At 70.9% G+C, this 57,671-nt stretch carries 44 protein-coding genes and 1 pseudogene (1 of these 45 running past the window's edge); 14 read left to right on the forward strand and 31 right to left on the reverse strand.

Translation table 11 applies throughout. The annotated features are described in order from the left end of the window. A pseudogene (locus tag VM306_RS00220) lies at window positions 1–246 on the reverse strand (MFS transporter); the annotation flags it as partial. A gap of 117 nt (window positions 247–363) precedes the next feature. On the opposite strand from VM306_RS00220, the gene VM306_RS00225 reads away from it, so the two are divergent. Continuing rightward, window positions 364–1,017 carry a helix-turn-helix domain-containing protein gene (locus tag VM306_RS00225; protein WP_325510021.1) on the forward strand — a complete coding sequence of 218 codons (654 nt, stop codon included), beginning with the start codon at window positions 364–366 and terminating at the stop codon, window positions 1,015–1,017. A 76-nt stretch (window positions 1,018–1,093) separates the two neighbouring features. Here the strand turns inward: VM306_RS00225 and VM306_RS00230 are convergent, their stop codons facing one another. The 4 genes from VM306_RS00230 to VM306_RS00245 form a co-directional block, all read right to left on the reverse strand. Continuing rightward, window positions 1,094–1,423 carry a hypothetical protein gene (locus VM306_RS00230; RefSeq protein WP_325510023.1) on the reverse strand — a complete coding sequence of 110 codons (330 nt, stop codon included), beginning with the start codon at window positions 1,421–1,423 and terminating at the stop codon, window positions 1,094–1,096. Between the two features lie 115 nt (window positions 1,424–1,538). After that, the gene (locus tag VM306_RS00235; protein WP_325510025.1) at window positions 1,539–2,885 is read right to left on the reverse strand and encodes a carboxyl transferase domain-containing protein; all 1,347 of its coding nucleotides are present in this window, start codon (window positions 2,883–2,885) and stop codon (window positions 1,539–1,541) included. Beyond that, window positions 2,869–4,275, reverse strand: a complete 1,407-nt coding sequence (locus tag VM306_RS00240) for an acyl-CoA synthetase (RefSeq protein WP_325510027.1) — start codon at window positions 4,273–4,275, stop codon at window positions 2,869–2,871. Before VM306_RS00240 ends, VM306_RS00235 begins: the two co-directional genes overlap by 17 nt. A 4-nt stretch (window positions 4,276–4,279) precedes the next feature. Further along, the gene (locus VM306_RS00245; RefSeq protein ID WP_325510028.1) at window positions 4,280–5,650 is read right to left on the reverse strand and encodes an SLC13 family permease; all 1,371 of its coding nucleotides are present in this window, start codon (window positions 5,648–5,650) and stop codon (window positions 4,280–4,282) included. Between the two features lie 136 nt (window positions 5,651–5,786). Here VM306_RS00245 and VM306_RS00250 point away from each other — a divergent pair, with 136 nt between their 5' ends. Both VM306_RS00250 and VM306_RS00255 read left to right on the forward strand, forming a co-directional pair. Next, complete coding sequence (locus VM306_RS00250) at window positions 5,787–6,488, forward strand: FadR/GntR family transcriptional regulator (protein WP_325510030.1); 702 nt, start codon at window positions 5,787–5,789, stop codon at window positions 6,486–6,488. A 647-nt stretch (window positions 6,489–7,135) separates the two neighbouring features. Continuing rightward, window positions 7,136–10,141, forward strand: coding sequence for an AfsR/SARP family transcriptional regulator (locus VM306_RS00255; RefSeq protein WP_325510032.1), 3,006 nt, complete (start codon window positions 7,136–7,138; stop codon window positions 10,139–10,141). A 39-nt stretch (window positions 10,142–10,180) separates the two neighbouring features. Here VM306_RS00255 and VM306_RS00260 read toward each other — a convergent pair whose 3' ends face one another. After that, a complete protein-coding gene (locus VM306_RS00260) occupies window positions 10,181–10,345 on the reverse strand; it encodes a hypothetical protein (RefSeq protein WP_325510034.1) in 165 nt (54 codons plus the stop codon). Window positions 10,346–10,969: 624 nt separating this feature from the next. Between VM306_RS00260 and VM306_RS00265 the strand changes: the two genes are divergently transcribed. Together VM306_RS00265 and VM306_RS00270 are read left to right on the forward strand one after the other, a co-directional pair. After that, on the forward strand, window positions 10,970–14,017 hold the full coding sequence (locus VM306_RS00265) for an AfsR/SARP family transcriptional regulator (RefSeq protein ID WP_325510036.1): 3,048 nt from the start codon (window positions 10,970–10,972) through the stop codon (window positions 14,015–14,017). Between the two features lie 653 nt (window positions 14,018–14,670). Further along, window positions 14,671–15,834 carry a hypothetical protein gene (locus VM306_RS00270; RefSeq protein ID WP_325510038.1) on the forward strand — a complete coding sequence of 388 codons (1,164 nt, stop codon included), beginning with the start codon at window positions 14,671–14,673 and terminating at the stop codon, window positions 15,832–15,834. Window positions 15,835–15,916: 82 nt separating this feature from the next. Here the strand turns inward: VM306_RS00270 and VM306_RS00275 are convergent, their stop codons facing one another. The 5 genes from VM306_RS00275 to VM306_RS00295 form a co-directional block, all read right to left on the reverse strand. Beyond that, a complete protein-coding gene (locus VM306_RS00275; protein WP_325510040.1) occupies window positions 15,917–17,512 on the reverse strand; it encodes a long-chain fatty acid--CoA ligase in 1,596 nt (531 codons plus the stop codon). Window positions 17,513–17,534: 22 nt separating this feature from the next. Further along, window positions 17,535–20,063, reverse strand: a complete 2,529-nt coding sequence (locus VM306_RS00280; protein ID WP_325510042.1) for a BTAD domain-containing putative transcriptional regulator — start codon at window positions 20,061–20,063, stop codon at window positions 17,535–17,537. 235 nt (window positions 20,064–20,298) lie between these two features. Continuing rightward, complete coding sequence (locus VM306_RS00285) at window positions 20,299–20,556, reverse strand: phosphopantetheine-binding protein (protein WP_325510044.1); 258 nt, start codon at window positions 20,554–20,556, stop codon at window positions 20,299–20,301. Window positions 20,557–20,578: 22 nt separating this feature from the next. Further along, window positions 20,579–22,162: a pyridoxal phosphate-dependent aminotransferase gene (locus VM306_RS00290; protein WP_325510046.1), complete on the reverse strand. Its 1,584-nt coding sequence runs from the start codon at window positions 22,160–22,162 to the stop codon at window positions 20,579–20,581. A gap of 277 nt (window positions 22,163–22,439) precedes the next feature. Then, window positions 22,440–23,684 (reverse strand): ATP-grasp domain-containing protein, encoded by a 1,245-nt coding sequence (locus VM306_RS00295; protein WP_325510048.1) that lies wholly within the window; start codon window positions 23,682–23,684, stop codon window positions 22,440–22,442. Window positions 23,685–23,963: 279 nt separating this feature from the next. Between VM306_RS00295 and VM306_RS00300 the strand changes: the two genes are divergently transcribed. Continuing rightward, window positions 23,964–24,464 carry a hypothetical protein gene (locus VM306_RS00300; RefSeq protein ID WP_325510050.1) on the forward strand — a complete coding sequence of 167 codons (501 nt, stop codon included), beginning with the start codon at window positions 23,964–23,966 and terminating at the stop codon, window positions 24,462–24,464. 190 nt (window positions 24,465–24,654) lie between these two features. Here VM306_RS00300 and VM306_RS00305 read toward each other — a convergent pair whose 3' ends face one another. The 3 genes from VM306_RS00305 to VM306_RS00315 all read right to left on the reverse strand — a co-directional run bounded on the left by VM306_RS00305 (window position 24,655) and on the right by VM306_RS00315 (window position 27,556). Next, window positions 24,655–25,704: a GNAT family N-acetyltransferase gene (locus VM306_RS00305; RefSeq protein ID WP_325510052.1), complete on the reverse strand. Its 1,050-nt coding sequence runs from the start codon at window positions 25,702–25,704 to the stop codon at window positions 24,655–24,657. Window positions 25,705–25,806: 102 nt separating this feature from the next. After that, the gene (locus VM306_RS00310; protein ID WP_325510054.1) at window positions 25,807–26,088 is read right to left on the reverse strand and encodes an acyl carrier protein; all 282 of its coding nucleotides are present in this window, start codon (window positions 26,086–26,088) and stop codon (window positions 25,807–25,809) included. A gap of 124 nt (window positions 26,089–26,212) precedes the next feature. Next, the gene (locus VM306_RS00315; protein ID WP_325510055.1) at window positions 26,213–27,556 is read right to left on the reverse strand and encodes an aldehyde dehydrogenase family protein; all 1,344 of its coding nucleotides are present in this window, start codon (window positions 27,554–27,556) and stop codon (window positions 26,213–26,215) included. A 321-nt stretch (window positions 27,557–27,877) separates the two neighbouring features. Here VM306_RS00315 and VM306_RS00320 point away from each other — a divergent pair, with 321 nt between their 5' ends. Genes VM306_RS00320 through VM306_RS00330 form a run of 3 tightly spaced genes read left to right on the forward strand, consistent with a single transcriptional unit; the run spans window position 27,878 to window position 31,672 of the window. Continuing rightward, complete coding sequence (locus tag VM306_RS00320; RefSeq protein WP_325510056.1) at window positions 27,878–29,464, forward strand: amino acid adenylation domain-containing protein; 1,587 nt, start codon at window positions 27,878–27,880, stop codon at window positions 29,462–29,464. Further along, window positions 29,461–30,639: a pyridoxal phosphate-dependent aminotransferase gene (locus VM306_RS00325; RefSeq protein WP_325510058.1), complete on the forward strand. Its 1,179-nt coding sequence runs from the start codon at window positions 29,461–29,463 to the stop codon at window positions 30,637–30,639. Before VM306_RS00320 ends, VM306_RS00325 begins: the two co-directional genes overlap by 4 nt. A gap of 37 nt (window positions 30,640–30,676) precedes the next feature. Continuing rightward, on the forward strand, window positions 30,677–31,672 hold the full coding sequence (locus tag VM306_RS00330) for a class I SAM-dependent methyltransferase (RefSeq protein ID WP_325510060.1): 996 nt from the start codon (window positions 30,677–30,679) through the stop codon (window positions 31,670–31,672). A gap of 189 nt (window positions 31,673–31,861) precedes the next feature. Here VM306_RS00330 and VM306_RS00335 read toward each other — a convergent pair whose 3' ends face one another. From VM306_RS00335 to VM306_RS00375, 9 genes are all read right to left on the reverse strand, one after another. Next, window positions 31,862–32,602 carry a class I SAM-dependent methyltransferase gene (locus VM306_RS00335; protein ID WP_325510062.1) on the reverse strand — a complete coding sequence of 247 codons (741 nt, stop codon included), beginning with the start codon at window positions 32,600–32,602 and terminating at the stop codon, window positions 31,862–31,864. A 184-nt stretch (window positions 32,603–32,786) separates the two neighbouring features. Next, a complete protein-coding gene (locus VM306_RS00340) occupies window positions 32,787–33,557 on the reverse strand; it encodes a class I SAM-dependent methyltransferase (protein ID WP_325510064.1) in 771 nt (256 codons plus the stop codon). A 9-nt stretch (window positions 33,558–33,566) separates the two neighbouring features. Then, the gene (locus tag VM306_RS00345; RefSeq protein ID WP_325510066.1) at window positions 33,567–34,562 is read right to left on the reverse strand and encodes an aldose epimerase family protein; all 996 of its coding nucleotides are present in this window, start codon (window positions 34,560–34,562) and stop codon (window positions 33,567–33,569) included. Continuing rightward, complete coding sequence (locus VM306_RS00350) at window positions 34,513–35,514, reverse strand: LLM class flavin-dependent oxidoreductase (protein ID WP_325510068.1); 1,002 nt, start codon at window positions 35,512–35,514, stop codon at window positions 34,513–34,515. Before VM306_RS00350 ends, VM306_RS00345 begins: the two co-directional genes overlap by 50 nt. Window positions 35,515–35,516: 2 nt before the next feature. After that, window positions 35,517–35,969 (reverse strand): cupin domain-containing protein, encoded by a 453-nt coding sequence (locus VM306_RS00355; protein WP_325510070.1) that lies wholly within the window; start codon window positions 35,967–35,969, stop codon window positions 35,517–35,519. Beyond that, window positions 35,966–37,051 (reverse strand): SIS domain-containing protein, encoded by a 1,086-nt coding sequence (locus VM306_RS00360; RefSeq protein ID WP_325510072.1) that lies wholly within the window; start codon window positions 37,049–37,051, stop codon window positions 35,966–35,968. The genes VM306_RS00355 and VM306_RS00360 overlap by 4 nt, the downstream gene beginning before the upstream one ends. Further along, window positions 37,048–37,836, reverse strand: a complete 789-nt coding sequence (locus VM306_RS00365; protein ID WP_325510074.1) for a BtpA/SgcQ family protein — start codon at window positions 37,834–37,836, stop codon at window positions 37,048–37,050. The genes VM306_RS00360 and VM306_RS00365 overlap by 4 nt, the downstream gene beginning before the upstream one ends. A gap of 39 nt (window positions 37,837–37,875) precedes the next feature. Then, window positions 37,876–38,721 carry a TauD/TfdA family dioxygenase gene (locus VM306_RS00370; protein WP_325510076.1) on the reverse strand — a complete coding sequence of 282 codons (846 nt, stop codon included), beginning with the start codon at window positions 38,719–38,721 and terminating at the stop codon, window positions 37,876–37,878. Between the two features lie 245 nt (window positions 38,722–38,966). After that, window positions 38,967–40,190 (reverse strand): MFS transporter, encoded by a 1,224-nt coding sequence (locus VM306_RS00375; RefSeq protein ID WP_325510078.1) that lies wholly within the window; start codon window positions 40,188–40,190, stop codon window positions 38,967–38,969. A 317-nt stretch (window positions 40,191–40,507) separates the two neighbouring features. Between VM306_RS00375 and gltX the strand changes: the two genes are divergently transcribed. Beyond that, window positions 40,508–41,977, forward strand: coding sequence for a glutamate--tRNA ligase (gene gltX, locus VM306_RS00380; RefSeq protein ID WP_325510080.1), 1,470 nt, complete (start codon window positions 40,508–40,510; stop codon window positions 41,975–41,977). Between the two features lie 81 nt (window positions 41,978–42,058). On the opposite strand, the gene VM306_RS00385 is transcribed toward gltX, so the two are convergent. The 5 genes from VM306_RS00385 to VM306_RS00405 form a co-directional block, all read right to left on the reverse strand. After that, window positions 42,059–43,243 carry a cytochrome P450 gene (locus tag VM306_RS00385; RefSeq protein WP_325510081.1) on the reverse strand — a complete coding sequence of 395 codons (1,185 nt, stop codon included), beginning with the start codon at window positions 43,241–43,243 and terminating at the stop codon, window positions 42,059–42,061. Between the two features lie 123 nt (window positions 43,244–43,366). Beyond that, complete coding sequence (locus VM306_RS00390) at window positions 43,367–44,395, reverse strand: isocitrate/isopropylmalate dehydrogenase family protein (RefSeq protein WP_325510083.1); 1,029 nt, start codon at window positions 44,393–44,395, stop codon at window positions 43,367–43,369. Continuing rightward, complete coding sequence (gene leuD / locus VM306_RS00395; protein WP_325510085.1) at window positions 44,392–45,030, reverse strand: 3-isopropylmalate dehydratase small subunit; 639 nt, start codon at window positions 45,028–45,030, stop codon at window positions 44,392–44,394. Before leuD ends, VM306_RS00390 begins: the two co-directional genes overlap by 4 nt. Then, complete coding sequence (gene leuC / locus VM306_RS00400) at window positions 45,027–46,439, reverse strand: 3-isopropylmalate dehydratase large subunit (protein ID WP_325510087.1); 1,413 nt, start codon at window positions 46,437–46,439, stop codon at window positions 45,027–45,029. Before leuC ends, leuD begins: the two co-directional genes overlap by 4 nt. After that, window positions 46,439–47,617 (reverse strand): homocitrate synthase/isopropylmalate synthase family protein, encoded by a 1,179-nt coding sequence (locus tag VM306_RS00405; RefSeq protein WP_325510089.1) that lies wholly within the window; start codon window positions 47,615–47,617, stop codon window positions 46,439–46,441. The genes leuC and VM306_RS00405 overlap by 1 nt, the downstream gene beginning before the upstream one ends. A 218-nt stretch (window positions 47,618–47,835) precedes the next feature. Between VM306_RS00405 and VM306_RS00410 the strand changes: the two genes are divergently transcribed. Beyond that, window positions 47,836–48,516 carry a response regulator transcription factor gene (locus VM306_RS00410; RefSeq protein WP_325510091.1) on the forward strand — a complete coding sequence of 227 codons (681 nt, stop codon included), beginning with the start codon at window positions 47,836–47,838 and terminating at the stop codon, window positions 48,514–48,516. A gap of 142 nt (window positions 48,517–48,658) precedes the next feature. On the opposite strand, the gene VM306_RS00415 is transcribed toward VM306_RS00410, so the two are convergent. Beyond that, window positions 48,659–51,694 carry a TIM-barrel domain-containing protein gene (locus tag VM306_RS00415; RefSeq protein WP_325510093.1) on the reverse strand — a complete coding sequence of 1,012 codons (3,036 nt, stop codon included), beginning with the start codon at window positions 51,692–51,694 and terminating at the stop codon, window positions 48,659–48,661. A gap of 127 nt (window positions 51,695–51,821) precedes the next feature. Between VM306_RS00415 and VM306_RS00420 the strand changes: the two genes are divergently transcribed. Both VM306_RS00420 and VM306_RS00425 read left to right on the forward strand, forming a co-directional pair. Further along, window positions 51,822–52,976 carry an amidohydrolase family protein gene (locus tag VM306_RS00420; protein WP_325510095.1) on the forward strand — a complete coding sequence of 385 codons (1,155 nt, stop codon included), beginning with the start codon at window positions 51,822–51,824 and terminating at the stop codon, window positions 52,974–52,976. Between the two features lie 22 nt (window positions 52,977–52,998). After that, on the forward strand, window positions 52,999–53,877 hold the full coding sequence (locus VM306_RS00425) for a LysR family transcriptional regulator (RefSeq protein ID WP_325510097.1): 879 nt from the start codon (window positions 52,999–53,001) through the stop codon (window positions 53,875–53,877). On the opposite strand, the gene VM306_RS00430 is transcribed toward VM306_RS00425, so the two are convergent. Continuing rightward, window positions 53,843–55,693, reverse strand: a complete 1,851-nt coding sequence (locus VM306_RS00430) for an FAD-dependent oxidoreductase (protein WP_325510099.1) — start codon at window positions 55,691–55,693, stop codon at window positions 53,843–53,845. The two genes, VM306_RS00425 and VM306_RS00430, sit on opposite strands and share 35 nt — an antisense overlap. 328 nt (window positions 55,694–56,021) lie before the next feature. Between VM306_RS00430 and VM306_RS00435 the strand changes: the two genes are divergently transcribed. Next, entirely contained in the window at window positions 56,022–57,566 is a 1,545-nt protein-coding gene (locus tag VM306_RS00435) for a GMC oxidoreductase (RefSeq protein WP_325510135.1), read from the forward strand. A gap of 16 nt (window positions 57,567–57,582) precedes the next feature. Here the strand turns inward: VM306_RS00435 and VM306_RS00440 are convergent, their stop codons facing one another. Further along, window positions 57,583–57,671: the 3' end of a carboxymuconolactone decarboxylase family protein gene (locus VM306_RS00440; RefSeq protein WP_325510101.1), read on the reverse strand. 391 nt of this gene lie beyond the right edge of the window; the window shows 89 of its 480 coding nt (coding positions 392–480); its start codon lies off the right edge, out of view; the stop codon is at window positions 57,583–57,585.

Here is a 57,671-nt window from a genome sequence, read left to right on the forward strand (position 1 = left end):
GTAGTCGGACAGCGACCCGACCACGGGGATCGTCACCAGCAACGCGAACGCGTAGACGCCGAACGCCAGCGTCAGCATCCACGGCGCGAACCCCCACTGCGCCTGGTAGATCGGCAACAGCGGGGTAGGGGCTCCGGCCGCTACCAGGATCGAGACCATCGCCGCCGAGATGCCCGCGAAGCCCGCGCCGCGCGGCAGGAACAGTCCTCTCCTGGTGGTCACGGGGCGGTCGAGGACAGCGGTCATGACAGTTCCTCCACGTCGGGTTGAGGTCACCGACGCTAACGACCGCACTTCGTTATTGCAAGTAAACTCTTCTTTACGAAGTTATCCGAGGATTAACAAGCGCGCTATGGTGGAGATGTGAAGCGACGTGACTACGCCCAGTACTGCGGTCTTGCCCGGGCGCTGGAGCTCGTGGGCGAGCGCTGGGCGTTGCTGATCGTGCGCGACCTCTCAGTCCGCCCCCGCCGCTACACGGACCTGCAGGAAGGTCTCCGCGGCATCCCGACGAACGTGCTCTCGACCCGCCTGAAGGAGCTCGAGCAGGCGGGCATCGTCGAACGCCAGGTCGCCCCGGCCCCCGGTCGCGGAGTGGTCTACGTCCTGACCGAGGTGGGCCACGCCCTCGAACCGTCTCTGATCGCCCTGGGCCGCTGGGGTTCCTCGCAACTGGGCGACCCGCAGCCCGGCTACGTCGTCACCCCCGACGGCGCCGTGTTGAACCTTCGCGCCGCCTTCCAGCAGTCGGAGGCCACGGGCATCACGGCGTCCTGGGAGCTGCACCTCGCCGGCACCGTCGTGCACGCCGTGCTGACCGACGGCAAGCTGACGTCCGGCCTGGGACCCGCACCCGGCGGAGCCGACCTCGTCATCACCGCGCGCTTCGCGGAGGACGAGCTGCCCGCCTACCGGGTCTTCGTGCGGGCGGCCAAGGAGGGACGCGTGGACCTGGACGGGCCGCGCGAGCTGTTCGACACGTTCCTGCGGGTGTTCACCTACCCGCGCGCGGCTTAGCCAGACCGGCCGAGCCGGGCCGGGATCAGGCCGGCGGCCACCGGCGGGGCGTGCGGGAGAAGCAGGCCCGCGAGGATCAGGGCGACGGCGGCGGCGTGGAACGGCCAGGTGGGGCGAGTGGGCCGGGCGGGCTGATGGCCGGGTGCTCGGTGGCCGGGTGCTCGGTGGCCGGGTGCTCGGTGGCCGGTGCGGTTCCCCGTGTCGGTTGAGGGCGTCGGGGTCCGCGATCCGCGATCAGGCCCAGGTCCCGCACCGCACCCGTGACCGTCACCACCCCGGCCAGCGCACCTCCCCGTCCGCCGCGAACATGGGTGTTGCCACGGATGGACAGGTGGCGCCCTCGCCCGTCGGCCTCGCGGGCGTGGCGGGGAGTGATCACGCCCGCGCCCGCCGCACGCACGGGCACTGGCCGTCCTGTTCGGAATCGGCGCGTTCGTGGGGATGATGACCAGGAAGAACCCGTTCTACGGCGTCGTCGGGCTGGTCACGCTGTGCCTCCCCACCTCGTTGCTGGCGTTCTTCTACCTGGCGGTCGCCTGATCCGCCTGCCGGTCGAGCTGGGCGAAGCCGCGCGCGATGCCCAGATCGACGAGGTCCTGCGGCCGCAGCCGCAGCTGGTCCGCCGTCTGCCGCGCCTGGGACGGGTCCCGCTTCAGGATCGCGGTCGCCAGCTCGGGTGAGATGACCGCGAGGTAGCTGTCGGGCGTCACCCACATCCGCTCCGGTGAGGCGAACGCCAGCGCGCCACCGGATCCACCCTCGCCGATCAGCAGCGTCGTGACGGGCACGCGCGCCGAGGCGACCGCCGTGAACATGTCCGCGATGGCCGCCCCGACCCCCGCCTTCTCGGCGGCCAGGTCGTTGGCCGCGCCCGGCGTGTCGACGAGCGTGAGCACCGGGACGCCGAGGCGGTCGGCGAACCTGACCAGACGCGCCGCCGTCCGGAACCCCGCGGGCCGCGTGGCGGTGCCGCACTGCGCCGCGTAGGCGAACGTCCTCCCGCCGCGGTGCCCGAACCCGCACAGCACACCGGGGTCGACGCCACCGGCGCGGTCGCCGTTGACCGGCTCGTGCCAGTCGAAGTAGGCCGCCAGGTAGTCCTTGGCGTGCGGGCGGTGAGGCGCACGGGCGCGTTGCACCGCGTCCCAGCCCGTGTCGGGCAACGTCGTCGCGCCCAGCGTCGCCGGTACGGGAGCGGCCTGGTCAGCCGGGGTGGTGAGCAGCCGCAGCCACCGCCCGAGCCGCGAGCGCAGCTCCTCCAGCGGCATCATCTGGTCGACGAGACCGGCCGCGAACTGCTGCGACACCGAGTACCCCGGCGGCCGCACCCGCGACCCGGCGAACCCGACCTGGGCGCCGCGCAGTCCGAGCACGACGTCGGCGCCCGCCCCGAGGGTGGCCCAGCCACCGCCGGTCGTCGGGTCGCGCAGGACGGCGACGTGCGCGAGCCCTGCCTCGCGGTGCAGCGTGAGCTGGCGGGCGATCCGGGGGAGCTGCATCAGGGCGAGCGTGCCCTCCTGCATGCGGCTTCCCCCGGTCGCGACCAGCGAGACGACCGGCACGCGCAGCTCGCGGGCGCGGGTGAACGCCTGCTCGACGCGGGCGCCGGTCCGGGTCCCGAGCGAGCCGCCGAGGAACCCGAACTCGAACGCCACCAGGACGGCACGGACACCGCCGATCTCCGCGACGCCGCAGACGACGGACTCGCGTTCCCCGGTGCGGGCGGTCGCGGCCGCCAGGGCCTCGCCGTAACCGGGCCACCGCAGCGGCCCGTCGGCATCGCACGTGCCCGGCTCGGCCGGCAGCTCCGTGAACTCCGCCGTCACGCTCCCGATCAGCGAACGGGCCGGCTCACGTCCCGAGGGCACGCTTCATCACCTTGCCCATGTCGTTGCGCGGCAAGGACTCCACGAACCGCACCCGCCGCGGTCGCTTGTGCGGTGTGAGCAGCCGGGCGACGTGGTCGGAGAGCTCGTCCGCGGCGGGCGCGTCACCGGCGGGCACGACCCAGGCCACGATCCGTTCGCCGAGGTCGTCGTCGGGCTCGCCGGTGACCGCCACCTCCTTCACCGCCGGGTGCTCCAGCAGGGCGTTCTCGATCTCGCCCGCGCCGATCTTGTAGCCGCCGCTCTTGATGATGTCCGTCGCCTTGCGGCCGACGATCCGGTAGTAGCCGTCGGCGTCGCGCGTGCCGACGTCACCGGTGCGGAACCAGCCGTCCGCGAACGCCTCCGCGGTGGCGTCCGGCCGGTTCAGGTACTCGGTGAACAGGTTCTGCCCGCGCACCTGGATCTCGCCGATCGCACCGGTCTCGTCCAGCACGGCGCCGTTGTCGTCGACCAGCCGCACGTCGACACCGGGCAGCGGTACGCCGACCGCGCCGGGCCGGCGGTCGCCGTCCGCGCGCACGCTGGTGTTCATCAGCGTCTCGGTCATGCCGTACCGCTCGACCACCCGTTGCCCGGTGGCCGCCGCGATGCGCTCGTGGTCGCGCACCGGCAATGCCGCCGATCCCGACACCAGCAACCGCGCCCGCTTCAGCGCCGCCGCGAGGGGAGCGTTCGTGCCGACCTCCTCGGCGATGCGGTGGTACATCGTCGGCACGCCGAACATCATCGTGCCGTCGCCGTCCAACGCCGCCGTGACGAGGTCGGTCGAGAACTTCCCGAGGTGGTGCAGGGTCCCGCCGCGCCGCAACGGTCCCAGCACGCCGAGGATCAGCCCGTGCACGTGGAACAACGGCAGTGCGTGCACCAGCACGTCGTCCGCGGTCCACTCCCAGGCCTCCGCCACGGCGTCCAAAGTGGACAGGATCGCCCTGCGCGGCAGCACCACGCCCTTGGGTGACCCGGTCGTGCCCGAGGTGTAGACGATCAACGCCGGGGCCTCCGCGCCGGGCTCGGGCGGCAGCTCGGCGGCAGCACCGTCCAGCGTGACGTCCCTGCGCGGCACCGAGTCCAGGCCGGAAGGCAGCTCGACGCCCGGAGCCGCGAGCACCGAGGCGGGCGCGCTGTCCGCCACGATGTGCGCGAGCTCGCGCTCGCCGACCTTCGGGTTGAGCGGCACGGCGGGCACACCGGCGAGCAGTGCCGCGACCACCGCCACGCACGTCTCGATGGTCGGTGTGGCCCAGACAGCGACCCTGGGCGCCCCGGCGAGCTGCTGCGCGAGTGCCCCGGCGCAGGACGCCAGCTCGGCGTGGGTCAGGGCGCGGTCGCCGAAGCGGAGTGCGACGCGGTCGGACTGCGACTCGAACATGAACTCACCAGATTCCCGGGACGACGAGGGCGAGCCACACCAGCGGCGGCGCTGCCGCGACCATGATCCCGCCGTAGACCATGAGCTGCTTGAAGAACTTGTCGCGGTCGACGTCCTGCGCACCGGCCAGCACGAGCGCGCCGTTGGTGGAGAACGGACTCACGTCGACGACCGTCGCCGACACCGCGAGGGCCGCGATCAGCCCGATCGAGCTGACCTCGCCCTGCAACAGGAACGGCACGGCCAGTGGGATCAACGCGCCCATGATGCCGACCGACGAGGCGAACGCCGACACGATCGCGCCGATGTAGCAGATCAGCAGCGCGGCGAGCAGGGGAGCGCCGACACCGGCGACCGAGTCGCCCGCCCACTTGATCGTGCCCATCGTCTGGAGCACGGCGACGTAGGTGAGGATGCCGCAGATCAGCAGCACGGTCGGCCAGGTGATCTGGGTGATGGCCTGCTTGGACGTCTCCGGCCACACCACGCTGAGCAGCACGGCGACCGTGATCGCGGCGAGGCCGACGTCGAGGTCGAACACGAGGGCCGCCACGACCAGCGCGACCAGCCCGGCGAGGGTGGCGATGCGCGGGGCGGTCAGCGTGACGCGCTCCTCGACCTCCGTCGTGACATCGGTGGTGCCGCCGGCCTGAGTGGCCGCGCCACCGCCACCGCTCGCTCCACTGCCGCCACCGCTCGCTCCACCGTCGCCCGGCGTGTCGCTGATGCCGTCACCGTCGCGCTCCAGCGCCGGCGCGTTCAACGGGTGCCGTGCCAACCTCATCCCGCCCAGCACCACGAACACCACCGCGGCGATCAGCAGGTTCACCACGAGACTGGCCAGGAACAGCACGATCTCGCCGCCCGGCAGCCCCTCCTTCGCGACGATGCCGTTCACGATCGTCCCGTAGATGCTGATGGGGGAGAAGCCGCCGGCCTGGGCGCCGTGCACGACCATGACGCCCATCAGCAGCGGGCTGATCCGGTACTTCGCCGCGAACCCCATCGCGATCGGCGCGACGATCGCCACCGCCGCCGGGCTGACCGCGCCGATCGCCGTCAGCACGCCGGTGATCGCGAACATCACCCACGGCATCAGCGCGATCCGCCCGCCGACCAGCCGGATCGCGATGTGCACCAGCCAGTCCGCGGTGCCGTTGGCCCGCGCGATGGCGAACAGGAACGTCACGCCGACCAGCACGACGAACAACGAGCCGGGGAAGCCCTTGAAGATGTCGTCGGTCTTCATGTCCGCGACCAGCGTGCCGACCCCGAAGGCCGCGGCGAACGCCAGCGCCCCCATGTTGATCGACCGCGTCGTGGCGATCACGAAGACCACGACCAGCACGAGTATCGAGATCAGTTCGGCGGACATGCAGGGCTCCCGTCGTTGGGGCTCTCGCAGGGGACGGTGGTAGTGGCAAAGTGGCTGAGCCACTTTCCGCCTGCGGTCCACCGACTGTCAAGAGGTGGCCTAGTGGCTGAGCCACTTGGGCCGATATCCTGGGCAGATGTCCGAGGCACTGCGGCCCATGGTCAAGTCGCGCCTGTACGAGCAGGTGCTCGAACGACTGCGCGCGTACGTGAGCGAGGCGGGGCTGAGCGCGGGGGACAAGCTGCCGGCGGAACGCGACCTCGCGGCGAGCCTCGGCGTGAGCCGCGCGTCGGTCAAGCAGGCGATCGTGGTGCTGGAGGTCCAGGGCCTCGTCGAGGCGCGGCACGGCGGCGGCACCTACCTCGTGCGCGACACCCTCGACGTCGAACCGGTCGAGCAGCTCGTCGAACGCCGCAAGCGCCTGCCGGAGGTCCTGGAGGCGCGCGAGGCGCTGGAGACCAAACTCGCCGAGCTCGCCGCGGAACGCCGCACCGACGCCGAGCTGAAGACCATCGAGGAAGCGCTCGTCTTCATGCGCGACGAGATCGCCGGTGGCGACAACGGCGTGGAGGGGGATCGCCGCTTCCACGCCGCCGTCACCGCCGCGGCCCACAGCTCACTGCTGGCCGACTTCATGAAGACCATCGCCGGTCAGATCACCGAGAGCCGCACCGAGTCGCTGCGTCAGCCGGGGCGCCCGTCCCGCTCACTGGCGCAGCACACCGCGATCTACGAGGCGATCGCGGCGGGCGACCCGAAGAGGGCCGCCGCGGCGATGCGCAAGCACGTGCGCACCGTCGCGAAGGTGCGGCTGCTCACCTGGGTGCCGGAAGACTGATCCGAGGTGCGCGGGTGGAGCCGCGATGCCCACCTCGTCGGCGACTCCTCAACACGGCGAGGCCGTGCCCGGCCACGCGCTCACCCCACCGATCTTTGGTCCTGGCGGAATCCGCTGCGACGCTCGCGTGGTCGTGCCGGTGTAGCGCTGGTGTTTTCCGGAAATTCCTCGGTGATCGTCGGGGAAACCGGAGCGGCAATGCTGGTGAGCCCCATTTCGGGAGGCGCGACTTCTGTTTGACCGCTCGTGCGGGAAACAGATGACGAAGCTGCTGCTGAATTCGAAGGCGTGGTCACCCGGGGGTCGATGGTCATCCGATGTGTCAAGGCGGCGTGTGCTGCTGGTTCGTATCTGGTACGGCCGTGTCAATCGAGTCGCGGATGATACTCGGCTCACGGCTGTCGCGGCCAAATGAGACGAAATTGCTCTGTTCGGATGAGCTGTTGTCGACACTTCAGGTCTGTTAGCATGTTTCTCGTGAAATAGTCTGAATTCTGTTCTTCGGATGCGGTCTGGATTCTGCTCGTGTATGTACATTGGTCCGCCGAAAGTCTCTTTCCGCGGTGAAATCAGTTGCCGACACAAGTCTGGAGCGTGCTCCGTTGTCAGAGCCCGGGTCGACTTGGCTCCGCTTCCACGTCCTGGGAATGCTCGAGTGCTGGGCGGGAACGACGCGGGTGAAGCTCGGTGGTCCCGTGCACGAACGGGTGCTCGTGGGCCTGCTGCTCGAACCCGGCCAGGTGCTGCCGGTCTCGCGGCTGGTCGAGGCGGTGTGGGACGACGCGCCGCCGGCGACGGCCGGGCACCAGGTGCGCAAGGCCGTGGCGAAGCTGCGGCAGGTCATCCCCGGCGGTGCCGAGCTGATCGCCACAGAGGGGTCCGGGTACCGCGTGGTCACCGACGGGGTCTACCTGGACCTCGACGACTTCCTGGCCCGCCTGGCCCACGCCCGTCAGGCCGTGGCGGCCGGCCGGACCGCCGACGCGGTGCAGTCGTTGCAGCAGGCGATCGACCTGTGGCGCGGGCCGGTCCTCTCCGGTGGGGGAGGCCGGTTGATCAGCACGGCGTCCGCCGCGCTGCAGGAGCGGCACCTGGCCGCGGTCGAGCAGCTGATGCAGCTGCGGCTGGACGCCGGGGAGGCCGTCCAGCTCGTGGGCGACCTCGTGGAGCTGGTGGCCGCCCACCCCCTGCGGGAGACGTTGCACGCCCAGCTGATGCTCGCCCTGTTCCGCTCCGGCCGGCAGGCGGAGGCGCTGGAGGCGTACACCCGCGTGCAGCGCCTGCTGGCCGACGAGCTCGGCATCGACCCGGACGCCAGGCTGACCGAGCTGCGCGACGCGATCCTGCGCAACGACTCCTCGCTGGCCGTGGTGCCGCTGCCGGAGCGCCTTCCCGAACCGGTCGCGGACACCGTCGTGCCGGAGTGCTCACTGCCCTACGACCTGCGGGACTTCACCGGGCGTGAGCGGGAGCTGCGCGACCTGCTCGATCACGCGCGCGAACCCGGTGGCCGCAGTTCGCGGATCGTGGCGATCGACGGCATGGGCGGCGTGGGCAAGACGTCGCTGGCCGTGCGCGCCGCCTACCTGCTCGCCGAGCACTACCCGGATGGGCAGCTGTACGTGGACCTGCACGGCTTCACCGAGCAGCGGCAGCCCATGAGCGTCGACGCGGTGGCGGAGACGTTGCTGGGCTCGTTGGGAGCTCCCGGTGACCGCATCCCCGGCGACGCCCAGGGCCGGATCGCCGAGTGGCGCGCGATCGCCGCCCAGCGCCGCCTGCTCGTGCTGCTGGACAACGCGTGGGACGCCGCACAGGTCCGGCCGCTCCTGCCGCCCGGTGCGAACTCGATGATGGTGGTGACCAGCCGTGCGCGGCTGGTCGACCTCGACGGCGCGCACTGGATCTCGCTGGGCACGATGACCCCGGAGAACAGCGCCGCCATGCTGGCCGAGACGCTGGGGGAGAAGCGGGTGGCGGCTGAGCCCGACGCCGCCACGGCGCTCGCCGAGCTGTGCGGGCACCTCCCCCTCGCGATGCGCATCGCGTCGGCGCGTCTGCACAACCGGCCGCGCTGGACGATCGCGTACCTGGTCGAACGTCTGGGCAACGAGTCGCGCAAGCTCGACGAGCTGCGGTCGGGGGAGCGCAGCGTCGAGCTGACGCTGACCCTGTCCTACCTGGGGCTCGAGTTCCGGCACCGCACCGCCCTGCGCCTCCTCGCCCTGCATCCCGGGCACAACGTCGAGGTGTACTCGGCGGCCGCCCTGCTCGGCACCACGCTGCACGAGGCGGAGGAGACCCTGGAGCACCTGCTGGACGTGCACCTCATCCAGCAGCACGAGCTCGGCTACTACGCGTTCCACGACCTGGTCCGCAGCTTCGCGCACCGCCTCGGACGCACCGGCAAGGCCGAAGGCGGCCGTGCTGACAACGATGACGGCGGGCGCGAGGACAGGGAAGCGGTCGCCCGTCTGCTCGACTTCTACGTCCTGGTCACGGACCGGGCGTGCGACCTGGCGTTCCCGGGACGCGTGCCGCTGAGGTCGGGCCTGCCGGAGACCGGGGTGATCGCTCCGCTGCTGCGGGACGCCGACCACGCCAGGGCGTGGCTGGACCACGAGCAGAACGCGCTGCGCGACGCGGTGCTGCTCGCCCACCGCATCGGCCTGCACCGGCACGCCGCCGCGCTGGCCCGCAACGTCGTCTTCCAGCTCGACGCCAAGGGGCAGTTCGAGGACTACCGGGAGGTCGCGGCGGTGGCGGTGGAGGCGTCCCGCCACCTCGAGCACGAGCACCTGCTGCGGATGAGCCTGTCCAACCTGGCGGTGGCGGACTGGAAGCTCGGCCGCTTCTACGACGGGATCGCCGCCGCGACCGAGGCGCTCCAGCTCGCCGTCCGCCTCGGAGACCGGCGTGGCGAGGCCAAGGACACCGGCGTGCTCGGCGTGCTGCTGGGCGCACTCGGCCGGTTCGACGAGGCGTTGTCCCGCCTGCGGGAGTCGGTCGCCCTCAAGCGGGAGCTCGGCGCCAGCCGGGCCGAGGCGGAGTCGTTGACCAACCTCAGCACCCTCTACGAGCAGTGGGGTCACTACGAGGAGGCCGCCGCCGCCGCGCGCCGGGCACTGGTGCTCAACCGGGAACTGGGGGACAGGAACAACGAGCTGGTGTCGCTGACCGATCTGGCGACCGCTCTCCTCGGGCTGGGACAGGACCACGAGGCTCGGGAATGTCTTGACCGGGCACGGGAGCTGATGGACAAGGGATTCCCCGCGGCGGACTGCGCCCTCGTGCTCGCGCTGTCGGCGAAAGCGGCGCACCGAGGGGACGAGCGCGAGCGAGTCAGGGCTTTCGCCGACGAGGCCCTCTCCCTCGGCCGGACGAGCAGGACACCGATCCGGCAGGCCAGGATCGAGAACGTCCTCGGCGGCCTCGAGATGGCGGCCGGCCGGTACGAGTCCGCGCTGGAACTGCACACCAACGCGCACCGGATCGCCTCCGCCGTGAGCTACCAGGTGGAAGAGGCCCGTGCGCTGCTGGGACTGGCACAGGTCCACGAGGCCATCGGGAACGCCGCCGCCGAGTACCGGCGGCGGGCCGACGAGCTCTTCGACGAGCTCGGCATAGACGTGCGGTTCCGGCGATCCGACTGACCTCGCCGCGAACGGCGCCGAGCGCGCGAGCGTGACCGGTCAGCGGATGTTGGGGCCTTCGCCGCCGCCGGGGTCCATGACCGTCAGGTCCGCGGGTGCCGCGATCGACGATCCGCTCGGGTGTGGGGCGGTGGTCTCGCCGACGCTCATCGGAAACGCCGTGACCGCGAGGAAGACGACGAGACCGATCACCCTGCTGCGCATTGAGAACTACCCTTCTCGTTTCCGGAACTGCTTCCGGACCGAATCGTCGTCGAGGTCGTTACCAGGTCGCTACGAACTCGTTCCCGCTCCTGCCGTCCGATCGGGAACCGACCAGAACGCCGGGGGCGGCACCTTCCCGATGTGAGATGGCGATCGGCACCGTATCCGGTCCCGGAGAAGCGTGAAGCGGGAGGCCTCGGCCGCACCGCACCCGACAATTCCGACATCGGACGTGAAATCCTGTTTCGAAGTTGCGCCTGCGCGTGTTCCAGTCTGCTGAAAAGCAGCTGATCAGGTGTGGTGTGCGCAGGTTCGGTGAGGCGTCGGGCTCGTAATGAGACGCGAATTGGCCTGAGTGCGAATATCGGAAATCGACGCTGAGCGGGGTCCGCGTCGGCGGAAATACGGCTTTGTGGAGGGGTTCACCTGCGGCTGTTCTGCTCATCGCCGGTGGGCTGAACGGAGGTGTCCGGAGTTGATGTGAGAACGGGCGAACCGCTGTGTCCCGCGAGCCCGGGATGAGCCGCAGCCGGATGTTGTGGAGTCAGGGGCCGTCGTATTGACTGCGCCACGGTGCCTCCGCCGCTGGATCGGGTGCGCCGCAAGAGTCTGGAGCATGCGCCGTTGTCACCTTCTGAGCCACAACTGCGGTTCAACGTCCTGGGGTTGCTCGAGTGCTGGGCGGGGACGACGCGATTGAGACTCGGCGGGCCGGTGCACGAGCGCGTGCTCGTGAGCCTGCTGCTCGAACCGGGACAGGTGCTGCCGATCTCGCGGTTGGTCGAGGCGGTGTGGGACGACGCGCCGCCCGCGACCGCCGGGCACCAGGTGCGCAAAGCGGTGGCGAGACTGCGCCAGGTCATCCCCGGCGGTACGCGGCTGATCACCACGGAGGGCTCGGGGTACCGGGCCGTCACCGGTTGGGTCCAGCTGGACCTCGACCGGTTCCTGGCCCTGCTCGGCCAGGCCCGTGAGACGGTGGCCGCCGGGTCGGTGGCCGACGCGGAGACCCTGCTGCGGCAGGCGCTCGCCCTCTGGCGCGGCCCGGTCCTGGCCGGTGGCGGCAGCCGCCTGATCGGTGCCGCGTCCGCCGGGCTGGAAGAACGCCGGCTGGCCGCCGTCGAACAGCTGATGGACCTGCGGCTGGGCAACGGCGAGGCGTCCGAGCTCGTGGGCGACCTCGTCGAGCTGGTGGCCGCGTACCCGCTGCGGGAGACACTGCACTTCCAGCTGATGCTCGCCCTGTTCCGGTCGGGCAGGCAGGCCGGGGCTCTGGAGGCCTACGACCGCCTGCGCCGTCTGCTGGCCGACGAGCTCGGGATCGACCCGGACGTCCGGTTGACGGACCTGCGGGACGCGATCCTGCGCAACGACCCGTCGCCGAGCGCACCGCAGCAGTTCCACGCCTCTCACGAGCCGGGGCCCGGGAGCGGTGCGTCCGCCTGCTCCCTGCCCTACGACCTGCGGGACTTCACCGGACGCGAGCGCGAGCTGCACGACCTGCTCGACGTCGCGCGCGAGGCAGGCCGCATCGTGGCGATCGACGGCATGGGCGGCATCGGCAAGACCTCCCTGGCCGTACGTGCCGCCTACCTGCTCGCCGAGCGGTACCCCGACGGGCAGCTGTACGTGGACCTGCGCGGCTTCACGCAGCAGCACCAGCAGCCGCTGAGCGTCGACTCGGTCGCCGAGACGCTGCTGAGGCAGCTCGGTGTGCCGGGCGACCGGATCCCCGGCGACGCCCACGGCAAGGTCGCCGAGTGGCGGGCGGTCGCCGCGCGGCGCCGGCTGCTGCTCCTGCTCGACAACGCGGGCGGCGCCGCCCAGGTGCGCCCGCTGCTGCCGCCAGGGTCGAGCTCGATGATGCTGGTCACGAGCCGGGTCCGGCTGGTCGACCTGGACGGCGCGCACTGGATCTCGCTGGGGACGATGTCCTCGACGAGCAGCCTCGCGATGCTGGCCGACACGCTGGGCGAGAAGCGCGTGGCCGCGGAGCCGGAGGCCGCGGCGGCACTGGCGGAGCTGTGCGGGCACCTGCCGCTCGCGCTGCGGATCGCCGCGGCACGGCTGCACAACCGGCCGCGGTGGACGATCGCCTACCTCGTCGACCGTCTCGGCAACGAGTCGCGCAGGCTCGACGAGCTGCGATCGGGAGAGCGCAGCGTCGAGCTGACCCTGAAGCTGTCCTACCTGGGGCTCACACCCCGGCACCGCGCGGCCCTGCGTCTCCTGGCGCTCCACCCCGGCCACAACAACATCGAGGCCCGCTCGGCGGCGGCCCTCCTCGGCACCGGTGTGGAGGAAGCCGAGGAGATCATGGAGCACCTGCTGGACGCGCACCTGATCCAGCAGTACGAGCTGAGCCACTACGCGTTCCACGACCTGGTCCGCAGCTTCGCGCGACGGCTCGGCCGTCAGCGGGTGGACCGCGAGGACGGCGATGAGGGCGACCACGGCCGGCTGGAGGACGAAGCGGCGGTCGCTCGCCTGCTCAGCTACTACGTGCTGGCCACCGACCTGGCCTGCGACCTGGCGTTCCCCGGCCGGGTGGTGCTGGACTCCGGGGTGCGGGACGACGGCGCCGGTCTGCCGCTGTTGCAGGACGCCGACCACGCCAGGAGGTGGCTGGCCCGGGAGCAGAACGCGTTGCGCGACGCGGTGAAGCTCGCCCATCGGATGGGACTGCACCGCCACACCGCGGCTCTGGCCCGCAACGCCGTCCACCAGTTCGCCGCCAAGGGCCAGTTCGAGGAGTACCGGGAGATCGCCGGGATCGCCGTGGCGGCGTCGCGCGAGCTCGGCGACGACGCCCTGCTGCGGGTGAGCCTGTCCAACCTGGCCATCGCGGACTGGAAGCTCGGACGCTTCCACGACGGGATCAGGGCGGCGACCGAGGGCCTCGACCTCGCCGTCCGGCTCGGGGACCGGCGAGGTGAAGCCAAGGACACCGGCGTGCTCGGTGCGCTGCTGGGCGCGCTCGGCAGGTTCGACGAGGCGTTGTCCCGGCTCCAGCGGTCCATCGCCCTCGAGCGGGAGCTCGGAGCCGGCCGGGCCGAGGCGGAGTCGCTCACCACCCTCAGCACGTTGTACGAGCAGTGGGGTCACTTCGAGGAGGCCGCCGACGCGGCCCGTCGCGCGCTGGAGCTCAACCGGGAGCTCGGGGCGAGGGACGACGAGCTGGTGGCACTGGCGGACCTGGCGACCGCCCACCTCGGGCTGGACCAGGACCGGGAAGCCCAGGAACACCTCGACCGGGCGGTGGAGCTGATCGACGACACCTCACCTGCCGCGGACCGCGCCCTGGTCCTCGCGTTGTCCGCGGAAGCGGCTCACCGGCGAGGCGAACGCGATCGCTTCGAGGCCCTGTCCGGCAGGGCCCTCACCCTCGGCCGGACCAGCAGGACACCGATCGGGCAGGCCAGGGTCGAGAACATCCTCGGTGGCCTGGAGCTGAGCGTCGGTCGCGCCCAGACCGCGCTGCAGCTGCACACCACCGCGCACCGGATCGCCGCCGAGGTGGACTGCCGGGTCGAGAAGGCCCGCGCACTCCGAGGTCTCGCGCGGGCCCACGAGGCGATCGGGGACGTCGCCACCGCTGCCGAGCGACGGCGGCAGGCCGACGAGCTGTTCGACGAGCTGGGGATCGGCGCGCGGTTTCCCCGCTCCAGCTGACAACGCTGTCATCCGTCCGGGACCTCACCGCCGCGGCTGAGGCGGGAGCGCTCCGGACGTCCGCGGTGGCGATCAGCCGAGCGGTTCTGGGACCAGTTGATCGCCGGGACCGAAAGCGGAAAAATCACCATCACTGACTCGACGAACTCGGGACGCGGCGCGGGTGACTGGGCCGCGGCTGAGCGGGTACGGATCAGGATCCGATGGGGAACGCGCAGGTGAAGACTCGCCTGGCGAACTCAGTTCGAGCCGGCGGAGGAGGGGTCACCGGTGGCCGGCGGTGCACTGCGACCCGCCCGACCGCCGCGAGACCGGGACGGCGAGGTGCCTCCGTGCCGGACCGGCCTGTCGGCAGGTCGGTCCGGCCGACGCGCCGTCCGAGGCCGCGGCCGGCACCCGCGCCCACCGGTTCGAGCAGGGGTCCAGCGCTACCACCGGGACATGAACGCGACGGAGTTCGGTTGCGCCGCACCGGGTTTCCCGGTGCGAGGTGGTGGTTCGGCCGAACCACCGCATGGGGGCGGTGCGCAGTCGTCACGGGCCGCCAGGCGGGCTCGGACCGGCTTCCGGTGGCCCGGTGGGACCGCCGGTCCGGTCCAGGCCCGCGGCGGGGGCCAGGGGCGCGGCACCAGAAGTCGATGTTGGAGGAGTTCGTGGCTGGGTTTGGCCAGCGAAGTCAGATCACCCGTGGTGGCGCCTCGGGTTTCAGTGCCGATGCGACGTGGCCGATCCGCGTTCTCGTGGTGCAGCCGAGTCCGGGGTTCGTCCTCAAAGCGGCGAAGGAGGGTTTCGACGTCTGGGCGGTCGTCGACCCCGGCCGGTACGACAGGAGTCAGCTCCGTCTGCTCGCATCGGCCGCCAGACAGGTGCTGGCCGTCGACCTCGGCGACCAGGCGGCCCTCGACGTTCTCGTGGTGAGAACCGTCCGCCGCAACCGGATCGACCACGTGCTGTGCCGCTGCGGCCGGTCCCACGGCCTGCGCCGGCAGTCCGTGGTGATGCCGGGACCGTCAACCGCCGTCCAACTGCTCAACCGGGTGGAAGGGGCGCGGAGCCGGCACGGGCGAGCGCAGGGCATCTCCGAGATAGACGCGGCGTTGTCGGACTTCGGGTTCTCCGCCGCCCTGCGCGGCCAGGAGACCGCGGTGTGCGAGAGCGGGACGGACGACGCGGAGGACCGGCCGCGCCTCGATCGCCACTTCTCCCGCCCGGCCGATCCGGCACCCGGTGCGTCGGCGTTCGTGGTCACCACGCTGACCTTCGAGGGGATGCACCAGGTCGTCGGCGTCACGGCCGCCTCGTCCGGGCGCCTGCTGCACCCGGCGCGGCTCTCCGCGCGGCACGAGGCGACCGTTCTCGCCGCGGCCACCTCGCTGCTCGACCTCGCGGGGTACGAGCGGGGACCGGCGCACGTCACGGTGGTCCTCACGGAGAGCGGTCCGCACGTCGACTCCGCGCACACCTGGTTCGGGTCCGACGGGTTCCTGTCGTTGCTGGAGTTCTGCACCGGCCTCGACCTGGAGACCGAGCTGGTCCGGATGCTCACGGACGGACCGGTTCTGAAGCCGACGGCCGCCCGCTCCGCCACGGTGCAGTTCCTGCGACCCGGACCGGGCCGGCTGGTCTCCGTCGCCGGACTGGCCGAGGCGAGCACCTCACCCGGCGTGGTGGAGGTGCGTTTCCCCTACGAGCCAGGAGATCTGCTGACCAAGCACGACGCGGGTTTCCTCCTGGTGGAGGGAGCCTCGACGGCCGAGGCGCGCGCTCGCGCCCTCGATGCCTGCGCCGGGGTGCGGGTGACCGTGGAGGCGATCTGACCGTCCGGCGCGGTGTCCCTCGTCCGTCCTCTCAGGACTGATGAGGGACACCGCGCTTCCGGGCCGAGGAGGAAGATCCGCGTCAGGCCCGCCCGGCGGCCTGCTCCTCGCGGTGCTGCAGCGCCGATCGGAGCTCGGGGCGCAGGACCTTGCCCGTGGGGGTCCTCGGGATGCGGTCGAGCGCGATGAAGCGTTCGGGGACCACCGCCTCGGAGAAGAGGAGCCGGAGCGCTTTCGCGATCTCGGGGCCGTCGTCGCCGTTCGTGACCACCGCGGCCACGATCCGTTCTCCCGCGAAGCGGTCGGGCAGTGCGACACATGCGGCATCACGGACCTGTGGGAGAGCGCGCAGCGCACGGTCCATCTCGTCGAGTGACACCGTCTCGCCGGCGACCTTGGCGATGTTCTTCACCCTGCCGGTGAGGACGAAGAAGTCCCGGTTGCCCACCTCCAGGCGGAAACCGAGGTCCTGCGAGTGGAACCAGCCACCGCGGAACGCCTCGCTCGTGGCCTGGTCGTTGCCCAGGTACCGGGACATGACGTTGAGCCCGCGCATGCACACCTCGCCGACCTCTCCTGCCGGCAGGCGATCTCCGTTCTCGTCGAGGACGGCTACCTCGTTCCCCGCCACGGCGACGCCCACGGAGGGGATCTCGGCGTCCACCATCAGGTCGCGGTAGGTGGAGCCGGCGAGGTCGGGCGGCATCGTCGTGGAGAAGTTCGTGGTCTCCGAGAGGCCGTACCCCTGCATGACGCGCGTCCCGAGGCGGTCGGCGACGGCACGGGCCGTGGCGGAGGTCAGCGGTGCCGCGGCGGAGAGGAAGTAGCGGAAGCCGAGGGGCAGGCGGCGCCGCCCCCACACCTCCAGCACCGTCTCCAGCACGCTCGGCACGACGCTGGCGAGGTGGGGGCGGTAGCGCTCGACCAGGCCGGGGTAGGTCAGCGGCGAGAACGAGTCCGCGAGGATCAGCTGGGCCCCGGCCATGAGGGTGCCCAGGACGCTGAAGTGCAGGCCGTTGACGTGGTGCACGGGCAGGCAGCCGAGCACCCGGCTGGTGGACGAGAGCCGGTGGTGCCGGCGCACGGCCTCGGCGTTCGCGGTCGCGTTCAGCCGGGACTGGGCGACCAGCTTGGACGCCGCGGTGGAGCCCGACGTGGCGAAGTAGAGCGCGTCCTCCGAGGCGTCGACGCGGGGATCGGTCCAGTCGGCGGCCCGGTCGTCGCGCAGGATCTCCCGCCAGTCCGGCAGACGAAGGGCGTCGGCTCCCTGCGGTGGCGCCGTGTCCGGTGTGTGCACCACGGCGACGGCACCCGCGGCCGCGATCTGCTGCGAGGTCCGTTCCGGTGGGTCGGCCGGCCCCAGCATGAGAAGCCGGTGCCCGGCTCGCAGCGCACCGAGGACGGTCAGCACCGACGGCACGTCGTTGACCGGCGCGAACGCGAGCGTCGTCGGCCGGGTGCCGAACTCGGCCGTCAGCCGTGCGGCGACGGCGCGCGTCGCCTGGTCCACCGCGGCGAACGTCAGCACTGTCTCCTGGCCGGACCGCGCGACCGCGGTGAGCCAAGGCCGGTGCCCGCGGACGCGGCCGAAGTGCGAGATCGCCGCGACCGGTGACGGCCAGCGGGGGAGGAGGGGGTTCGGTGGGGTGTGGACGGCGTCGGTCACGTGCTCGGTCATTGGTGGTCTCCTCCGTCGGTCGTCACCGGTGTGCGGCGTCGAGGACCCTGGGCATCCCCTTGAGCAGGTCCCCCTTGCGGGAACGGACGTCGTCCGGCACCCGCCCGCGCGTCACCTCGCGCAGCCGGGGATCCGCGAAGGAGTACCGGCCGGTCTCGCCGGACGCGTCGCTGGTCACGCGCAGGACGCCGCGCTGGGCGAGGACGCGCAGCCAGCGACCGGCCTGCCTCGACCTGGCGTCGCTCGCCAGGACGGCCACGGCGCGTTCGGTGAAGTCGCCGTCGACGAGCGAGGCGTCGTACAGGACGGCCCTCGCCTCCGCGGGCAGGGTGTCGAGCAGGCACTCCAGCCGCGACCGGACGGCGTACGGGATGCGGGTGAGGCCGGGCCGGGCCGGCACCGCGTCGGGCGACGTGGCGAGCATGCGGCCGTACTCGACCGCGAACAGCGGGTTGCCGCCGAGCTCGGCGGCGAAGGCCAGGAGGTGCTCCGGACAGTGCTCCGGAGTGCCACCGGGCCGCGTCTCGAGCGTCGACCGGTACGACTGCCACAGCAGCGTGGCGACCACGGCGTCGGGCAACGGGCTCAGGCACAGCGAGCCGCCGCGCACCATCCCGCTGCCCCAGGACGGGTGCCGGGTCAGCAGGTCCGGCCGTGCGCTCGCCACCACCAGCAGCGGCACACCGCCGGAGTACCTCAGCAGGTGGTCCAGGAAGGCGGGCACCAGGTCACCGGCGACGTGCAGGTCGTCGACCAGGAGCACCAGCGGCTTGGCGCGCGCCAGCGCTTCGAAGAACTGCGTGAGCGCGTCGAAGGACTCCGCGGTGATCGCCACCGGGGTGCCGTCCAAGCCGAGCAGACCGTCCACGTGGGCGAGCATCCACGGCGCCCGGTGGCTGTCCACCAGGCGGGAGATCAGCTCGGTCAGCCGGGCGGCGACCACGTGGGCGGGTTCGTTCGCGTGGATGCCCGCGGCGGCTCGCACCAGCGCGGCCAGACCGGAGACGCGGTCGGACCCCCGGGAGGAGGCCACCGAGAGCAGGGTGACGTCACGCAGGCCCCTCGCCCATTCCCGCAGCAGCCTGCTCCGCCCGGCGCCGTCCTCCCCGAACACCGTGAGCAGGTGCGGCTGCCGCAGATCCCGCGCCGACCTCAGCGCCCGGTCGAGGGCGCGCAGCTCGTGATCGCGGCAGAGGAACGGCGGCGGCTCGGGTCCCTCCGGCGTGTGCAGCGCTTCCGTCGTGGTGGGGCACACCTCGATCGGACCCGCCGCCGGGTCCGCCAGCAGCTGCCGGCAGCGCGCGGCGAGATCCGCGGAGATCCACGGCCTCGAGCCCCTGCGGGCCTCCCGGCGCAGGTGCACCTCGCCGGCCACCACGGCGACGCGAACCTCGAACGGCAGCCATCCGCCGTCCGGGCGCTCCAGACCCGACACCGGGCTGAAGCGGGCGTTGATCGAGCGTGCCAGCCGGACCGCCCGGTTCGACGCGGCGCTGTCCACGCCGTCGAGCTCGGAGGTCACCAGCCAGAGGGGCACGTCCGGCTCGGAGCCGGCGAGCGCGCACTCGTCCACGACGGCGTACGTCCACCGCGCGCCGGCTTCCTCCGAGACCGTCGCGCAGATCCGGTCGCGCAGGAGGGCGAAGTCCTCCCCGGTCAGCGTCCGGCCGAACGCCGGCCTGGCGGAGACCAGCAGTGCCGTCGTCCACCGCATCTCGTCGACGGCCACCGGCTCGGCCACGCTCCACGTCGTGGAGGCGGCCTTGACCGCGCCGCCCGCCGCCGGAGCGGCCATCAGCGAAGCGTCGTGGTTGAGGATCGCGAGCTCCAGCTCCTGCAGCTCGGGGCTCGGATCGAGCCCGAGCCGGTCGACCAGGGCCTCGCGGGTCCTCCGGTAGACCGCCAGCGCGTCGGCCTGCCGGCCGCGCTGGTAGAGCAGGCGCATCAGCTTGGCGCACAGCCCTTCCCTCAGCGGCTCCTGTTCGGCCAGCGCCTCGAGCTCCCCTGTCAGCTCCATGAACCGGCCCAGCTGGAAGTCGGCCTCGATCCGGTCCTCCAGGGCGTTCAGCCTGGCGTTGCGCAGGACGGCGGCCTCCGGCCAGTCGATCCCCTGTTCGGCGAGGTCGGGCAGGAGCGGTCCGTGCCACAGGTCCAGGGCCTCCCGGAGCCGCACCGAGGCCGCCTCCCACTCGCCGGCGGCCAGCGCCTGGTGCCCTTGCGCCGCCAGGCGCTGGAAGCGGACCACGTCGATGGACTCCGGCTGCACCTGGAGGCGGTATCCGGGGGCCTGGGTGAGCAACTGCGGCCGCTCACCGGCGGGCTCGCTCATCTCCAGGAGCCGGCGGAGCGCGGACACCGCGTTGTGCAGCATCTTGCGCGCCGAGGCCGGAACCTCGTCCGGCCAGAGCGCCTGGAGCATCTGGCGAGTCGGCACCACGGAGTTGTGGTGCAGCAGCAGCATGGACAGCGCGAGCCGCTGTTGCACGCCACCCACGGCGATCGGTCGGCCATCAGCCACGACTTCGAGTGACCCGAGGAGAGAGAACTGCACGGCGAACCACCTCGCAGAGAACCGGAGACCGATGCGACACTGACTGTGCCGATCGGCGCTACCGTTTTCTGACCGTGCTGATACCGCCGCGGACCTGGCCTGTTCCCGCCGGTGGAGGAGCTTCCAGCCGACGGGAACCCGGTTCTTCCTGCTGTCCTCCGGCGTTCCCCGAGCCGCCGGCCGTGCGGCCCGCGGCACCGCGGAGGTCCGCGGAACCCGGCGGCACGGAGCCGGGTCACGCCAGGTCGGTGCCGGCTCGGAGCGCGGACACGAGACTGCGCACGGTGTGGAAGGTCTCCGGGCGCAACAGGTCGTCGGGCAGTTCGGAGCCGAGTTCCTCCCGGAGCGCCACGACCACCCGCACCATGCGCAGGGAGCTCAGCCCGAGCTCGCGCAGGGGGACGTCGTCGTCCACCAGCGCGGTGCCGTCGGGCAGGTTGCGGACGAGGATCTCGCGGACCGCGCCGGTCAGGGAGGATGCGGGTGAGCTCATGACTCTCCTCGGGTTCGCAGGGTCAACGACGGGAGCTGGTCGCTTGCAGCTGGCGCGGGTGCAGCGCCGACCTCACCCTGTCGCCCGCCTCCCGCAGGTCGGCCCAGGGCCGGGCGGTCGTCAGCCGCACGGCCCCGCCGTCGAAGCAGAAGTTCAGGATGGCGGGGTAGGTGGAGACGCCGGTGCGGTCCAGCAGGCTGCGGAAGGCGAGGTAGCTGTCGTCCCAGTCGGGGAAGCGCACCGCCGCGTTGATCGAGTAGGCCGGGGCGGTCACGGTGCCCGCCTCCGAGAAACCGGCGCACGTCGCCGCCCGCAGCACGGTCAGGGCCTCGTGCCGGCTCCGGCGTTCCTGGACGTACCCCGTGTAGGCGCGGCGCAGCCGGTCGGTGGTCAGGCCGTAACTCGGTTCGAACTCCGCCAGCTCGGCCGGGCCCGGCGTCGTCAGGCCGGTGACCATCCAGCGCTCCATCCGGGCGAGGACCTCGACCGCCGTGTAGAAGAAGGACTGCGGGCCGCCGAACATCGTGGAGGCGTGCTCGTAGTAGTCCGCCACGAACGCCTGGTCCGCCATGATCCAGCCGGTCTTCAGCCCCGGCGCGGACCAGTTCTTCGACAGGCTCGAGATGCGGATGACGTTCGGCGCGGCACGCAGGGCCGACCTCTTGCGCTCCGGGCCGAGCCATTCGTGGCACTCGTCCAGCAAGATCATCGTGCTGGGTGACGCGGCACGGACCAGCTGCGCGAGTTCGGCTTCGTCGACCACGGCGCCGGTCGGGTTGATCGCGGTCTGCAGCAGCACCAGCGGGGTGTCCGGCCTGAGGGCGTCGATCAGCGGCCGCAGCGAGACCTTGCCGGCGGTGCTGGCCAGCGGAACCATCCGGGTGGCGCCCCGCCGTGCCACCGCCTCGACCAGTGGCGGGTAGTTCGGGATCCCGCACAGCGCCGGCTCCGCCCCGCGGTTGCGGCCCGTCAGGATGTAGTCGGCGATGTTGCTGACGGTGAAGGTTCCCCCGAGCGTGATGGCGACGTTGGCCTCGGTGTAGACGTTGCGTTCCATCAACGCGTTCTCGTAGGCGGCGATGGCCTCCCTCGCGGGCACCCGGCCGCGGGAGTCCGAGTAGCCGTACCAGTCCTGGTCGAGCGCGAACCGCAGGCAGTCCTTCAGCGCGGCCGGCAGGCCCCACTCCTGCTCGTCGACCGAGCCGCTCGAGAGCAGGAGGTGGTCGCCGGCCAGGGCTCCGTAGAGGTCGTCCCGGAAGTAGAAGTTGAAGAGCTCCTTGACGAACCGCACGGCGGAGCGCGAGTGGTACACCTCGTCCGCGGTCACCTCCCGCCTGCGCCGGGACCGCCGCCAGGTCTGCGCGAGCTCGGGGCGCAGCGAGGCTCCCCCCAGCTCGTGCTCGACACGGCCGAGGAACAGGTCGCGCAGTTCGAACGGGTCCGCGGGATTGCGCGCACGGGAGAAGACGTCCAGGGTGCGGTCTCCGACGTACGGCACAAAAACGTTGTCGTCCTGATCCGGGGACATCGCGCGTGCGGCGATTTCGCGCGCTTCCTCGGCCACGACGATAGCGCGTGGTTCGGACAGCGAGTCGAACAGTGCCATTGTTTTCCCGTTCTCTCGGCTGCAATGCGAGCCACGTTATCAACGTGTCACCGGAAGTGGCTCCACCGAATTGCCACGCTATTCACATCGCCTGGTAACGGTGGTTTCACCGGGCTCGGAACCGGCGATTACCGAATGATTGCCCTGTGCCGCGCGCGGTTCTGCTAGAAAGCTGTACGCGAGCATTGACCAGGAAGTGGCGTCGCGTCCTGGGAGGGACGTGGTGCGCGTTGGAGGAGATCCGCGCACGTCCCCGGAGAGCGCTGCACGCCGTGCTTCACCCGACCGGTGCTGTCCGGATCGTGAAGGTCTCGGACAACGCGAGGGCGGTCCGTTCCAGTTCGGACTCCGTCTCCGCGCCGATGACGAGGAGCGTGCACCACAGCGACGGGTGGGACGCTTCCACGTAGTCGCCCACCTGGTGGTAGCTGACCGCGCCCAGCACGTTCGGGTGTGCCAGCAGCTCGGACCGGTCCGGCGTGGAGACGATCACGCCGGACCGGTCCGGCACCAGGCAGAGACCCCCGACGACGGGGTGGGACCCCGGGGCGAACGGCAGGTCCGCGCGGTCGCCGTCGAGCAGCTCGTGCAGGGCGATCCGTCCGCCGTGCACGCCGTTCAGCGCCTCGATGACGTCCGACACGTTCGCTCCGCCCACCCGCGAGGCGATCTCGGAGACGAGCAGCCGCCCGGTGTCCTGCTCGCGGAACACCTCGAGGTGGGTCGCGCCGCGCTCGACGCCCAGTGCGGAGTTCAGCCGCGTGTTGATCTTGAGGAGCTCTGCGTACAGGTCGGCGAACTCGCTCTCGCGCAGCAGTACCGAACCGTGTGCCGCCCGGCCGGACCAGGCCTGCAGCCGGGGCGAGAAGTAGCGGCTCACGTAGAAGAACCAGGGCCGGCCGTCACGCCACACCGCGTCGACGTGGAACTCCTCACCGGCGATGAACTCCTCCGCGACGAACTGCGCGGCAAGCGGGCTGGGCAGTCCTTCCGGGATGGTCCGCAGCGCGTCCACGAGCTCGGCGCGGTCGCTGACCTTCACGGTGGACACCGTGCCCCAGCCCCCGGCCGGCTTGAGGACCAGCGGATAGCCGACGGCCTGCCCGATGGAGTCGGGATCGGCCGCGGCGAGGTCCGGGATCGAGTACCAGCGAGCCGTCGGGACACCGGCCTGCGCGGCGCGGAACTTCGTGACCCGCTTGTCGCGGGTGGCCAGTGCCACCGAGGACGAGTAGTGGTCGAGGCCGAGCAGGTGCGCGAGGTAGCCGGCGGCGTACTGGGTGAACTCGGGAAAGCTGACGATGCGGTCGATCTCGATGCCGCGCGTCAGGAGGTCCCCGGCGACCGCGCTCAGCTCCTCCAGCGAGTCGTACGACGACACCCGGTAGACCCTGGCGAAGCGGGCGAGAGTGGCGGGGGAGAGGGCGAGGCAACCGGGCGAGGAGTCCAGGACCGCGTAGACCTCGTCCGCGTGGTCGAGGACCAGCTGGTGCCAGTTGTGCCTCAGCATGAGCACCTTCATCGAGCAGCTCCTGTTCGTGGTTGCGGTGAATGCGCGTCCAGTGCTCGTGGGCGGAAGCGACACCGCCCGAGTGCCCGGAATGACCCGGGAACCCGCGCGCGGGATACGTTCAGTTCGCTCGCGGAACTTCCATTCGCGTCCCTCATCTTCTGAGCAGCCGGTGACCGCGGAGGTAAGCGACGGGTAACCAGAATGTCAGTTACCGCGGCCATGCCGGAATTGTTTGCCGATGTGGATGCGTCTTCTACTGTGGTCGCGACCGACAAGGGAAGGTGCGATGTGACCTCGACGGGATATCGTTGGGAACTGGCCGCCGACCCGGCCGAGGTGCACGATCTGCTGTGCGCCAGCGACCGCTTCCAGGCCGATCGGACCGGCACGGCGGCACCCGTGCGCAACCCCGGGAGCACCGCGGCCCACGTCGCCGCCGGCCGGGTCCACCTCCTGCGGGACGGCCGGCTGCCGACGGCGATGTTCACGCTCGTGGAAAGCGCGCCCTTCGAGGCGCCGCCGGACACGTTCCCCCCGGCCAGCAGGCCGGTCTACCTGACCCGGCTCGCCGTCAGGCCGGAGGCCGCCGGCAGCGGCTCGCTGGCCGGGATGATGTGCGTGCGCCGGGCCATCACCACTGCCACCGACCAGGGGGCCGACGCGCTGCGCTGCGAGGCCAACCCCGCGCTGGCGCACACCGTCGAACTGCTGGAGGCACTCGGGTTCGTCGTGGCCGACCGGCCCGCTGCCTCGCGCGTCCTGCACCTCCACCGCGTTCTGGCCCGCTGATCCCGCTCCGGACGACGACACCGGTCATCGAGGCGGCACGAGCTTCGTCACAGCCGTCGTGTTCTTCGACGGGACAACAAGGATTCACGCTCGCGCCGTCACGCTGCCCTCGTTCTGGACGGGGTGGGGCTTCAGCACGTCGAGCCGCTCGGACCGGTGCGGTCCGAGCGGCACTCACGAGCGTTCCGCTTCAGCGCCAGGCCCGGCCGGTGATCCCGCGCACGTCCCAGTTCGCGAGGTCGGAGAGGTCGGCGGGCACCGGAACCCGCGGCACGGCACCGGTGTGCTTGAGCATCAGGTTGGGCAGTGGGCCGTCCAGGTCGAACCGGCCCGTGGGCTCGGAGATCTCCGTCCCCCGCCGCGCCAGCACCTCCTGCGCCTCGACCGGCAGGTCGTGGGCCCAGGTGAGGATCCACTTCCCCGGCAGGAGGTCGTGGGCCACGTCGATCAGGTCGGCTTTGACGTCCGGGTCGTCGGCCTCGCACTCGACGATGCTCGTCGGTGTCTCCCCGTCGTCGGGGTCCAGCACGAAGCGGTGACCGACGAGGAACCCGGCCGGCTTCTCTTCTCCCGCCACGAGGTAGTGGTAGTTGGCCAGGGGATTGGCGGCACGCCAGGCGTAGTACTCGAAGTCGCGCACCACGCGGACGCGGCCGTCGTCGGGGATGCGGACCGCGACGTCGGCCATCGCCGCGATGGTGCGGTCGTTCCCCGGCACCACCGAGATGGGGACGCCCGACCTGGCACCGGTCCGCACCGGCTCGTCGGCCCACCCCGGCCGGGACGGATCGCCGGACCTGGTGTGGATCGAGAGCGCCCACGGCCCGACCATCTTCCAGCCCCGCAGCAGCATGGCGGGGATGGCGCCCTGGTCGCCGAAGTCGAGCAGCCAGGGGCTGTCCGCGGCCCGCAGCCGGCGCGCCGCCTCGTCGAGCATCCGGTGGAACAACGGGCTGTTGCGGTGCTCGGGGACGACGATGGTGTCGGTGACGCACGGCAGCACGAATCGGGCACCGTCGCATTCCCACGGGGAACCGAACACGCCGGCCATTCCCGCCACCCGGCCCGAGGCGTCTCGGGCCAGCACGGAGTAGCGCCCGTCCAGGTACGGGTTGTCGCGGTACTTCCAGTGGTAGTAGGCGAGGTTTTTCTCTCCGCCCTGCCACAGGTGGTTCTGCAGCTCCACGATTTCTGGAAGATCGGGTGGCAGGCATTCGGAGAGTGTGAACGTCTCGCTCATCGAGGACTCCCGGTTGCGAAGATCTTCTTCCTGCTTCAGGCGAGCACGCGGGGGCCAGGGCGTGTCCCGTGACCCTCATCGAACGGACTCACGGGACACGCCCTAGTCGACGGGCACGGACGAGTTCGCGGCCTTCGCGCTGACCAGCCGGGCGATCGCGAGCGGACTCCGGAAGTTGCCGAGATCGAGGTCGTCCTTGCCGATTCGGATGTCGAAGCGCCGTTCGAGCTTCGCGATGAGGCCGACCATCGCCAGGGAGTTCAGCACACCGCTGTCCACGAGCTCGGCCTCCGGGTCGAGCTCGGTGACGCCGAGCAGCTCGAGCAGGCATTCGTTGACCGCGTCGAGAGCGGTGGCCGATGCCGACGAGGGGACGGTGGTCATGCGAAGTCTCCTTCTCCGTGGTGGTGCATGGTGGTTGAGCCGTTCTGGCCACAAAGCGGCTGCGTGATCCGCGGACGTTCCACCGAGAGCTCGATGGTCTGTGCCGCCGCGAGACCTCTGCCGGTCAGGCGATCCTGACGGTGACGGTTTTCGGTCGCTGGTACTCGGCCAGGGCCAGAACGCTCAGGTCGGTGCCGTGACCCGACTGCTTGCGACCGCCGTGCGGCAGCTCGGCCGTCTGCTCAAGGTGGCAGTTCACCCAGACCTCGCCTGCCTGGAGCTCACGGGTGATGCCGAGGAGGTCGGCGACGGAGTCGCCCCACACGCTCGCCGCCAGGGCCTGCGGTACGCCGTTGGCCATCTCGACGGCGTGCGCCGGCGAGTCCGCCGCCTGCACCGTCAGGGCCGGGCCGAAGATCTCCTCGGTCACGGCGGGGTCGTCGTCCGGCAGGCCGGCGAGGATGATGCCGGGGCGCCAGTAGCCGTTCTGCTCGCCGGGTGCCACGACCACCTGGCCCTGCTCGCGGATCGTGGCCTTGCTGGCGTTCACGATGGAGTCGTACCGCGCGACCTGGTCGGGGTTGTTGAGGGGACCGAAGTCGGCGCCCGCGCGGCGGCCGCGCATGGCCTCGGCCAGTGCCTCGACGGTGGAGTCGAAGTTCTCGGCGAGGGTGATCACCCTCGCCGGAGCGGCGCAGCTCTGGCCCGCGTTGTAGGTGCACGCCGAGACGAGGCCCTCGTACGTGTGCTCGGGGGCGTTCGGGAGCACGATCGCCGGGCAGTTGCCGCCCAGTTCGAGGCTCACCCGGCGAAGACCGGCTCGGGCCTGCACGTCGAGCCCCGCGGTCGGGCTGCCCGTGAAGGCGATCGCGTCGACCGCGCTCGCCACCAGGAGCCGGCCGGTCTCCCGGTCGCCGGTCGTCACGGTCAGCACACCCGGTGCCAGCGCCTCCGCGGCGTGCTCCGCCAGCAGCAGCACGCTGTCGGGCGTGGTCTCGGCCGGTTTCAGGACGACCGCGTTCCCGGCGGCGAGCGCGGGCGCGAGACGCCACATCGCCATCATCAACGGGTAGTTCCACGGCACGATGACCCCGACGACGCCGAGCGGTTCCCACCGCACCCAGCTCTCCCGTCCGGGCAACCGGTGTCCGCTGGCAGGACTGAGGTCGCCCCGGACCACGCCGGCGTAGAAGCGCAACAGGTCGACGCAGTTCGCGATCTCGCCTTCGGCCTCGGAGCGGGGTTTGCCCGTGCCGGCGCACTCGCTCTCCACGTAGGCCGCGGCGTCGGCCTCGACCACGTCGGCGAGTCGCAGAAGGCGGCGGGAGCGTTCGCCGGTGGTCAGCGCGGCCCAGTGAGCCGCGCTCCGGCGCGCTGTGTGAACGGCTCGGTCGATGTCGTCTTCGCGCAGCACGGGGAAGACCTGTCGTGGGGCGCCGGTCCTCGGATCAGTGGTAGTCGAGGGCATGCGGCTCAGTTAAACGGTCAGTGCGTCCGCGAGGCCACGGAGGAGGTCCATTCTCCGGTAATCCGGGATATCACCGCGCTCATCGACGCGTAATCGTCACTTTCGACGCGGACGAGGTGCTGGAGGTGCGTCTTCGGGGACGGACGACTTCTTCGCGACCACCCGGACACCGCGGCGCCGCTAACGGGAATGCACCGGTAACGCCTGAGGAACGCCCCGGTGCAAGGTCCTCGTCGAAAGGCGCACGCACCGCGTTTCTGCGTTTCTGCGAGGAGGTAACTCGGTGGAATTCCATGGCGTGGTCGAAACGGGTGAACCGGCATGACACGGCTCGACGCCCTCGTCGGCGCCCAGGCCGCGCGCACACCGGACGCGGTCGCGATCGTCCACGGTGACCGGCGGCTGACCTACCGGCAGCTCGACGAGGACGCGAACCGGGTGGCGAACGCGCTGCTCGCGGGCGGCCTGCGTCCGGGCGGCCGGGTCTGCGTGCTCGTCCCCAAGTCGCCCGAGATCATCGTGTACCTGCTGGGTGTCCTGAGGGCCGGCGGTGTGTGCGTGCCGCTGGACGCGGCGAGCCCGGCGCGCCGCCTCGCCTCCGTCGCCGGACAGGTGGGCCCGTGCGTGCTGCTGGCCGACACGGCTCGCGCCGCGCTGGCCGCGGACGTGCTGGCCGCCGTCCCCGCGGACGTCGTGACCCTGCTGTTCGTCCCCGACGGCACCGCGACGGCGGACGTGCCCGTGCTCGACGAGGCCGCGTTGTCCGCCGCGTCCACGAAGGACCCGCAGGCGCCCGCCGACGAGTCCGGCGTCGCGTACCTCCTCTTCACCTCCGGTTCCACGGGCGAGCCGAAGGGGGTGCAGCTCACGCACGACGGCATCGGGCACTTCATCCGCTGGGCGCGGGACCACTTCGGGATCGCCGCCGACGACCGCATCTCCTGCCATCTCCAGATGCACTTCGACGGCTCGTTGCTGGACGTCTACGGTGCCCTGACCTGTGGCGCGGAACTGCACCTGGTGCCCGCGTCGGCGAGCCTGACGCCCACCGCGCTGGTCGAGTTCCTGCGGTCCTCGCGGGTGACGCAGCTGGCGTCCGTGCCGTCCGTGCTCAGCGCGATCGCCCGGTACGACGTGCTCGCCCAGGACGACCTGCCGGACCTGCGCCGCCTGATCTGGGGCGGCGAGGTGTTCCCGCCGGACGACGCCGCGTACTGGGTGAGAAGGCTGCCGCACGTCTCGTTCACCGGTGTGTACGGCACCACCGAGGCGACGATCGCGAGCTGCTTCCACACCGTGACCGAGCCGCCGGTGGAGCCGCTGCCGATGGGCGTCGCGATCCCGGGGGAGGACCTGGCCGTGGTCGACCAGGACCTGGTCCCGCTGCCGGAGGGCGAGATCGGCGAGGTGGTGATCGGAGGCGCCGGCGTCACACCCGGCTACTGGCGTTCGCCGGAACGCACGGCCAGGGCGTTCTTCGAGCGAGCGGGCCGCCGCTACTACCGGACCGGCGACCTCGGCCGGATCGGCGACGACGGCCTGCTGCGCTTCCACGGCCGCGCTGACCGGCAGGTGAAGATCAGCGGATACCGGGTCGAGCTCGACGACCTGATGACGGCACTGCACTCGGTGCCCGAGGTCGCGGCTGCGTTGGCCGTGACCACGCCCGGCAGCCGCGGTGAGCTGGAGATCTGCGTGGCGTACGTCCCCGCCGTGGACGGGCTGACCGTCCCCGCGCTCCGGACCGCGCTGGCGCGCAGGCTGCCCGCCTACATGGTCCCGCGGCGCTGGCTGGTCCTCGACGCGTTGCCCGTCAACGCGAACGGCAAGACCGACCTGGTGGAGGTGCAGCGGCGTTTCGCCGCGGACGAGGACCGCGTCGTGGCGCTGGAACGGAGCGGGTCGTGAACGGTCCCGTTCCCCCGCGTACGGCGTCGCGCGTGCGCGGGCTGATCAGCGGCCGGTTGCTGGAGCTGCTCGGTGAAGCGGCGCGCTCGGCCGCCGTCGACCTCGCGCTCGGGGTGCCGGGCGCGCCGGAGACGTCGCCGCTGCTTCTCGACCAGGCGTGCGGCGCGCTGCGCTCCGGTCACAACCAGTACGAGGCCCTGGCGGGCAACCGCGAGCTGCGCCGCTGGATCGCGGACACGCTGCCCGGCGACACCGATCCCGACACCGAGCTGACCATCACCGTGGGCGCCACCGAGGCGCTGACCGCCGCCGTGCTGGCCGTGGTCGACCCCGGTGACGAGGTGGTGATCTTCGAGCCGTACTACGAGAACTTCGTCAACGCCGTGGTGCTGGCGGGAGGCGTGCCGCGGTTCGTGCGCACCCGGCCGGACGACTGGCGTTTCGACCCCGCCGAGCTGCGCGCGGCGTTCGGGCCGCGCACGCGAGCGGTGATCGTCAGCACGCCCAACAACCCCACCGGGCACATGCTGGACGAGTCCGAGTGGTCCGAGATCGCCGCGCTGTGCGGGAAGTGGAACGCCGTGGTGATCTCCGACGAGATCTACAGCGGGTTCACCTTCGGCAAGCCGCACATCTCCGTGACCGAGGTGCCCGGCCTGCGGGACCGCGGCTTCCTCGTCGGCAGCCTGTCGAAGTCCCACTCGGTCAGCGGCTGGCGGCTCGGCTACCTCCGTGCGAGCGCCGGGCTGACCGGCATCGCCCGGCAGGTGCACGCGACGCTGTGCGCCGGCGCACCCGGACCGTTGCAGGAGGCGGTCGCGAAGGCGGCGGCACAGGACCCCGGCTTCGCGAAGCCCTCGGACGACCTGCGCTCCCAGCGCGACCGGGTGACCGGGTTGCTGGAGAAGATCGGGCTGGAGTGCCGTCCCCCGGACGGCGGCTGCTACGTCATGGCCCGGATACCGCCCGCGGTGGGCGAGAGCAGCGACGTCTTCGCCCACAGGCTGGTTCGCGAGGCCGGTGTGCTGGTGGCGCCGGGAACCCTCTTCCACACCGACCCCGCGGCAGGCGCGGACCACGTGCGCGCGGCGTTCAACCGCAGTCCCGATTTCCTCGACGAGGTCGCCGCCAGGCTGGCCTCCTTCCGCACCGGCGCGTCCGCGATCCGGCTCTGACGGTCCTTCGAGCAAGTTCTGAGATGGGAGTACATCCGTGGCACAGCAGGTGATCGACCGTCCGGTCTTCGACTACATGCAGGCGTACGTGACCTGCACCATCATTTCCGCGCTCGAGAAGCTCGGCGCGCTGGACCAGCTGGCGGAGCACGGCGTCGTCCCGGCCGAGCTGGGGTACGAGGAGTTCCTCGGCAACGCCACGTTCCGCTACCTCGCCGAGCGGGGCATCGTCCGGCAGGACGGAAACCGTTACGTGCTCACGGAGTCCGGCCGGGACCTCTACAACGAGCGCGGCTACCTGCTGTGGCTGGCCGGTGGGTACGGCGAGGCCCTCAACAGCCTCGACACCCTGCTGACGCGCAAGCAGACCTTCGGCACCGAGGTGGACCGCGACGTCCGCTGGGTCGCCGTGGGCAGCGCGCTGGTCGGCGAGGCGGACCTGCGCGACGAGGTGATGGAGATCCTCGGCGGCATCGAGTTCAGCACGATCGGCGACATCGGCTGCGGCAACGGCCACTTCCTGATCGACCTCTGCCGTGCGACCAAGGCGAAGGGCGTCGGCTTCGACATCAGCCCGGCCGCCTGCGAGGAGGCGACGCAGGAGGTCGAGAAGGCCGGGTTCGGCGACCGCATCAGCATCGTCCAGGTCGACGCCACCGACGTGGACAGCGTGCCGCACCTGGAGGACATCGACCTGGTCATGGCGTTCTTCTTCATGCACGAGGTCCTCGAGCTCGGCCACGACGTGCTGGTGAACTACCTGACCAGGACGTGCGAGCGGCTGCCGGCGGGGGCGTACGTCCTCACCTGCGAGGTCGCGCCGCCGACGCAGAGCGAGGACACCGCGGAGGCGTTCGGACCGGAGTACGTCTACACCCAGGCGCTGATGTCGCAGGGCCTGATGAACGGCGACCAGTGGTCGGCGGCGTTCACCGAGGCGGGTTTCCGCGTCGACCGGATCGTCGAGGGGCGGTTGCCCGGATCGCGGCTGATCCTCGTCCGCAAGCCGCTCGCGGAGTCGTCTGCCGGATGAGTGTTCGACGCGGAGACCCGGCCGGTGCTGCGGACTCCGCCGCACCGCGCTCGGGGATCCGCGTCGACGACGGAGCGGGGGAGTTCATCCGGCCTGGAGCTCCCGGCAGAACGAGAGGGTGTGGAGCCGCCGCCTGCAGATGGTGCTGCAGGCGGCGGTTGAGGTGTTTCGAACCCGTTCCGACCGGCCTCAGACCGGCTTGCGCCACACGGAGATGTGCTTCGCGGAGTCTTGGACGAACGGAGCCTCGTCCCAGTCCGCGACGCGACGCTCCAGCTCGAGCCCAGCGATCCGTGCCATCAGGTCGAGCTCTGCCGGCCAGGCGTACCGGTGCCGGGAGTTGCCGCGGTGGTAGCGACCGTCGTCGCCGTCGCGGGTGAAGTGGTGCGAAACGAGGATCTGCTCGACCAGGTCGAAGGTGTCGAAGCCGAGATGCCGCTCGGAGACGTCGAACGGCACCGCGACCTGGCCGGGCGGCAGGAACCGCAGCGGCGGCACACCCAGCTCGATGACGAACCGGCCGCCGGGCTCCAGGTGCCGTGCGGCGTTGCGGAAGCACTCGACCTGCTCGTCCTGGGTGAGCAGGTTCGTGATGGTGTTGTAGACGAGATAGACCAGGGTGAACTCACCGGGAACGACGGTGGTGGCCATGTCCCCGATGACCACCGGGAGCGTGTCCTCGTCGACCTTGCGCCGCAGCACCGCCGCCATGTGCTCGGACAGTTCGATGCCCACCACCGGCACGCCGCGTTCCCGGAGCGGGATTCCCACTCGTCCGGTTCCGATGGCGAACTCCAGTGCCCGGCCGTCTCCGGCGAGCCCGGCGAGGAAGTCGAGAGCCGGTCCGAGAACGGCAGCCGAGAACGCTTCGGTCTCCTCGGCGTCGTAGCGGTCGGCGATCGCACGGGTCCACACTTCACTGCTCGTCACGGACAACCACTGTGCCGAGTGCCGAGGACGCTGTCGACGCATTTACGCCGCGGCACGGTGTGCACCGCCCACAACTCGTCGTCGCCTTCCCACGGCTTCGGCCGAACCACCTCGCACCCCGGATCTCCCGACAGCACACGAAAACGGGGCCTGACCGTGTCGGTCAGGCCCCGTTTTCGCGACCTCACCCCGCCCGGACCGCCCGGTAGACCTGCCGGCACGGCACGGACGTCATCGAGCACGAACCCGAGTCGCACTTCAGGTCAGGTCCCGCGAAGTCGTGGGGACGCGGTTCGAAGCCGGCATCGCGCAGGGCGCCGTTCACCTCGTCGGCGTCGTAGTACGTGCTGCTCAAGCTTTGCTCCACGCGTTGCGCGTCGTCGCCGTCTCCGAACACGCCGGAAACGCGGAGCATCCCGCGGCGCGCGCTGGTGTCCCACACGCCGCGTTTGACGACCACCGCCTCCGGCTTGTCCGTCACCGTGACGTGGTTCCAGTGCTCGAAGTGCGACTGTTCGAACAGGTCGAACACGAACTCCCCGTGCGGTAGCAGCGCCTCGTGCACCCGTTCGAAACAGCGCTGCAGCTCGGCGAGCGTCGGCAGGTGGTTGAGCGCGCCGTCCAGGCTGAAGGCGGCCGCGACGGGCTCCGCGAGCTTGAACGTCCTGGCGTCGGCCGTGGTGAGGCTGAGCCGGCCTTCGTCGTGGGCATCGGAGTTGCGGGCGCGGTTGAGGGCCAGCATCGCGTCCGAACCGTCCACACCGGACACCTGCCAGCCTTCGGCGAGGAAGTAGGCCGTGGTGATCCCGGTGCCGCAGCACAGGTCCAGTGCCGTGCGAGGCAGATCCGGAGACGTTCCGAGTGCCGCGGCCAGTCGCGGCGAGAACCTGTTCACCCAGCCGGTGTAGTTGCTGTCGAAGAAGGCGGCGAAACCCTTCGAGTAGTAGTTCTCCATGCTCGGTTCCTATCCGGTCTGGTCGGTGGTGGCGAAGACGTGCGTGGTCCGGTGCCGGTAGACCTGCTCGGGGTCGAGCCGGGCGGACGGGTAGTCAGGCCGGTTGGGCGCGTCGGGCAGCGGACCGGTCTCCAGGCAGATGCCGCACCGCGGGCGTTCGCTGAACCAGTCACCGGTGTAGACGCCGACACCGGGCTGGTCCGTCGTGACGCGCATCGTGCGTCCACTGCCGGGATGCCGCAGTTCGGCGGCCCAGGAATCGTCGTGGAGCAGGAAGCAGTTGTCGATGCGCGTGTCGCCGAGGAGCCGCTCGGACCGGAAGTCCAGCGGCGTTCCGCTCAGGTCGGCCGGAGGACCCGGCAGCGGAACCAGGTCGCTGTCGAAGCGGACGGCCTCGGCGGTGTTGAGCCGCAACCGGTGCCCGTCGACGGTGCCGTTCCCGGAGAGGTTCCAGAACGCGTGGTTGGTGAGGCCGACGACGGTGGGCTTGGTCGTGGTCGCCTCGTGGTCGATCACGAGCACCCCGCCCGGCTCGACCCGGTAGGACGTGCGCACCGTCAGTTCGCCGGGGTAACCCTGGTCTCCGTCCTCGCTGGTCAGCGAGAGCCGCACCTCGGCCGCACCGGCGTCCTGGAACGCCTCCGCTGTCCAGGTCCGGGTGTCGAAGCCCGCGGTGCCACCGTGCAGGTGGTGCCTGCCGTCGTTGCGGTCGAGGGTGTGGATCTCGCCGTCGAGCTCGAACTCACCCCCGGCGACGCAGCGGCAGAACCGGCCCATGGTGGCACCGACGTAGGGGTTGCGCGTCCGGTCCACATAGGACGCCAGGTCCGGCAGCCGCGCGCAGACGTTGGCGACGTGCCCGTCCCGGCCGGGCGTGCGGACCTCGACCAGCGTCGCGCCGTACGTCCACACCTCGATCGTCAGGTCCTCGCAGGAGAGCAGGAACGACTCGATCTCACGGCCGGCCGGGGTGAGGCCCACCGAGGTGCGCTCTGTCCGGAGCATCAGGTGTCCCTTCGGTCATGCGGCGCAACTCGGGCACCACGCGTTCGGCGAACAACGTGAGGCTGACGCGATCCAGCGGTGGACGGGCACCGAAGAGGAAGTCCGTGACACCGAGCGCCAGGTAGGGCTGCAGCGCTGCCACGCACTGCTCAGGCGTGCCGAACACCACGTACTCGGGCCACACCGGCGAGTCCGGTGGGTACGAGCGGCGCAGGTCGGCCAGGCGTGCTGGCAGTTCGTCCTCGCGTTCCACGAGCAGGGCGCGGAACGTCATCGACCGCCGGATCTCACCGGGATCCCTGCCGGCCGCGGCGCAGTGCCGCTCGAGCGTCGCGCACCTGTCGCGGTAGTCGTCGGGGTGGGCGAGCAGGCTGTTCCACACGTCGGCGTGCCGGGCGGCGATCCGGAGCAGCTCCGGTCCGGCGCCGCCGAACACGAGCGGCAGGCGCCGCTGCACCGGAGCGGGACGCAGGTAGGCGTCTTCGAGCTGGAAGTGCTTGCCCTGGAACGAGAACGGGCCGCCGTCCCACAGTCCGCGCAGTACCGTCGCGGTCTCCTCCAGCATCTCGAGCCGCACCCGGCCCGGCGGGTGCGGCAGGCCGTACTGGGTGTGGGCCAGGTCTGCCGAGCCGGTCCCGATGCCGATCTCCGCCCGTCCGCCGCTGACGTGGTCGATCGTCGCCGCGGCCGACGCCAGCAGCGCCGGGTGGCGCCATGCGACGGCGGAGACGAGCAGTGCGCACCGGACTCGTTCCGTGCGGGCGGCCAACGCCGACAGCAGTGCCGTGCCTTCGAAGCACGGCCCGTCCGGACCGCCCATGGGGGGACGCAGGTGGTCGAACAACGAACACCAGTCGTACCCCAGCTCCTCGGCCAGCTGCCACAGCTCCAGGCCCTCGGAGAAGGACGCGTACTGCTGTCCTGAGTGGACACCGAACCTGAGCTCGGGCACGCTCATTCCTCGACGAGGGTCATGCGGTCCTTGGACTCCACCGGCATGTGGGGCACGCCGAAGGCCAGGATCTGCAGCGGTTCGCTGACCTTCGCGTTGGTCTTCACCCCGTGCGCGTAGTCGGCGGGGACGAAGACGGTGTCGCCCGCCTTCATCTCGTAGTCGACACCGTCGATGTGGATGAAGCCGCGCGACGCCAGCACGTAGAGGATGTGCGCACCGGGGTGCGTGTGCAGTTCGAAGGCCGTCCCCGGCTGCATCACCAGGCGGTCCGCGCCGATCGGCACACCGAGCCCGATCTGCTCCGCCACGCCCGCGACGCCCTGGATGCCCTCCAGCGTACGACCGTAGTGGTCCACCAGGTCGAGGTACGGCCCGTCCTGGACGCCCTGGATGTGCACCGCGGGGTCGAACTTGACGTCGGTCTTGAGGTTCAGCTCGTACGAGGTGGTCATGTCTGCTGCCTCCTGGGTGAGGATTCCGTCGTGGGTTTCGTCGTGAGCAGATCGGCGAGGAACGGTTGCCGGCCGAGGTGATCGGCGACCTCGGCGGCGAGCAGGGGCGCGAACACCGAGTGGACGAGTGGCGAGAACTCCTCGCGCACGCCGTCCGCCGCGGGCAGCCGTGCCCAGAGATCAGGTGTGGAAGCGGTGCCACCGACGAGCGCGATCTGTCGTCCGGCCGCCGTCGCGCGTGCGGCCAGCGCCGCCGCGCGGTCGGCCGCCCGGCCGGGGGTGGCGATCAGGAACACCGGCACGTCGGTGGGACGGCAGAACCGCTCGACGTGCCACCACTCCTCGAAGTCCTGGGCGAAGCTCGGCACGCCCGCGGCCTCGACGAGCTTCGCCGCCGCGTATCCGGCGGTGCCGTGACCGGGTCCCGTGCCGAGCAGGAAACGCACCGGCGCGGACGCCACCGCGGGCGCGATGGCCCGGCAGCCCGGCAGGGCCAGTGCGAGGGTGTCCGCGATCTGCTCCGCCGTGGCCGTCAGCTCGTCCTCGAGCCGGCGGGCCGCGGCTGTGTCCAGCAGTTCACGGGAGCGTCCGATGTGGATGGAAAGGGTCAGCAGTGCCAGCACGCTCGCCTGGTAGGTCCTCACACCGGGACCGCGCTCGAGATCCCGGGGCCGGGCGTGCACGCGGTGGCGGGCGCAGTCGTCGACGGCACTGCCGGGATTTCCGGTGACGGCCAGCGTGCTCGCGCCCAGTGCCGCCGCTCGTTCGAGCGCCTCGACCACTCTGGGACTGCCACCAGAGGCAGAGGTGCCGACGACGATCGTCCTGGCGTCGAGCCGGTGCGTGCCGGGGTAGTCGGCGAAGCGCTGAGCCGGCACCGCGCGACAGCGCACCCCGGCGAGCGTGGTGAACGCGTGCTCGACGGCGGTGCCCGCGTGGTGCGAGTCGCCGTTGCCGACGAGCAGCACCTGCCGCACGTCCGGGAACGGGGTGGTCAGCTGCGCCACGAACGCGGGTACGAGGTCCGCCACGTCACCGGCCAGCTGCCCGGCCTGGCGCACGAGTGCGGCAGGCCCGGTCACGACAGGCTCCGCACGATCGCGGTGTACTCGGCGACCCGGCGCTCGTCGATCTCGCCGCCCCAGCCACCGCTTTCGAGGCACGAGCCGACGAACGCCCCGTCGGCCGCGCGCAGCAGCCGCGCCGCGTTGTGGTGGTCGGTGTGCCCGGCGAGCAACACCGGCAGGCCGGGTGCGCAGGCGCGGACCGACTCGACCTTGCGCAGCGCCGCCTCCTCGTCGGGATCGCTCACGGCCACCGCGTCGGCACCGGCGGTCCGCGCCGCCTTGGCCACCTCGCCCGCAGTCTTCCCGCCACCGAGCCAGGAGTAGTGCATGGTGTCGACGTCCGCGACGAGCTCCACGCCGGACGCGTCGACGGCCTTCCGGTAGGTGGCCAGGGCCAGCGGGTCCGGTCGCACCACACCCTGCGGCGACCGCGTCTCACCGACGAGCGCGCCGATCCGCACGAAGGCGCCACCGGTGACAGCGGCCACCGCGAGCGACGCGGACGCGGCGTTGCGCATGATCTGCACGCCGGTCCGGAAAGCGGCACCCGTCGCGGCCACGACCGCCGCCACGACCAGGGTCATGGCAGCGGTGCGTGCAGGGTCGCACTCGTCCCGCACGGAGTAGACGCGGTCGACGGTCTGCACCAGGCAGCCGTCCGCACCGCCGTTCTCCAGCGCTTTCGCCGAGCGCACCGCGGTCGACACGATCCTGTCGAGGCTGCCGGGCTCGTGGAACGGCGTGCCCGGGAGAGGCTGGAGGTGGATCATCCCCAGCACGCGCTTCCGGGATTCAGACATGGCGTTCTCCGTTTCTGCGCGGATCCGGAACGGGGAACCTCAGTGCAGGCGCAGGCGCTTGAGGTGGCGCGGGTGCGCGGGGGACGACACCCCGGCCGTCCTGCCGTGGAAGAAGTACGTGTTGTCGATGACCACGAGCAGGCCCCGGCGCCAGTGCACCCCGGTGGCGCCCGTCGTGTACATCCCGGCCAGAAGAGCCTGGAGGGCCTGGTCGACGGCATCGTCGCTGTCGTCGCCCTCGTTGACCCACTCGAGCTTGTCGTGGAGGAAGTCCCTGAACGCGAACACGGGGCGGCCGTCGAGCTCGCGCAGGATCGTCTCACCGGCGGGCAGGTGGGCGTAGCGCGTGCGGGACAGCACGGCTCGGTGCTCCGGCGAAAGCCGTTGGTGGACATCGGACATCGGCACCAGCACCGTCTGGGCCGACGCGGGGTCGGCGCCGGGGTCCTGGCACATCAGCACGATGTACCGCGGTTGCTGCCCGGCGGTTCGTCCGCTGCCTTCCGCGTGCAGCGACAGCGAGTTCTCCGCGAACGGCTGGAGCGAGGTGTCCGCGGTGTGCGCGTGCCGGGTGACGAGGTTGAGGATCACCCCGTCGGTGACGAACGGTTGCACGGCCGGGTCGGTCTCCGGCATCGCGTTGCCGAGATGCGCACCGAACGCGCGGAAGTCGTCGTCCGACAGGATTCCCTCCAGCTCCACCACGGCCGCGCCGTGCTGCCGGAGTGAGGCCTGGACGACGCCGGCGACTTCACCGGGTTTCCCGCCGGCGGTCGCGACCACCCCGCCGAGGGGTTCGGGCAGGGTTTCGGACGAGTCGAGCAGGAGCTGTCGTGAAGCGACGTGGACGTGTGATTCCTTCTCCGCGAATACGCCGGTTCGCACTTTTCCTCCCGGAGAGGACGAAGGTGGTTTGTGCGCGACTCCGCATTTGTGCCGGTGCGCATTTCGAGAAGATCTTCGACTCGTCCGACATTACCGGCGGTGTGCGGCGATTGACAGCACCGCACCTCTCCGCTCGCACATCGGCGGGTAATCGTGTTCGGTCGCGCTCATCAGACGGTAATCGAGGCGTGTGACCACGCGTCGTCAATCGAGCGTTTCTGGTCGTCCGGTGACGCCGATGTGTTTCAGTGAATGCCGGCGTTGTGACGTGCTTTGACCCGCTCGGCCCAGCTGACCGCCGATCCCATCGCCACACTGGCGGCCACGAACAGCCCGCCCAGGACCCACCATCCCGGCGTGCCCCACTGGATGAGCAGCAACGTCAGCACCGTCGGCGCGATCATCGCCGAAGCGGCGTACCCGGTGAAGAAGAACCCCTGGTACTGACCCTGGCGGTCGGCCGGGGCCAGGTCGTGGCTGATGGTCCACGCCGCCGCCGAAGTGAGCATCTCAGCCCACACGTGGACCACGCCGGCGGCGACCAGGGCGGTCGCGGCGAAGACCGCCGACCCGGTGGCGGACGTGGCGAACAGGGCACACGTACCGAGAAGCACGAGTCCGGCCAGGCGGAACGCCTTCACCGCGCGGTCCAGGGTGTCGACACGGGTCGCCACGCGGATCTGGAACAGGACCACGCTGATCGTGTTCACCAGGTACAGCACGGTGACCACGACCGTCGGCGCCTCGGTGTGCGTCACCACCCACAGCGGCACCGCGATCTCGAGCATCACGTTGTGGAGTGCGAGCACCCCGCTCAACGCGGTGAACAGCACGAACGGTCCATCACGCAGGACGGACCGCTTCGGCGGGCCCGCGACGGCCGGGGGAGCGGGGGCCACCGCCCGTACACGTGCCAGCACCACCGCCGAACCGAAGAAGCTCAGGGCGTCGAGCACCAGCACCACGGACAGGGCCTGGCTCGTCCCGACCTGAAGAGCGAATCCGGCGACCAGGGTGCCACCCGCGACGCCGACGTTGTTCACCGACCGCACCACGGCGCGGATCCGCACCAGCTCGTCGCCTTGGAGCAGTCCCGACGTGAGGGCCTGGATGGCCGCGCGCGAACCGCGCTCCGACATCACGAACACGCCGGCCACGAGTACGAACGCCCAGAAATCGCGCACGAACAGGTAGCCGATGGCGGCCACGCCGTTCACCGCGACCAGCGCGGCGGCGACCTCACGGGTGCCGCGGCGGTCCGCCAGGTGCCCGAGCGGCGCACCCGCGAACAGGCCCATCGCACCCGCGATCGTCAGCCCGAGCCCCAGCTGGGCAGGAGACAGCCCCACCACCCGCGTGAAGTAAATGGCCGAGCAGGTCATGAAAGCGCCGTTGCCCGCGGTCATCAGCAGATTGCCCAGCACGAGCTGCCGGGGCGCGCCTGCGGGCACGACGAATTGCCTGAACATATCACGCGATGCTAACGGCTGCCGATCATCGACCAGGAATTCCGCGGTAAGCCGGTGCGGTGTCGCGTGGTTACCTTTCGTCTCCGGTGCCGGAGTTACGGTGGAGTCGCAAGACGAGTTGCGCCTGCGAGATGCCGGCCTCCGGAAGGTCTGGCAGCAGGTCCGCACGTCGCCGCTGAGTGCGCGGAGTCCTGACCGATCGCACGGTGGGTCCAACGGTGCTGCGCTTCGGTGCTTTCTCGCGACCAATGGCGAACAGGATGGTGCAACACTTGGAGCAAATCTCGCGTGTCGCGTCCGACCCTTTCACAGGGCAGGTGCGCACCACCTTCAACCCTTCGCCGATCGGGCCGCCCAGCATCGGGCTGATCAGGGCAGCGGTCTACAACTGGGCCCTCGCCCGTCACCACGGTGGGCGGTTCGTGCTGCGCATCGAGGACACCGATCTGGCCAGGGGGCAGCAGGAGTACTACCAGCCTCTGCTGGAGGTGCTGCGGTGGCTGGGGCTGGAGTGGGACGAGGGGCCTGACGTGGGCGGACCGAACGGGCCGTACCTGCAGAGCCTGCGTCGCCCTGTCCACCTCGACGTCGCCCGGCAGCTGCTGGCCGCCGGCGAGCTGTACGAGTCGTTCTCCACGCCGGAGGAGGTCGAGCAGCGCAACCGCGCGGCAGGCCGGCATCCGCGAATGGGCTACGACAACGCGGATCGCGACCTTTCCGAAGTCCGCAGGGCGGCCTTCCGCGCCGAGGGACGCGTTCCCGTGCTGAGGCTGCGCATGCCTTCTGGCGAGGTCGTCTTCGACGATCTCGTCCGGGGACCGATGGTGTTCAAACTGGACGCCACACCGGACCCGGTCATGGTGCGTGCCAACGGTGATCCCACCTTCACGCTGGCCAACCCGGTCGACGACGCGCTCATGGGAATCACGCACATCCTGCGCGGCGATGGCCTGCTGGCGTCGGTTCCGCGGCACCTGGCCACCTACCTCGCACTCGAGCGGATCGGCCTGGCCCGGTTCACACCCCGCTTCGGCCACATCTCCTCCGTGGTGGACGAGCAGGACCGCCCTCTCTCGCGGGCAGTTCCGGAGGCCGCCGTGCTCGGCTACCGGGATCGGGGGTTCCTCCCCGCGGCGATGGTCAACTACCTGGCCTCCATCGGCTGGTCCCACCCGAGTGCCGGCGAGATCTTCTCGACGGCCGAGCTGGTCGAGGCGTTCGATCCGAGCCGCGTCAAGCCGCGGCCGGTGAAGCTCGACACCAAGAAGGCGGCCTCGGTCAACACCGCCCACCTGCGCGCGCTGGACGCGGAACGCTTCGTCGCCGCCCTCACGTCGTTCGCCGCCGATGCCGGTGTGATCCCGCGGGAGCTCCGCGCCCAGGAGCAGGAACTCCTGCTCCGCATCGCGCCGCTCGTCCGCGAACGAGCCAGGAACCTCCACGAGGCGACCAACCTGGTCGCATTCCTGTTCCAGCCGAGCGACTCGATCGTTCCGCTGGACGACGAGATCGCGTCGCGAGTGGACACACGGGCGCTGGGCGTCGCCTCCGAGATCCTGCTGGCCACCTCGGACTGGACGGAGGACGTGCTCCAGGTCCGCCTGAAGGACGGTCTCGGCGAGGACACCGCCTTCGTCCGCGCCGCGCTGACCGCGGTGCGCCTGAGCATCACCGGCCGGCTGGTGACCCTGCCGCTGTACGAGTCGCTGGTGTTGCTGGGCAGGGAGAACAGCTTGCAGCGGATCAAGCACGTCCTCGACGCGCTGGACCCCTCCGCGTCCACCTGACGGGGACGGGAAGCCCCGATCACGAGCCTGGGCCCGGCATCCGCACGGATGCCGGGCCCAGGGGCTTCTCCAGCGGGTCGATCAGGCCAGGCGCACCGGCAGGGTGTGCAGGCCGCGGACCAGCGTGCTGTCCCGCCACACCAGCGTCTCCGGCTCCGCGGCGAGCTCCAGGTTCGGGAACCGCGCCAGCAGCTGGGTCAGCGCGACGTCGAACTCCAGCCGGGCCAGCGGTGCGCCGAGGCAGAAGTGGATGCCGTGGCCGAACGCGAGGTGCCCCTGCACGGGCCTCGTCACGTCGAGCCGGTCCGGGTCCTCGTAGCGCTCGGGGTCGCGGTTCGCCGCCAGCAGCGACACCATGAGGAGCTCGCCCGCGGGCACCGTGACGCCGCCCAGCTCCAGGGGTTCCGTGGTGTAGCGGAAGGACGCGATGTTGATCGACCCCTCCAGCCGGAGGAACTCGTCGGTGCTCGCGGGGATCAGCTCGGGCCTGTCCTTGAGGACCTGCAGCTGGTCCGGGTTCCTCAGCAGCTGGAACACCGCGTTGCCGATGAGGTTCACCGTCGTCTCGTGCCCCGCCACGAGCAGCAGGAACGCCATCGACACGAGCTCTTCCGTGGTCAGGCGGTCGCCGGACTCGGTGGCGTGCACGAGCGCGGAGAAGAAGGTGTCGTCGGGTTCGGCCGCCTGCACCTCGCGGACGTGCCGGTACAGGAGGTCGGCCATGCCCGAGGTGGCCGCCTGCACCTCGTCCGGCGTGCTGACGTTGATCAGCTGGTTGGACCACGCGCGGAACTCGTCGCGGTTGTCGATCGGGATGCCGAGCAGCTCGGAGATGACGGCGACCGGCAACGGGACCGCGAAGACGTCCAGCAGGTCGACCACGTCGCCGTCGTCCAGCTTCGCGATCAGCTCCGCCGCGATCTCCTCCACCCTGGGGCGCAACGCCTCGACGCGGCGGGCGGTGAACGGCTTGGTCACGAGCTTGCGCAGACGGGTGTGGTGGGGCGGGTCCATGAACACCATGTGCTCGGTCAGCGCGTCGTGGCGCACGCGGCCCATGAGCTTCTTGCTGATGCCGGGGGCGGTGAGGGCGGTCTTCACCTCGTCGTACCGGGTCACGAACCAGACCTTGAGCCCCTGCGGCGTGCGGACTTCCCGCACAGGTCCTTCCGCGCGGAGCATGTGGTGCACTTCGTGGGGGTTCTGCATGTAGTCGTCGGGCAGCTGGGTGATGGGGGCGCCCGAGGTGAGGGTGGATTCGCTCATCGGGATGTTCTCCTCAGAAGGTCGTGATGCGCAGGGAAGTGCCGACCGGTGTGGTCCCGCGGTCGTCCGCCCGGGAAAGCCGGACGTCCGGGACGGGTGCCGTCACCGCACCCGTCCCGGACGTCACCGGAGCTCGGCGCGGATCGCCGCGCCGGCCTCCTCGGTGCCGAGCGACCCGCCGAGGTCCGGCGTGCACCGCCCCGCGGCCACCGTCCGCGCCACCGCGGCGCGCACCGCCTCGGCCTCGGCCGCGTGGCCGAGGTTGTCGATCATCAGAGCCGCGCAGAGAACCGCCGCGACGGGGTTGGCGACGCCTCGTCCCGCGAGGTCGGGCGCGCTGCCGTGCACCGGCTCGTAGAGGCCGAACCCGGTCGCCGGGTTCAGGTTGACCGAGGCCGCGATGCCGATCCCGCCACCCAGCTCGGCGGCGAGGTCGCTGAGGATGTCCCCGTAGGAGTTGTTGGTGACGATCACGTCGAACCCGGCGGGGTCGGACACCAGTCGCATGGCGGCGGCGTCGACGTAGAGGTGCCGGACCGCGACCTCGGGGTAGCGTCGGCGGGCATCCGCCCAGCAGCGCTGCCAGAGCCGTCCGCCGTTCGGCACGGCGTTCGACTTGTCGACCATGCAGACCTCGGAGCGGGCGATGCCGAACGCGTAGTCGAGGATCCGCGACACCCCGCTGTGGGTGTTGACCTCGACGTCGAGCGCGACCTCGTGCGACGTCGACTGCCGCAGCGCGCCGCCGATCCCCGCGTAGAGCCCTTCGCTGTTCTCGCGGACCACCACGCAGTCGATGGCGCCCCGCTTCACGTCCTTGAGCGGGCTGAGCCGCTCGTCCGGCAGGCTGACCGGGCGGTGGTTCACGTAGAGGTCGAGCTCGAACCGCAGCCGCAGCAGCACACCCCTGGCGTAGTCGGGGGTGGTGACCCTGGGGTCGCCGATCGCGCCGAACAGCGCCGCGTCGCTGCGCCTGATCCGCTCGACGTCGTCGTCGGTCAGGGCGGTGCCGGAGTCCAGGTAGGTGCCGGCGTTCACGTGGCCGAGGACGTCGTACTCCAGGCCGAGGCCCAGGTCGTCGAGCACGCGCAGCGCCTCGGGCACGACCTCCGCACCGACGCCGTCTCCTGGGACCACCGAGATGACGGTCATCCTCGTCGGTCCCCTCCGGTCGTGCTGCCCGACAGACATCCCGGGCGCAGAGCGGGGAACCACGGCCTGCGGGTCAGTTCGTAGCGCGCGATCTGCTCCTCCTGCTGCTCGGTGAGCCCGATGTCGTCCAGACCGTTGAGCAGCAGGTGACGCGCGCGCTCGTCGACGTCGAACCCCAGGCACGTGGTGGGGGTGCGCAGCTCCCGCGCCACCAGGTCGACCGTGATCGGCAGCTCGGGATCGGCTTCGACGGCTGCCGACAGCGCGGTGACGTCCTCTTTGGACAGGGTGATCGGCAGCAGCCCGTTGGTCAGCGCGTTGCGGCGGAAGATGTCGCCGAAGCTGGCGGCGACGACGGCCTTGAAACCCCAGTCGCGCAGAGCCCACACCGCGTGTTCGCGGGAGCTGCCGGTGCCGAAGTTGCTGCCGGCGACCAGCACCGTCGCCGTCCGCAGGTGCGGCTGGTCGAGCGGGAACCCCGGCCGTCCGCGCCACCCGGCGAACAGCCCGTCCTCGTAGCCGTGCTTGGTGAGCCGCTTGCAGAACTCCGCGGGGATGATCTGGTCCGTGTCGATGTCGTCACGCCGGAGGACCATCGCCCGTCCGGTGTGGACGGTGAACGGCGTCGTGGTCACGCGGTGCCTCCGTCCAGGTCCTGGGGCGCTGCGAGGTGCCCGGCGACGGCGGTGGCCGCCGCGGTCGCCGGGGAGACCAGGTGCGTGCGCGCGTGGTCGCCCTGCCGGCGTTCGTAGTTGCGGTTGGACGTGGAGGCCACGCGTGCGGGACCGGTGAGCCGGTCGGTGTTCATCCCCAGGCACATCGAGCAGCCCGACAGCCGCCACTGGGCGCCCGCCGCGGTGAAGACCTCGTGCAGCCCTTCCCGTTCGGCCTGCTCGCGGACCTGCATGCTCCCCGGCACGACGATCATGCGCACCCCGGACGCCAGCCGGCGGCCGTCGAGCACGTCCGCCGCGGCCCGCAGGTCCTCGATGCGGCCGTTGGTGCAGGAGCCCAGGAAGACGGTGTCGATCTCGATGTCGCGCAGCTTCGTGCCCGGCACGAGGTCCATGTACTCGAGCGCGCGTTGCGCGGCGGCCCGCTCGCCGGGATCGGCGAACGCGGCCGGGTCGGGAACGACCCCGTCACCGAGCTGCGCGGCCTGTCCGGGGTTGGTGCCCCACGTGGCGAACGGCGTCAGCGCGGACACGTCGATCCGGACGGTCCTGTCGAACGCCGCGCCCTCGTCGGTGCGCAGCTCCCTCCAGGCGGCCACGGCTTCGTCCCACAGGCCGCCCGACGGTGCGGCGGGCCTGCCGCGCAGGTACTCCTCGGTCACCTCGTCCGGCGCCACCAGACCGGCGCGCGCACCGGCTTCGACGGACATGTTGCAGATCGACATCCGGCCTTCCATCGAGATCTCGCGCAGCACGGGACCGCGGTACTCGATCACGTGGCCGTTCGCGCCGTTCGCGCCGATCTTCGCGATCAGGGCCATCACCAGGTCCTTCGGCGACACCGCGGCCGGCAGCGAGCCGACGAACTCCACGGCCATGGTCGCGGGCTTGGCCAGTCGCAACGTCTGCGTGGCCATCACGTGCTCGACATCGCTGGTGCCCACACCGAAAGCCAGCGCGCCCAACGCTCCGTGCGTGGACGTGTGGCTGTCACCGCACACCACCGACATGCCCGGTTGCACGAGACCCAGCTCCGGGGCGACCACGTGGACCACGCCCTGCCGCCGGTCGCCGTGGGCGAAGTGCTCGATGCCGTGCCGCGAGCAGTTCTCGCGCAGTCGTTCGACCTGCGCGCTGCCCATGGGATCGCGGATCAGCAGGCTGTCGGTCGGGACGTTGTGGTCCTCCACGGCGAGGGTCAGGTCGGGGCGGCGCACCCGCCGCCCCTCGTGCTCGATGCCGTCGAACGCCTGCGGCGACGTGACCTCGTGGACGAGGTGCAGGTCGATGTAGAGCAGATCGCCCTGGGCATCGGAGCACACGACGTGCTCGTCCCAGATCTTGTCGATGACGGTCCTCGGCCGTGTCATCAGATCGCCGCCGCCGCGACCGTGGTGCTCAGCACGTGGGTCAGCTCCGCGACCGAGATGTAGTCGCCGTCCGAGCGGCTGGCGATGTGCTCCTCGTACACCTTCTGCCCCAGCGCCGCGTCCCACGGCAGGCCCAGCTCGTCGAACACGTGCCGCAGCACGGCGCGGCCGGAGTGCCTGCCGACGAGGATCCGCCGCTGCCTGCCGAACCGCTCCGGCTCGACGAACTCGTAGGTGATCGGGTTGCGCAGCATGCCGGCCTGGTGGATGCCGGCGAGGGTGCTGAAGACGTTGTCGCCGAAGATGGCCTTGTTGCGCGGAGGGGCCAGACCGATCTTGCGGGACAGCGTCTGGAACACCTCGTACAGCCCGGCGGTCTCGACGGTCGTGTACGCGTTGTACCGGTGCCCCTTGTAGGTCAGCACCGTTACGAGCTCCTCCAACGGCGTGTTCCCCGCGCGCTCGCCGATCCCGGCCACCGTCGCCTGCACCTCGTCCGCGCCGGCTTCGACGGCGGCGAGCGCGTTCGCCAGCGACAACCCCATGTCGTCGTGGCAGTGGACGCTCAGCACGACGTCCTCGGGGATCCAGGAACGCACCTTGGCGGTCATCTCACCGAACTCGCCGGGCACCATGTGACCGGTCGTGTCCGCGAGCACGACGGTGGTGGCCCCTTCGGACAGGCCGGTCTCGACCAGGGCGCGCAGCAGGTCGTCCGACCCGCGGCTGGCGTCCTCCACACCCAGCGCGATGTCGCGCACTCCCAGCGAGTGCGCGAGGCCGATCGCGAACTTCGTCTCGGCCAGGTTCTCCGCGCGCGTGATTCCCCGCTTGTGCTCCATGTGGAGCTCGCTGCCGGTGACCATGATCTCGACCTGGTGGCGGTCGGTGCCACCGGCCGTGACGGCGGCCTCGATGTCCGCGCGGTTGGCCCGGGAGAGCGAGCAGAACCGGGCTTTCGTCAGCGCCTGCGACACGAGCTGCAGAGCCGCGAGGTCGCTGGGGCTCGAGTTGGGGAACCCGACCTCGATGACGTCCACGCCGAGCGCCTCGATGGCCAGCGCCAGTTCCAGCTTGGTCTGCGGGGACATCGCGTTGCCCGGCGCCTGCTCACCGTCGCGCAGCGTCGTGTCGAACACCGAGATCCTGCGTGAACCCCGTTTCCCGATAGGACTCATCACCACTCCTGGTTCGTTCGTGTCGCGCGCCGTCCCAGCGCTGGGCATGGGAGCAGTCGACCCGATCGGTCGTGGCCGAGGAAGTCACACGAATCATGACTTGACAGCGGCCGGCGGGAGGGGGCGGAGCGCGAACGGTCACGAAGCAGGACCGCATGGGGAACAGGCGCGGAGATCGTGGTGAGCACCAGCTTCGGCACCGCGAAGGAGGACCAACGGTGGCGACGTCCGTCAACCCCGTCGACCACGGGTGGCATGGTCAGAGGAACCAGGTGTGCACGGTGGCGATCGCCGCACGTCACCCGCTGGTGCGAGCGGGGGCGGTCTGGGCAGCGGCCGCGGAGAACGGCTTCCGCGTGGTCGAGTCGGTGGAGTCGGTCGACGCCCTCGCCGCCGCCGAGCCGATCGACCTGGTCGTCGTGGAGGTCGACCCCCAGGGCCCGCCGCCGTGCACCGCGACGATCACCGAGCTGGCCAGGTCGAGCAAGGTCCTGCTCCTGGCCTCCGCGAGCGACCCCGCGACCCGCGCACTCGTCGCCGACGGAGGAGCTCACCTGGTGGTCGAGCACGACGCGGAGGTCACGGACCTGATCGCCGCCATGCGCGGGCTCGCCGCCGAAGCGGTGGCCGGCCGCACCCAGCCCCACCGGCCCGCTCCGCTGAGCCGCCGCGAGATCGAGACCATGCGGCACATCGGGAACGGCCTGACCTACCGGCAGGTCGCCCGCAGGATGGGGCTGTCCGAGGCCACCGTGGGCACCTACGCCCGCCGCATCCGGGAGAAGCTCAACGCAGCGACGAAGATCGAGATGGTCATGAACGCGATGGAGTTCGGCTACGTCGTGCGGCCGGGCACCCATCGGCACGGTGCCGTGCTGGCAAGCGCGCGGAACGACTAGCGCGGAATGCCCGCAGGTCCTGAGGACACGCGTTCTCGCGCTTCCCGATAGGACCGCTGCGCAGCAGCCCTGCAACCGAATGATCGGGGAGCGGACACGTGCGTTGCACGTGTCCGCTCCCCAACGGTCTTGTTCCCGCGGGTCAGCGCGGGGAGAGGGTGATCACCACCTTCTGGAACGCGGACTTGCCCGTCGCCTGGACGGTTCGGGTCGTCCCGTCCGCGTTGTGCACCACGACGGTCCAGGTCCGCTTGGACACCTTGCCGGGGAACCAGCCCTTGGCCGGGTGCACCGTGACCTTGTCGCCGTCCTGCACGATCCGGGTGCGCGCCGACAGCTTGCGGCCGCCGTCCTCGTACAGCGAGAACTCGCCCTTCGCGCCGGCCGTCACGTGCACGGTCAGCTCGTCGGTCGCGCTCGTGGCGTCGTTGGCCACGTTGCCGGTGCGCTCCACCACCACGCCACCCGAGCGGGTGAACACCGGCATGGTGTCCAGGCCCGCGCTGACGGTCGCCCAGGTGTTGCCCTGGTAGACCTTGCCGGTGAAGTAGTCGGTCCACTGGCCGGGCGGGAACCAGACGCGCGTCTGACCGACCTCACCCGGCGTGGTGATCGGCGCGACCAGCATGTCCGGGCCCAGCAGGAACTGGGTGTCCACCGTGGAGTACGCCTCCGGGCTGCCTGGGTACTCCAGGTAGGCAGGGCGCACCATCGGCACACCGGTGCGGTTCGCCTGCTCCGCCAGGGAGTAGAGGTACGGCACCAGGCGTTCGCGCAGGTTCAGGAACTTCGTCGCCGACGCGTTCGCCGCCGCGCCGTACTGCCACGGCATGCGGTCGCTGTGGTTGCTGTGCAGACGCGTGATCGGCTGGAACACGCCGAGCTGCACCCACCGCGCGTACATGTCGTCCGGCATCTTGGTGGTGTAGCGGAGCTGGCCGTTGTCGAGGTACTGCTCCGAGCCCCGGATACCGGTGGTGTCGTTGTGCCCGCCGATGTCGTGGCTGATGTTCGACATGCCCGTCGAGACGCCTTCGCCCGAGGTGTAGCCGATCGTGCCCTTCATCGTGCTCCACGTCGACGAGGTGTCACCCGTGAAGTGCAGGGTGGTGCGCTTCTCGGCCCACGGGCCCGTCGGCAACGCGCCGCCGCCGCTGTAGCCGCCCGCCTGCAGCGAACCGAAGCCGCGGGAGAACGCGAACGCGCCCATCTTCGAGTACTGCTCGTTGATCCACGTGTCCGGCGTGACGCCGCGCTGCGACGAACCGGAGGCGTCACAGCACCAGTCGAGCCACCAGAAGTCGGTCGGCATCGTCCTGTGCAACTCCACGTAGGCGCGCAGCTGGTCCGGGTCGCCCCAGTCGAAGCTGTAGCTGTCCACGCCGTCGCGGGTGCCGGTCTTGGCGAGCTTGCCCTTGGCGGTGGCCTGCGCACGGGCGAAGTCCGGGTCGTTGCCCTGGATGCTCGGGTGGATGTTGAGCGTGCTGTGCAGCCCCTGACCGTGCGCCCAGTCGAGGAAGCCCTGCGGGTCCGGGAACTTGTTCTGGTCCATCCGCCAGCCGTTCCACAGGTTGTTCGCCTTGAAGTCCGTGTCGATCACCAGGACGTCCAGCGGCACGCCGTGCTGGCGGAACGCGGGCACGATCCGGTCGCGGAAGTCCGCGGCGGTCCTGTCGATGTACTCGGAGTACCAGACGCCGTAGGCCCAGCGGGGCAGCAGCTTCGGCCCGCCGGTCAGTGCCGCGAGGTCACCCAGCGCGGCCTTGTAGTTCTGGCCGTAGCCGAACACGTACCCGTCCTGGTACGGCTGGGCGCCGCGGTTCGCCCGCACCGTCCCGTCGCGCAGGGCGGAAGGCGTGTCGTCCAGCGTGAACCAGCCGTCGCGGTAGAGCAGGCCGGGGTAGAGCCGGGGATCGCCGTTGTCGCCGTTGTAGCCGTCCAGCGAACGCCGGTAGCCGCCGAGCGCGAGGTGCTGCGTCGACGTGTTGACCCCGATGGTGTCGAGGTTGACGTGGCAGCCCGCGTCCGGGCACGTGACCGTGAGGTCGGACGAGCCCGCGGGCAACGGGACCTGGACGGTCGTGGTGCCCCACGTCTTCCAGTTCGCCGTGGTGGGCACGGTGTACGGCTGTCCGTTGATCAGCACGGTCCGCGGTTCGTACTTGCCGTCGCCACCGGTGCCGTTGGCGTAGCGCAGGACGACCGGGTAGGTGCCGGCGGAGGGAACGCTGGTCACGCGCTGGACCAGCCGCGTGCCGCCCACGAGCTCGGCGACGAACCCGGTGCCCGCGTACCCCGCGTGCTCGTCGGCGATCTTCGCCGCTCCGCTGACCAGGCCGTTCTCGGCCTCGCAGCTGGTGCCGAACCGGCACTCGTCCGTCGCCCTGACGCTCGGGTAGGCCTGGCCCGCGGTGAGCAGGGCGAGGCTGTCGACGTTGACGTTGCCCGAGTCGGCGGCGTTCCGCGTGAGCGCGATGCGGTGCTCGCCGGCGGACAGGTCGACCTCGGTCTCGGCGGTCTTCCAGTCGTTCCAGTCGTTCCCGCGGGGCAGCGTGAACTGCTTCGGCGCCTGACCGTCGACGCTCAGGCTGAGCGTCCGGTTCTCGTGCTTGCCGTCGCCGCCCTGGCCGTTCGCGTACCGCACGACGACCCGGTGCCTGCCCGCACCGGTCGCGCGCACGGTGGCCGTGACGCCGTTGTTGGTGTACTCGAACCCGGCGACGAACCCGGAGCCGGTGAGGCCGGGGTGGTCCGCCGCGACGAGCATGCCCTCGCGCGCCTGGTCCTCGGCCTCGCAGAGCTGACCGGTCGCACAGACCACCCGCCGCCACGGGGACGCGGTCGTGCCACCGGCCTTGAGCTCGATGTTGTCGGCGCGGAAGGGGCCGGAGCCCACGCGGTAGCGCAGGGTCATCGCCGAGGTGGTGATGACCAGCCAGCCGTCGGTGACCCGCGAGGTGTAGGACGGAGGCGTGAAGCTCCGGTTTACAACGTTGTAAGTGGCCGCGTTCTCAAAGCGCGTGTCGCCGGCGTACTCCGTTCGCACGAGCGTGGGGGACAGGATCTGGAACCTGGCCTGGCCGGAGACGACCGTGCCGTTCGGCTGGGCGGTCGCGGGGGCGGGGAGGCCCATTGTCAGCAATGCCAGCAGGGGGATGACTGTGGCGCGTTTCCGCATCGTTCTCCTCGTCTGACGCCTTCGGCTTCCGAGGTGTTCAGGGACCTGAAGTTCCCTCACCTTGGCCTGGCCGTGTTGAGCGATCAAGACTCCAGACGGAGCAGCGACCGGGCGAACGACCGGCCGAGTGCGTTTGCCCGCCGGAATGCCGGGCACCTGGGCGATGACGACCGGAGGGGAGCAGATGTACGCCGATGATCTTGTGCGGCCGTGGTGGGAGGCCCTGGGGATCGACTGCCCGTTGTTCGACATCCACACCCACGTGGGGACCAACGACCCGAGCGGCTTCTCCGCGACCGCGGACGACGTCCGGTCGGCACTGTCCTCGGTGGACGCGCGGGCGGCGGTGTTCCCGCTGACCGAACCGGACGGCTACCGCGCCGCGAACGACGCGGTGCTGGCGGAGGCCTCCTGCGGCACGCTGGTGCCGTTCTGCCGGGTCGCTCCGGGAGACGACCCGGCCGCGGAGGCGCGCCGCTGCGTGGAGGCCGGTGCCGCGGGGATCAAGCTCCACCCGGCCAGCGACGAGTTCCGGCTCGACGACGACGAGCTCACCGGCGTCTTCGGCCTGGCGCACGAGCTGGGGCTGCCGGTCGTGGTGCACGCGGGACCGGAGATCGACCCGTTCGGCGACACCCTCCTCTCGGTCCTGGAACGGTTCCCCGGCGCGCGGTTCGTCCTCGCGCACGCGGGCCTGACCGACCTGGCGTGGCTCGCGGGGCACCCGGCGGACAACCTGCTGTTCGACACGTCGTGGTGGAGCCCCACCGACCTGGTCACGCTCTTCGGCACGATGCCGCCGGGCAAGGTGCTGTTCGGCAGCGACGTGCCCTACTCGACGCCGACCTGGGGCGCCCACGCCACCGCCCGCTGCGCCCGGTACCTCGGGCTCGACGACGTGCGGATCGCGAGTGTCCTGGGAGGACAGTCCCACCGCCTGGTCAACCGAGCGGAGCTCGCCGACCTCGGGCCCGCCCCTGGACGCGTGCCGCCGCTGGAACCGTTGCTGGAACGCCTGTACGTCTACCTCGTGGCGGGCGTCGAGGCCACGAAGCGCGGCGAGACGCCGGGCCAGATGCTCGACGCCGCGCGGCACTGCTGCCGCGTCCGGCCAGAGCACCCGCACCGCGCGGTCTTCGAGTCGGTGGAGGAGCTGCTCGACCGCTACGAGAAGCACGCCCCGCACCTGAGCACCGGCAACGAGTACGCGCCGGGCTGGGACCTGATCGCCACCGCCGCGATCGTCGCCCGCACGCCCGGCACGCCCCTGCCGGACCTCTGACCGGCGGTAGTGTCGAGGGGTGATGAGCCTGGTGCACCTCGAGGTGCTGGCCGCGGTGGCCCGGCACGGCTCGGTGACCGAGGCCGCCAGGCAGCTGCACTACTCCCAGCCGTCGGTGAGCCACCACCTGTCGCGGCTGGAGGCCGCCACGGGCGTGAAGCTCGTGCAACGGGTCGGGCGCGGCATCCGCCTCACCCCGGAAGGCCTCCTGCTCGCGCACCGCGCCGCCGAGATCGTGGGCCGCGTCGACGCCGCCGCCACCGAACTGGCCGCGCAGGCCGGCCTGCGGGCGGGCCGGGTGCGCCTGGCGGCCAACGCCTCGGCCGCCGCCACGATCGTGCCGGAGGTGGCCGTCACCCTCGCCGTGCGGCACCCCGGCCTGGAGCTGAGCCTGGTCGAGCAGCACCCCGCGGAGTCGCTGCGGATGCTGCGGCACGGCGAGATCGACATCGCGCTCGTCTTCCGCCACGAGGGCGACCCGGTCGAGGAGGGCTTCCGGTTCGTCCGCGTCGGCGACGACTCGCTGCACCTCGTGAGCCGGCGGCCCGGCGACAGCCTCGCGCACCACCGCGACTCGGCGTGGATCGGCGGGTGCGCGCGGTGCCAGGCCGAACTGGAGGCCGTGTGCCGGCGCGAGGGCTTCACGCCGCGCGTCGTCTCGCGCAGCGACGAGATCGTCGTCGTGCAGGCCCTGGTCGCCGCGGGCGTGGGTGTCGCGCTCCTGCCCGGTCTCGCCCTGCGGGCTCACCAGCGGCCGGACGTGCACGCCACCGACGTCGGGTTCCGGCGGGAGATCCACGCCGTCACGTACGGCGACCCGCCCGACCCTCCCGGTGTGGCGGCGGTGCTGGAGGCGCTTGTCTCCGTCAGACCGTCTCCCGGCGCGCCTGCGGCAGGGTAGCCGCCCCGAGCGCCGTCTCCAGCTGCTCCCACCGCGTCACCAGGTCCGAGAGCATCAGCATCATGACCTCGGGGAAGGCGTAGAGGAAGTTCTGGTAGCGGTAGTGGTCGAGGTAGAACACCACGGCGTCGCCCACCGCCGTCACCGAAGTCGTCCGGGCCTGGAAGAACATGTCGTAGTGGCCGAGCAACGTGCCACGGCCGAGCACCGCGCGTTCGTAGATGCCGCCGAAGTCGACCTCGACCTCGCCGCTCGCCACCAGGAACACGCCGTGCGCCGCGTCGTCCTCGTGGAAGAGCGGATCTCCCGCCGTGTAGGGGATCTCGTCGAACATCGACGCGAGCGTCTCCAGTTCGGAGTCGAGCATCGAGCAGAAGAGCCGCACGCCGTGGGGGTCCACGCTCTCCCGCAGGCACGCCACCCGTTCGGCCAGCTCGCGATCGGTGATGTGGTGCATCCGCATCCGCACGAACCGCAGCATCCTGTCGGTGTTGCGCGACTGGCGGCGGGACTTGCCGGCGCTCGGCGGCGTGTACAACGCCGAGTTGCCGCTGATGCGCGCGGCCTCGCGCAGACCGGACTCGTAGGCGCTGTGCACGCAGCCCCAGTGGTACGGGTTCGTGCCCTCGCCGGCGAAGAACAGCGCGTCGCCGACCGGTTCGGCGAGGGTGGCGATGTCCTTGGACGACGAGCCGACGCCGATGCAGGTGTAGGAGCCCAGCGCGTACGGGTCGCGGGACCAGCCGGTCCGCGACACCGACTCCGGTGCCGGCGCGTCGGCACCGAAGACGTCCCGCACGACCGAGGTCGCGTAGGCCGCCACGTCCTCCGAGGACCACGTCTCCATCTCACGGCCGAGTGACGCGCCGAGCAGCATGACCAGGATCGGCTTGCCGTGGGACTTCCACATGCTGATCACGACGGTCGGGTACCGGTCGGTGTCGCGGCACAGGTAGCCGAAGACGTACTGCTCGCGGGGCCAGAAGGGTTCGCGGTAGTGCAGCGCGATCTTGTTCAGCGTGCCGAAGCCCAGACGTGCGATCGCCGACCGCTTGGCCTCCGGCAGCGGCGGGACGAACTCCACGGCCGAGGCCTTCAGCACGCCGAGCGGCACCGTCACGAGCACCTTGCCCGCCTCGAACACGCCCCGCTCCGTCGTGACGCGTCCGGGCTCGATCCTCGTGACCACGTGGCCCAGCCGGATGTCGAGCCCTTCGGCGAGGGCGTCCACAACGGACTGGTAGCCCTGGTGCAGGGTGCTGTCGCCGTGGCCGTAGACGAGGTAGCCGTCCTCCCAGTGCTTGAGCGACAGCTTGTCCGGGTCTTCCGCCGCGTCCTCGCGCAGGATCACGTTGAGGTGGTAGCGCACGGCCTGGTCGTCCTCACCGGACAGACCGCGCCCGTCGAGGATCTGGCGCACCGCCTCGCCCAGCGGCATGTCGGGCAGCTCGTCCTTGCGGGCGACGGCGGCGCGGTGCTCCAGCTCGTGCAGCACCTCGTCGGCCAGTTCGAGCGTCCGGCTCTTGTAGCGGTGGTTCACCGCACGCAGGTCCGCGCCGAACAGGTCGAGGCTGTCGAAGCCGCCGGTGTAGGCGCTGTCCCCGCCCACGTAGCTGTACGGGATGCCCAGCTCCTCGACCAGTTCGGTGATCGGGTTGCCGTCCGTGCCGTGGATCCAGTGCGCGCCCAGGTCGACCCCGTGCTCGTCGGTCCAGATCCTCCCGCCCACCCTGTCCCGCGCCTCGAGGACGGTGACGGGATGGCCTTGCGCGCGCAACGCGCGCGCCGCGGCCAGACCCGACATCCCCGCGCCCACGACCAGGACGCTCGATCTGGCGTCTTCATTCTGAGATACCACTGGCATCGCTCGATTATCGAGCGGTCGTGTGGGTGAGGATATTCCCGGATCGTGTGCTTCCGGTCGCCTGTCCGGGTTGTCCTCCGCCGTCTCGGACTCCGGCCACCCGCGCTGCGCTCCCCGAATGAACCGGGACCGCCAGGTAGTGACTTGACCTACCACCGCCGGTATAACTTGTTCTCATGCGCCCACAGTGAGGAAGATCACAATGAACCACACAACGTCGTGTGACAACGGTTTACCCGGTCCCTCCCGCCGCACGTTTCTCGCTGGAACAGGTTCTATTATTGGAGCGGTCGCCCTCGGTGGCGCTCCTGCCGCGCGAGCGTCTGCCTCGATCGCCGACGCGGCGGTCGTCCCCGCCCTGGTCGTCGGCACGGGCTACGGCGGCTGCGTCACGGCCCTGCGCCTCGCCCAGGCGGGCGTCGACGTCCAGATGGTCGAGATGGGCATGGCCTGGGACACGCCGGGCTCCGACGGCAAGATCTTCGCGAACACCACCACCCCGGACCAGCGGTCGTTCTGGCTGCGCACCAAGACGAAGCAGCCGCTGAGCAACTTCCTGGGCTTCCCGATCGACAAGGCGATCCCGAAGTACACCGGCATCCTCGACGCCGAGGAGTTCGCCGGCATCACCGTCTACCAGGGCCGCGGCGTCGGTGGCGGGTCGCTCGTCAACGGCGGCATGGCCGTCACGCCGAAACGCGAGAACTTCGGCGAGATCCTGCCGTCGGTCAACCCCGACGAGATGTACGGCACCTTCTACCCGCGCGCCAACGCGGAGCTCGGCGCGAGCCTGATCCGGTCGGCGTGGTTCGAGAGCACCGCCGCCTACCAGTACGCACGGGTCGGCCGGAAGCACGCCGAGCGGTCGAACTTCCCGTACGTGTTCGTCCCGACCGTGTACGACTGGAACTACATGGAGCAGGAGGCGGCGGGGACCGCCACGAAGTCGGCGCTGGCGGGGGAGATCCTCTACGGCAACAACCACGGCAAGAAGTCGCTGCAGAAGACCTATCTCCCGAAGATCAGGGCGACCGGTCGCGTCACCATCTCACCGCTGCACAGGGTCGCGTCGGTCGTGCCGGCGTCCGGCGGGTACCTGGTCACCATCGAGCAGCTCAACACCACCGGCGACGTCATCGCGACCAAGCAGGTGACGGCGGCCAAGGTGTTCTTCGCGGCCGGCAGCGTCGGCACGAGCAAGCTCCTGGTCAAGCTCAGGGCCACGGGCGCGCTGCCGAACCTGAACGGCGAGGTCGGCAGGGGCTGGGGCGACAACGGCAACGTGATGTGCGGGCGCGCCAACCACCTGTGGGACCCGACGGGCCAGCTGCAGTCGTCGATCCCGACGCTGGGCATCGACAACTGGGCGGCAGGCGGCGCGTTCGCCGAGGTCGCGCCGTTGCCGACGGGGATCGAGACCTACGCGTCGTTCTACCTGTCGATCACCAGGACCCCGAACCGGGCGCAGTTCAGCTGGAACCAGGCCGCGGGCAAGGTCGACCTCAGCTGGCAGACCGCGTGGAAGGAGGTCTCGATCGCCGCGGCGAAGACCATCTTCGACAAGATCAACTCGAAGGAGGGGACGATCTACCGGACCGACCTCTTCGGCGTCTACAAGATCTGGGGCGACCACCTGACGTACCACCCGCTCGGCGGCGCGATCCTGAACAGGGCCACCGACAACTACGGCCGCCTGCAGGGGTATCCCGGTCTGTACGTCATGGACGGTTCGCTGATCCCCGGCAGCACCGTCGTGAACCCGTTCGTCACGATCACGGCGCTCGCCGAGCGGAACATCGCGAAGATCATCGCCACCGATCTCTGACCGTCCTCTCCGGACCTCAGAGCTTCGGCAGCACGCACATCGCGTCGAGGCCGAACACCCGGTTCAGCCTGCCGAACACGAGCCACGCCCCGATGCTCATCGTCA

The organism is Lentzea sp. (assembly GCF_035525475.1).
Classification (GTDB): Bacteria; Actinomycetota; Actinomycetes; order Mycobacteriales; family Pseudonocardiaceae; genus Lentzea.

Coding starts and splice junctions, on each gene's coding strand:
- VM306_RS00275 (WP_325510040.1), bottom strand. CDS start 17,512: ATGACCGAGCACGTGACCGACGCCGTCCACACCCCACCGAACCCCCTC.
- VM306_RS00365 (WP_325510074.1), bottom strand. CDS start 37,836: ATGTCTGAATCCCGGAAGCGCGTGCTGGGGATGATCCACCTCCAGCCT.
- VM306_RS00260 (WP_325510034.1), bottom strand. CDS start 10,345: ATGCGCAGCAGGGTGATCGGTCTCGTCGTCTTCCTCGCGGTCACGGCG.
- VM306_RS00390 (WP_325510083.1), bottom strand. CDS start 44,395: ATGACCGTCATCTCGGTGGTCCCAGGAGACGGCGTCGGTGCGGAGGTC.
- VM306_RS00415 (WP_325510093.1), bottom strand. CDS start 51,694: ATGCGGAAACGCGCCACAGTCATCCCCCTGCTGGCATTGCTGACAATG.
- VM306_RS00425 (WP_325510097.1), top strand. CDS start 52,999: ATGAGCCTGGTGCACCTCGAGGTGCTGGCCGCGGTGGCCCGGCACGGC.
- VM306_RS00385 (WP_325510081.1), bottom strand. CDS start 43,243: ATGAGCGAATCCACCCTCACCTCGGGCGCCCCCATCACCCAGCTGCCC.
- VM306_RS00340 (WP_325510064.1), bottom strand. CDS start 33,557: ATGGAGAACTACTACTCGAAGGGTTTCGCCGCCTTCTTCGACAGCAAC.
- VM306_RS00295 (WP_325510048.1), bottom strand. CDS start 23,684: ATGAAGGTGCTCATGCTGAGGCACAACTGGCACCAGCTGGTCCTCGAC.
- VM306_RS00285 (WP_325510044.1), bottom strand. CDS start 20,556: ATGAGCTCACCCGCATCCTCCCTGACCGGCGCGGTCCGCGAGATCCTC.
- VM306_RS00405 (WP_325510089.1), bottom strand. CDS start 47,617: ATGAGTCCTATCGGGAAACGGGGTTCACGCAGGATCTCGGTGTTCGAC.
- VM306_RS00315 (WP_325510055.1), bottom strand. CDS start 27,556: ATGCCCTCGACTACCACTGATCCGAGGACCGGCGCCCCACGACAGGTC.
- VM306_RS00305 (WP_325510052.1), bottom strand. CDS start 25,704: ATGAGCGAGACGTTCACACTCTCCGAATGCCTGCCACCCGATCTTCCA.
- VM306_RS00245 (WP_325510028.1), bottom strand. CDS start 5,650: ATGTCCGCCGAACTGATCTCGATACTCGTGCTGGTCGTGGTCTTCGTG.
- VM306_RS00355 (WP_325510070.1), bottom strand. CDS start 35,969: ATGACCACCTCGTACGAGCTGAACCTCAAGACCGACGTCAAGTTCGAC.
- VM306_RS00320 (WP_325510056.1), top strand. CDS start 27,878: ATGACACGGCTCGACGCCCTCGTCGGCGCCCAGGCCGCGCGCACACCG.
- VM306_RS00255 (WP_325510032.1), top strand. CDS start 7,136: ATGCTCGAGTGCTGGGCGGGAACGACGCGGGTGAAGCTCGGTGGTCCC.
- VM306_RS00240 (WP_325510027.1), bottom strand. CDS start 4,275: ATGTTCGAGTCGCAGTCCGACCGCGTCGCACTCCGCTTCGGCGACCGC.
- VM306_RS00310 (WP_325510054.1), bottom strand. CDS start 26,088: ATGACCACCGTCCCCTCGTCGGCATCGGCCACCGCTCTCGACGCGGTC.
- VM306_RS00290 (WP_325510046.1), bottom strand. CDS start 22,162: ATGGCACTGTTCGACTCGCTGTCCGAACCACGCGCTATCGTCGTGGCC.
- VM306_RS00345 (WP_325510066.1), bottom strand. CDS start 34,562: ATGCTCCGGACAGAGCGCACCTCGGTGGGCCTCACCCCGGCCGGCCGT.
- VM306_RS00375 (WP_325510078.1), bottom strand. CDS start 40,190: ATGTTCAGGCAATTCGTCGTGCCCGCAGGCGCGCCCCGGCAGCTCGTG.
- VM306_RS00250 (WP_325510030.1), top strand. CDS start 5,787: ATGTCCGAGGCACTGCGGCCCATGGTCAAGTCGCGCCTGTACGAGCAG.
- leuC (WP_325510087.1), bottom strand. CDS start 46,439: ATGACACGGCCGAGGACCGTCATCGACAAGATCTGGGACGAGCACGTC.